The sequence below is a fragment of the Vicinamibacterales bacterium genome (assembly GCA_036496585.1).
Classification (GTDB): Bacteria; Acidobacteriota; Vicinamibacteria; order Vicinamibacterales; family 2-12-FULL-66-21; genus JAICSD01.
Genome location: DASXLB010000068.1, coordinates 1 through 57,671, shown reverse-complemented (window position 1 = coordinate 57,671; position 57,671 = coordinate 1). Strand labels below are relative to the sequence as shown.

Annotated in this window: 46 protein-coding genes and 1 tRNA gene (1 of these 47 running past the window's edge); 11 read left to right on the top strand and 36 right to left on the bottom strand. The window is 68.8% G+C overall.

Features of this window, described 5'->3' with window-relative positions:
• Window positions 1-2,522, bottom strand: partial view of a TonB-dependent receptor gene (locus VGI12_19780; GenBank protein ID HEY2434922.1) — the 5' portion only. It extends 388 nt beyond the left edge of the window; only the first 2,522 of its 2,910 coding nucleotides appear in the window; its start codon is at window positions 2,520-2,522; its stop codon lies off the left edge, out of view.
• Between the two features lie 339 nt (window positions 2,523-2,861).
• On the bottom strand, window positions 2,862-4,145 hold the full coding sequence (locus tag VGI12_19775) for a hydroxyacid-oxoacid transhydrogenase (GenBank protein ID HEY2434921.1): 1,284 nt from the start codon (window positions 4,143-4,145) through the stop codon (window positions 2,862-2,864).
• 210 nt (window positions 4,146-4,355) lie between these two features.
• On the opposite strand from VGI12_19775, the gene VGI12_19770 reads away from it, so the two are divergent.
• Window positions 4,356-5,624 carry an aminotransferase class I/II-fold pyridoxal phosphate-dependent enzyme gene (locus tag VGI12_19770; protein ID HEY2434920.1) on the top strand — a complete coding sequence of 423 codons (1,269 nt, stop codon included), beginning with the start codon at window positions 4,356-4,358 and terminating at the stop codon, window positions 5,622-5,624.
• Window positions 5,625-5,647: 23 nt separating this feature from the next.
• On the opposite strand, the gene VGI12_19765 is transcribed toward VGI12_19770, so the two are convergent.
• From VGI12_19765 to VGI12_19725, 9 genes are all read right to left on the bottom strand, one after another.
• Window positions 5,648-6,307 (bottom strand): DUF1326 domain-containing protein, encoded by a 660-nt coding sequence (locus tag VGI12_19765; protein ID HEY2434919.1) that lies wholly within the window; start codon window positions 6,305-6,307, stop codon window positions 5,648-5,650.
• 287 nt (window positions 6,308-6,594) lie between these two features.
• A complete protein-coding gene (locus VGI12_19760) occupies window positions 6,595-7,581 on the bottom strand; it encodes an FAD binding domain-containing protein (protein ID HEY2434918.1) in 987 nt (328 codons plus the stop codon).
• 7 nt (window positions 7,582-7,588) lie between these two features.
• Window positions 7,589-9,724: a xanthine dehydrogenase family protein molybdopterin-binding subunit gene (locus VGI12_19755; protein ID HEY2434917.1), complete on the bottom strand. Its 2,136-nt coding sequence runs from the start codon at window positions 9,722-9,724 to the stop codon at window positions 7,589-7,591.
• A 40-nt stretch (window positions 9,725-9,764) separates the two neighbouring features.
• Window positions 9,765-10,376, bottom strand: coding sequence for a 2Fe-2S iron-sulfur cluster-binding protein (locus VGI12_19750; protein ID HEY2434916.1), 612 nt, complete (start codon window positions 10,374-10,376; stop codon window positions 9,765-9,767).
• A 114-nt stretch (window positions 10,377-10,490) separates the two neighbouring features.
• Window positions 10,491-11,243, bottom strand: coding sequence for a hypothetical protein (locus VGI12_19745; protein ID HEY2434915.1), 753 nt, complete (start codon window positions 11,241-11,243; stop codon window positions 10,491-10,493).
• A 73-nt stretch (window positions 11,244-11,316) separates the two neighbouring features.
• On the bottom strand, window positions 11,317-11,958 hold the full coding sequence (locus tag VGI12_19740) for a CerR family C-terminal domain-containing protein (protein HEY2434914.1): 642 nt from the start codon (window positions 11,956-11,958) through the stop codon (window positions 11,317-11,319).
• Between the two features lie 11 nt (window positions 11,959-11,969).
• Window positions 11,970-13,082 (bottom strand): ABC transporter permease, encoded by a 1,113-nt coding sequence (locus VGI12_19735; GenBank protein ID HEY2434913.1) that lies wholly within the window; start codon window positions 13,080-13,082, stop codon window positions 11,970-11,972.
• Window positions 13,083-13,085: 3 nt separating this feature from the next.
• Window positions 13,086-13,883 (bottom strand): ATP-binding cassette domain-containing protein, encoded by a 798-nt coding sequence (locus VGI12_19730; GenBank protein ID HEY2434912.1) that lies wholly within the window; start codon window positions 13,881-13,883, stop codon window positions 13,086-13,088.
• A 6-nt stretch (window positions 13,884-13,889) separates the two neighbouring features.
• A complete protein-coding gene (locus tag VGI12_19725) occupies window positions 13,890-14,954 on the bottom strand; it encodes an efflux RND transporter periplasmic adaptor subunit (protein ID HEY2434911.1) in 1,065 nt (354 codons plus the stop codon).
• Window positions 14,955-15,067: 113 nt separating this feature from the next.
• On the opposite strand from VGI12_19725, the gene VGI12_19720 reads away from it, so the two are divergent.
• Both VGI12_19720 and VGI12_19715 read left to right on the top strand, forming a co-directional pair.
• A complete protein-coding gene (locus tag VGI12_19720) occupies window positions 15,068-15,463 on the top strand; it encodes a BlaI/MecI/CopY family transcriptional regulator (protein HEY2434910.1) in 396 nt (131 codons plus the stop codon).
• Window positions 15,460-17,700, top strand: coding sequence for a M56 family metallopeptidase (locus tag VGI12_19715; GenBank protein ID HEY2434909.1), 2,241 nt, complete (start codon window positions 15,460-15,462; stop codon window positions 17,698-17,700). The genes VGI12_19720 and VGI12_19715 overlap by 4 nt, the downstream gene beginning before the upstream one ends.
• A gap of 96 nt (window positions 17,701-17,796) precedes the next feature.
• On the opposite strand, the gene VGI12_19710 is transcribed toward VGI12_19715, so the two are convergent.
• Window positions 17,797-18,678: a sugar phosphate isomerase/epimerase gene (locus tag VGI12_19710; GenBank protein ID HEY2434908.1), complete on the bottom strand. Its 882-nt coding sequence runs from the start codon at window positions 18,676-18,678 to the stop codon at window positions 17,797-17,799.
• 31 nt (window positions 18,679-18,709) lie between these two features.
• Between VGI12_19710 and VGI12_19705 the strand changes: the two genes are divergently transcribed.
• A complete protein-coding gene (locus VGI12_19705; GenBank protein HEY2434907.1) occupies window positions 18,710-20,062 on the top strand; it encodes a hypothetical protein in 1,353 nt (450 codons plus the stop codon).
• Window positions 20,063-20,257: 195 nt separating this feature from the next.
• Here VGI12_19705 and VGI12_19700 read toward each other — a convergent pair whose 3' ends face one another.
• From VGI12_19700 to VGI12_19690, 3 genes are all read right to left on the bottom strand, one after another.
• A complete protein-coding gene (locus VGI12_19700) occupies window positions 20,258-21,454 on the bottom strand; it encodes a hypothetical protein (GenBank protein ID HEY2434906.1) in 1,197 nt (398 codons plus the stop codon).
• A gap of 12 nt (window positions 21,455-21,466) precedes the next feature.
• On the bottom strand, window positions 21,467-21,820 hold the full coding sequence (locus tag VGI12_19695) for a hypothetical protein (protein ID HEY2434905.1): 354 nt from the start codon (window positions 21,818-21,820) through the stop codon (window positions 21,467-21,469).
• A gap of 76 nt (window positions 21,821-21,896) precedes the next feature.
• Complete coding sequence (locus tag VGI12_19690; GenBank protein ID HEY2434904.1) at window positions 21,897-24,470, bottom strand: protein kinase; 2,574 nt, start codon at window positions 24,468-24,470, stop codon at window positions 21,897-21,899.
• A gap of 164 nt (window positions 24,471-24,634) precedes the next feature.
• Here VGI12_19690 and VGI12_19685 point away from each other — a divergent pair, with 164 nt between their 5' ends.
• On the top strand, window positions 24,635-27,193 hold the full coding sequence (locus VGI12_19685) for an ABC transporter permease (GenBank protein HEY2434903.1): 2,559 nt from the start codon (window positions 24,635-24,637) through the stop codon (window positions 27,191-27,193).
• Window positions 27,194-27,395: 202 nt separating this feature from the next.
• On the opposite strand, the gene VGI12_19680 is transcribed toward VGI12_19685, so the two are convergent.
• The gene (locus VGI12_19680; protein ID HEY2434902.1) at window positions 27,396-27,647 is read right to left on the bottom strand and encodes a hypothetical protein; all 252 of its coding nucleotides are present in this window, start codon (window positions 27,645-27,647) and stop codon (window positions 27,396-27,398) included.
• A gap of 236 nt (window positions 27,648-27,883) precedes the next feature.
• Between VGI12_19680 and VGI12_19675 the strand changes: the two genes are divergently transcribed.
• Both VGI12_19675 and VGI12_19670 read left to right on the top strand, forming a co-directional pair.
• Complete coding sequence (locus VGI12_19675; GenBank protein ID HEY2434901.1) at window positions 27,884-31,276, top strand: carboxypeptidase-like regulatory domain-containing protein; 3,393 nt, start codon at window positions 27,884-27,886, stop codon at window positions 31,274-31,276.
• Between the two features lie 146 nt (window positions 31,277-31,422).
• Window positions 31,423-33,555 (top strand): prolyl oligopeptidase family serine peptidase, encoded by a 2,133-nt coding sequence (locus tag VGI12_19670; protein HEY2434900.1) that lies wholly within the window; start codon window positions 31,423-31,425, stop codon window positions 33,553-33,555.
• A gap of 16 nt (window positions 33,556-33,571) precedes the next feature.
• On the opposite strand, the gene VGI12_19665 is transcribed toward VGI12_19670, so the two are convergent.
• The 3 genes from VGI12_19665 to VGI12_19655 all read right to left on the bottom strand — a co-directional run bounded on the left by VGI12_19665 (window position 33,572) and on the right by VGI12_19655 (window position 36,219).
• Entirely contained in the window at window positions 33,572-34,231 is a 660-nt protein-coding gene (locus tag VGI12_19665; GenBank protein HEY2434899.1) for a hypothetical protein, read from the bottom strand.
• A gap of 36 nt (window positions 34,232-34,267) precedes the next feature.
• Window positions 34,268-35,065, bottom strand: coding sequence for a LytTR family DNA-binding domain-containing protein (locus tag VGI12_19660; protein ID HEY2434898.1), 798 nt, complete (start codon window positions 35,063-35,065; stop codon window positions 34,268-34,270).
• An 80-nt stretch (window positions 35,066-35,145) separates the two neighbouring features.
• Window positions 35,146-36,219 carry a histidine kinase gene (locus VGI12_19655; GenBank protein HEY2434897.1) on the bottom strand — a complete coding sequence of 358 codons (1,074 nt, stop codon included), beginning with the start codon at window positions 36,217-36,219 and terminating at the stop codon, window positions 35,146-35,148.
• A gap of 139 nt (window positions 36,220-36,358) precedes the next feature.
• On the opposite strand from VGI12_19655, the gene VGI12_19650 reads away from it, so the two are divergent.
• Complete coding sequence (locus tag VGI12_19650) at window positions 36,359-36,928, top strand: DinB family protein (protein ID HEY2434896.1); 570 nt, start codon at window positions 36,359-36,361, stop codon at window positions 36,926-36,928.
• A gap of 52 nt (window positions 36,929-36,980) precedes the next feature.
• Here the strand turns inward: VGI12_19650 and VGI12_19645 are convergent, their stop codons facing one another.
• Complete coding sequence (locus VGI12_19645; protein HEY2434895.1) at window positions 36,981-38,129, bottom strand: GGDEF domain-containing protein; 1,149 nt, start codon at window positions 38,127-38,129, stop codon at window positions 36,981-36,983.
• A gap of 106 nt (window positions 38,130-38,235) precedes the next feature.
• Window positions 38,236-38,622 (bottom strand): hypothetical protein, encoded by a 387-nt coding sequence (locus tag VGI12_19640; protein HEY2434894.1) that lies wholly within the window; start codon window positions 38,620-38,622, stop codon window positions 38,236-38,238.
• Between the two features lie 185 nt (window positions 38,623-38,807).
• Here VGI12_19640 and VGI12_19635 point away from each other — a divergent pair, with 185 nt between their 5' ends.
• Window positions 38,808-39,572, top strand: a complete 765-nt coding sequence (locus tag VGI12_19635) for a VOC family protein (GenBank protein ID HEY2434893.1) — start codon at window positions 38,808-38,810, stop codon at window positions 39,570-39,572.
• Here VGI12_19635 and VGI12_19630 read toward each other — a convergent pair.
• The 3 genes from VGI12_19630 to VGI12_19620 are packed head-to-tail and all read right to left on the bottom strand — an operon-like array spanning window position 39,569 to window position 42,794.
• Window positions 39,569-41,326, bottom strand: a complete 1,758-nt coding sequence (locus tag VGI12_19630; GenBank protein HEY2434892.1) for an ATP-binding protein — start codon at window positions 41,324-41,326, stop codon at window positions 39,569-39,571. The genes VGI12_19635 and VGI12_19630 overlap by 4 nt on opposite strands.
• Before the next feature lie 14 nt (window positions 41,327-41,340).
• Window positions 41,341-42,219 carry a CehA/McbA family metallohydrolase gene (locus VGI12_19625; protein HEY2434891.1) on the bottom strand — a complete coding sequence of 293 codons (879 nt, stop codon included), beginning with the start codon at window positions 42,217-42,219 and terminating at the stop codon, window positions 41,341-41,343.
• Complete coding sequence (locus VGI12_19620; GenBank protein ID HEY2434890.1) at window positions 42,216-42,794, bottom strand: hypothetical protein; 579 nt, start codon at window positions 42,792-42,794, stop codon at window positions 42,216-42,218. Before VGI12_19620 ends, VGI12_19625 begins: the two co-directional genes overlap by 4 nt.
• Before the next feature lie 68 nt (window positions 42,795-42,862).
• Here VGI12_19620 and VGI12_19615 point away from each other — a divergent pair, with 68 nt between their 5' ends.
• On the top strand, window positions 42,863-43,915 hold the full coding sequence (locus VGI12_19615) for a proline racemase family protein (protein ID HEY2434889.1): 1,053 nt from the start codon (window positions 42,863-42,865) through the stop codon (window positions 43,913-43,915).
• Here the strand turns inward: VGI12_19615 and VGI12_19610 are convergent, their stop codons facing one another.
• Genes VGI12_19610 through VGI12_19560 form a run of 11 tightly spaced genes read right to left on the bottom strand, consistent with a single transcriptional unit; the run spans window position 43,916 to window position 56,312 of the window.
• Window positions 43,916-44,353, bottom strand: a complete 438-nt coding sequence (locus tag VGI12_19610) for a DUF6526 family protein (protein ID HEY2434888.1) — start codon at window positions 44,351-44,353, stop codon at window positions 43,916-43,918.
• A gap of 37 nt (window positions 44,354-44,390) precedes the next feature.
• Window positions 44,391-45,992, bottom strand: a complete 1,602-nt coding sequence (locus VGI12_19605) for an ATP-binding protein (protein HEY2434887.1) — start codon at window positions 45,990-45,992, stop codon at window positions 44,391-44,393.
• Window positions 45,989-46,609: a hypothetical protein gene (locus VGI12_19600; GenBank protein HEY2434886.1), complete on the bottom strand. Its 621-nt coding sequence runs from the start codon at window positions 46,607-46,609 to the stop codon at window positions 45,989-45,991. The genes VGI12_19605 and VGI12_19600 overlap by 4 nt, the downstream gene beginning before the upstream one ends.
• Complete coding sequence (locus VGI12_19595; protein ID HEY2434885.1) at window positions 46,600-46,977, bottom strand: response regulator; 378 nt, start codon at window positions 46,975-46,977, stop codon at window positions 46,600-46,602. Before VGI12_19595 ends, VGI12_19600 begins: the two co-directional genes overlap by 10 nt.
• A complete protein-coding gene (gene cheB, locus VGI12_19590; GenBank protein ID HEY2434884.1) occupies window positions 46,974-47,993 on the bottom strand; it encodes a chemotaxis-specific protein-glutamate methyltransferase CheB in 1,020 nt (339 codons plus the stop codon). The genes VGI12_19595 and cheB overlap by 4 nt, the downstream gene beginning before the upstream one ends.
• Complete coding sequence (locus VGI12_19585) at window positions 47,986-48,846, bottom strand: CheR family methyltransferase (protein HEY2434883.1); 861 nt, start codon at window positions 48,844-48,846, stop codon at window positions 47,986-47,988. The genes cheB and VGI12_19585 overlap by 8 nt, the downstream gene beginning before the upstream one ends.
• Window positions 48,843-51,476, bottom strand: coding sequence for a HEAT repeat domain-containing protein (locus VGI12_19580; protein HEY2434882.1), 2,634 nt, complete (start codon window positions 51,474-51,476; stop codon window positions 48,843-48,845). The genes VGI12_19585 and VGI12_19580 overlap by 4 nt, the downstream gene beginning before the upstream one ends.
• On the bottom strand, window positions 51,473-53,551 hold the full coding sequence (locus VGI12_19575) for a methyl-accepting chemotaxis protein (GenBank protein ID HEY2434881.1): 2,079 nt from the start codon (window positions 53,549-53,551) through the stop codon (window positions 51,473-51,475). The genes VGI12_19580 and VGI12_19575 overlap by 4 nt, the downstream gene beginning before the upstream one ends.
• A 12-nt stretch (window positions 53,552-53,563) precedes the next feature.
• Window positions 53,564-54,022, bottom strand: coding sequence for a chemotaxis protein CheW (locus tag VGI12_19570; protein HEY2434880.1), 459 nt, complete (start codon window positions 54,020-54,022; stop codon window positions 53,564-53,566).
• Window positions 54,019-55,941 (bottom strand): chemotaxis protein CheA, encoded by a 1,923-nt coding sequence (locus VGI12_19565; protein ID HEY2434879.1) that lies wholly within the window; start codon window positions 55,939-55,941, stop codon window positions 54,019-54,021. Before VGI12_19565 ends, VGI12_19570 begins: the two co-directional genes overlap by 4 nt.
• Window positions 55,938-56,312 carry a response regulator gene (locus tag VGI12_19560; GenBank protein ID HEY2434878.1) on the bottom strand — a complete coding sequence of 125 codons (375 nt, stop codon included), beginning with the start codon at window positions 56,310-56,312 and terminating at the stop codon, window positions 55,938-55,940. Before VGI12_19560 ends, VGI12_19565 begins: the two co-directional genes overlap by 4 nt.
• 286 nt (window positions 56,313-56,598) lie before the next feature.
• On the opposite strand from VGI12_19560, the gene VGI12_19555 reads away from it, so the two are divergent.
• On the top strand, window positions 56,599-57,519 hold the full coding sequence (locus VGI12_19555; GenBank protein ID HEY2434877.1) for a GGDEF domain-containing protein: 921 nt from the start codon (window positions 56,599-56,601) through the stop codon (window positions 57,517-57,519).
• A gap of 12 nt (window positions 57,520-57,531) precedes the next feature.
• Here the strand turns inward: VGI12_19555 and VGI12_19550 are convergent.
• Window positions 57,532-57,606, bottom strand: a tRNA-His gene (locus VGI12_19550).
• Window positions 57,607-57,671 lie beyond the last annotated feature (65 nt).

The following is a 57,671-nucleotide window of genomic DNA, read 5'->3' as shown; positions in this document are numbered from 1 at the left end:
GTGAGCGGCACGCTCGACGCGACGAGACTGTAGCTGAGGCCGGAGTCAGCGCGCACCAGGCCCGAGAGCGACAGCCGGCCGGCGTTCTTGAGGTTCATCGTGTAGATCGTCCAGGCGCGCAGCTTCGAGCGCTGGAAGTCGTACAGATGCCCGTCGGGCAGCGACCGCGTCAGGATCGTCGGCAGCCCCGCGACCGGGAAGTTGCCGTATTCCGACGGGATGCCCGGCTGGTTCTGCGCCTCGCCCGTGAACGTGCCGTCGTTCTTGATCTGCAGCGTGTAGTTGCCGGCGATCTGCCAGTTCGACGAGGGTCGGTAGTCGGCCTGAAACACCATCGCCTGGTAGTCGCGCTTCGGCACGCTGGAGTTCTGGTACTGGATGTTGGTGAACGTGCCGAAGTCGACGCCGTTCTGGGCGACGTCGGTCGTGCCGTTCGCGATGTCGATGAAGTCCTCGATGAAGTTGTCCATGTGGCGCATCACATAGGTCACCTGCGTCGAGCCCTTCCGCCCCAGCTGCGTGCCGGCCGACACCGTGAATTCCTTGGTCAGCGGCGACGACAGCCCCGGCGCGATGGACACATTGGCCGTCGGGAAGCTGCCGAAGACAGTCTGATAATTAGCCGGATCGAAGCCGGCCGCGAAGTCGCGTCCCTGGCCTGCAGGCCCGTCGTAGATGCCGACCGTCAACGCCGGATTGCCGACGGCGCTGTTGGCGCCGACCTGCGTGTCGTTGTAGCGGCCCGAGTACCAGCCGTAGGTGGCGTGAAACACCGTGCGTCCATCCCCCTTCGGATCGTAGGCCACGGCGAGCCGCGGCACCACGGTGCTGGTGTCGACGCCGATGATGCCGCCGGTCGAGTCGCTCTTCACTTTCTCGAACCGCACGCCGAGATCGAGCGACAGCGTCGAGGTGGCGACCCAGTGATCCTGCAGGAAGAACGAGTTGTTGTCGGTGTTCAGCTCGGCGCCGCGCGTCGCGATCCAGTGCTGCACCTGTGTCGCGCCGGGCACGAACGTCGGGATGATGCGGTCGTTCGCGTCGAACGCCGGGTTGCCGTTGGCGTCTTCGACGAAGTCGGAGACGAACACGTAGCTGGTCGCCGATTGCGAGTTGCCGCCGGTGCGCGCGCTCCGGTACCACTCCCAGCCGCCCTTGAAGTCGTGACGGCCGGCCTTGGTCAGGCTGTAGGAGAGGTTCGCGGTGAGCTGCCGGTTGTTCCGGTCCTCGGGATCGGTGGCGTCGAAGTACGGCGCGTTGTACTCGTAGTTGCCGCCGTTCTGCGTGAGCGTGAAGATCGGCGAGTCGTTCTGGATCGTGCTGGTGCCGCCGGCGTCGAGGAACGAGAAGTGCCGCTGCGAGTACGCCGCCTCGGCGAGCATCTTCGAGCCGAGCACGCCCCGCCAGCTCGCGCCGAACACGCTGTTGGGCGTGTTCCGGGTGACGAGCGTCGCCGGGTCGATTTCGTAGCCGCCGATGGCCGGGAGCGTTTCAGTGGTTGGATTCGTAGTGAAATTCCCCTGGAACGTATGGTTCGCGAACGGCGTCGCCGTGACCTTCACCTCGCCGCGCTTGTTATCGCTGTCGGTGTCGTATTTGATGCCCGTCGCCGGAAACGAGTTCGACGCCGTGGTTTTCGCGAAGCGGCCGGCCGTGAAGAACCACACCTTGTCGGGCAGGATCGGTCCGCCCATGGTCGCCTCGTAGGTCTTGTTGAGCACGCTGGTGCGGGTGGTGTTGTGGGCCTGCTCGAACGGCGTGATCGCGCTCCAGGTCGGGTCCGAGAGGTTGACGCGGAAGCTGCCGCTGAAGGTGTTGCCGCCGCTCTTGGTGATGGCGTTGATGACGCCGCCCGAGAAGCGCCCGTACTCGGCCGAGATGCCCGAGGTGAGCACCTGCGTCTCCTGGATCGCATCCTCGATGAAGACGTTCTGCGGCGAGCCGAACAGGTTGTCGTTGACGTCGATGCCGTTGATCATGAACAGGTTGTCGTAGGCGAACGAGCCGTTGATGTTCAACTGCTGCGCGTTGGGAGCGGTGCCCTCGGTGACGCCGGGCGAGAGGTTGGCGATCCCCTCGAGATCCCGCCGCGACGCGAGCGTCTCGACCTGGTCGTGTTTGAGATTGACGCCGACGACCGGCGTGGTCAGGATGCTCGGCGTCCCGCCGGAGACGGTGACCGACTCCTGCACCTGTGAGAGCGACAGCGTGACATCGACCTGTGCCACCCCGCCGAGGGGCACGTCGGCCGTCTTCTGCGCCGTCGCCATGCCGCTCATCTCAACTTTCAGGCTGTAAGGACCGGGCGGAATGGCGCGGAAGAGGTAAGTGCCGTCGGTGTCGGTGACGACGGTCCGCTCACCCTGCAGAGCGGGTGAGGTCGCCGTGATCGTGGCACCCGGGAGGGCCAGCCCCTGCTGGTCCTTCACGGTGCCGCGGATCGTGCCGGTCTGCGTACCTTGCGCGAAGCTGGGCGCGCTGCACAGGACGAGCAGCGCGACGATTCCATATAGACGTGTCATGGCAGGAAGTCTCCTCGGTTGCTGAACCCGCGATCCTCCGCGCCGGTAACAGCAGTCGTCATGCCACGCCAACCTCTTCAACAGCCGCGCGAATGGAATAGCCCTCGATCCCATTACCGGTGCGTGTTCGCCTTCGCGCAAATCCAATCAGATGTCGGACCGGCGCACGGACGCGTGGATCTTCCGCTCGACACGCCCGATGGCACGGTCGTCCCTGATGACTCAGCCCTGGCTCGAGTCGCGCTCCGTGTCGAGCAATTGTGCGTACCCCTGCGATCGCATGGTGGTCTGACCCCGGTCTGACCCCGGTCTGACCCCGGTCTGACCCCCGGGGCCGCTCTACCAGCAGGTCATCGAGGCGTCGAACAGGGCGGCCAGATCGTCGGCCGAGGCGGGCCGCGGCGACAGCTTCGTCACCCGGTGCTGCGGCAGCGTTCCCTCGACGAGCGCGGGAATGTCGGCCGCCGCGTAGCCGATCGCCGAGAGACCGTTCGGCATCTTCAGCTTCTGCATGAACCAGACGAGACGATCCGACAGGATGCGGCCGGCGTCCGCCTCGTGCGCGCGTGAGACGTCGCAGCCGAGCGCGGCGGCCGCCGCGAGGTGGCGGCCCGGATTGACCGACGCGGTGAAGCGGAACACCGCCGGCGCGTTGAGGATCACCGACATGCCGTGCGGCACCAACGGGTGATCGACGACGTAGCCGGGCGCGCGAAACGTCTTCACGTGGCCCGAGACCGGGTACGACATGCCGTGCGGCAGATGGACGCCGGCGTTGCCGAAACCGACGCCCGCGTACGACGCCGCCAGCAGCATCTGCGCGCGCGCCTCAGCGTCCGCGGGATCGTCCACGGCTCGCACCAGATAGCGATCGACGATGCGCAGGGCCTCCAGCGCCCAGACGTCGCTGATCGGGTTGGATCCCTGATACGCCGGACGCAGCGCCGGACGCGCCGGGCGCGGCCGGGTGTCGTAGGGCGCCGCGGTGTAGGACTCGATCGCGTGGCTCAGCACGTCGAGACCACTCGCCGCCGCGACCGCCGCGGGCAGCGTCCGCGTGCTGTCGGGATCGAGATAGCCGAGCGTCGGCTTGAGGCGCCGGCTGGCGATGCCGGTCTTCGCCCCGAGGCGCGTCAGATCGAAGATCGCCACGCCGGTGGTTTCGCTGCCCGTCCCGGCCGTCGTCGGAATCGCCATGAGCGGCTTGAGCGGCCCTGGCACCGGGAGGCCGCCGCCAATCGGCGGGTTGACGTAATCGAGGAAGTCATCCGGCGGATAGGTGCTGTAGAGGTTGGCCGCCTTCGCGGTGTCGAGCGCCGAGCCGCCGCCGACGGCGACAAAGGCGTCGAAGGCGTCGGCGCGCGCGAACCCGATGGCGTTGAGGAACGACTCGTCGGTCGGCTCGACGCGGACCCGATCATACAGAGCGGCGTCGATGCCGCTCTCCTCGAGCGACTCGAGCACGACGGCCACCGGCGGCAGCCGCGCGACACCCGGGTCGGTCACGACCATCACGCGACGCGCGCCGAGCTCGGCGAGGTCCATGCCGACCTCGCGGGTCACGCCGGCGCCGAAACGGATCTGCGACGCCGCCATCTCGAACGCGTAGTCGTAGCCTGACATCGGCGCTATCGTATCCGAGGCGGCGAGCCCGGCCGCCGTCGCCAGGCTGCGTGTCAGCGACGCGTCCGGCTGGCGCCGTCCGCTGGAACCATCAGGGCCTCGACCTGCCTACGAAGGCGGCTTCGGCGAGCGCCGGGGGCGACGGCGACGCCGTTGGCAACCCCGTTCAAGGCGACGAAGCCATAGCGCCGCGCGCGATATACTGCCGTGATGCACGCAATCGGACGGTTCGGCACCAGGGTGGTGCCGGGATTGAGCAGGATCTTCCAGGACTGCCGCGACAGAAAGCAGCTCGTGCAGGGGCCGCACATCGAGGCCTTCGAACAGGAGTTCGCGCAGTTCCTCGGCGGCGGACACGTGAAGACGTGCTCGACCGAGTACGGGCGGATGGCGCTCTACTTCATCCTCAAGGCGCTCGACTTCCCCGCCGGCTCCGAAATCGTGGTTCCCGCCTTCACGTTCTGGGTGGTTCCGGAGATCGCGCGCGCCGCCGGGCTGACGCCGGTGTTCGCCGACGTCGATCCGACGACGTTCACGCTCTCGCCACAGGCCGCCGAAAAGGCGATCACGCCGAAGACCGTAGCGATACTCCCGACGCACTTGTACGGGCTCGCCTGCGATATGGATCCGATCCTCGACATCGCCAGGCGCCATAACCTGAAGGTCGTCGAGGACTGCGCGCACTCGCTCGGCGCGACCTACAAAGGCCAGATGGTCGGCACCCAGGGGGACGGCAGCTTCTTCAGCTTCCAGGCGTTCAAGCCGCTCAACACCTACGGCGGAGGCCTGTCCTGGGTGCGCGACGCCGGCGTCGCGAAAAAGGTCGCCGAGTTCGCCGACGCCGAGCAGTGGCCGGACGAGAAGCGCGTCGAGAGCATCCTGTCGTCGGGCAAGTGGCAGCACACGTTCATCCGCCCGAAGGTGTTCACCTATTCGCTCTATCCGATCTGGCTCTTCGCCTCTTACACGGGCGGCAAGCCCGAAGAGCGCCTGTGGGAAGGCGTCCGCCCGCTCACTCCGCTCCCGGACAAATACCGCGGCCGCTTCACCAACGTGCAGGCGGCAATGGGACGCGCCGGGCTGAAGCAACTGCCCGAGTTCATCGAGCGTACCCGCCGGCACGCGCGCATGCTCGACGGGATTCTCGGCGACACGCCGGGCGTCACCATCCCGACGACTCCGGAGGGACGGACGCACGTCTATTACCAGTACTGCCCCTACGTGCCGGAGCCGGCGACGATCGTGAAGCGCTGCATCCGCCGCGGCGTCGACGTCGCGCCGATGCACGTCGACGTGTGCACGAGGATGGAACTGTTCGACTGGAAGGGGGCGGCGATGCCGGGGGCCGACCAGGCGTCGACGGCCGTGCAGGTGCCGGTCTACGAGTCGCTCTCCGACCGAGAAATCGAGCGCGTCGGGCGCCTGGTGCGCGATCAGGTGAGGAAACTCGGCCAGGCGCCGATATCGAGAGCGTCCTGACGGCTTCCGGAGAGCCCGCCCGTCTAGTACGCGAACGTCCCGAAGAACGAGGAGCGCTTGTTGGGGTCGCTCCACTTCGTGCAGAGCGCGGGGCCGCTGAACGCGTTCTCGTCGGTGGTGCCCATCTCGGCATGATCGACGGCCGTCAGCGGATTGAACCACTGCTTGTTGCCGCAGCTTGCCTCGTGGCTGAGGTGCTTCTGCACCGCCAGGCGGACCGAGTCGGTCGACACGCTGATTTCGTGGCCGCTGTCGACGAACGCAATCGGCGCCACGCTCTCCTGGACGACGCTGCCGATCAGGTTCCCTGAGAGGGACCGCACCATCGACACGAGCGCCTTGCGCTGCGCCGGCGTCGCACGGGCGTCGATATAGAGCGCGGCCCGCGCAACAGTCGGCTCGCCGCCGATCTCATGGATGCCGAGGTTGTTGTCGGCCGCCAGCGCCGCGACGACCGCGAGGCCGTCGAGCGAGACGCCGTTCAGCTGCCCCTTGTCGACCTTCCAGGCCAGCAGCGCTTCGCGTCCCGTAGTGGCCGCTTCGCCGTTCATGACGCACGCGCCGGCGAACACCTCCGCCGTCCGTGCTTCGACGTAGGTGCCGGTGACCGACGCCGGTTTGGCGGCGAGCGGCGCGAACATCAGGCTCGAGAGGGCTGCGACAGAAAGGATGGTCTTCTTCATGGGCGCATCTCCACCGGAGCTGACGCTCCGGCTTCCAACGATACGGGCTACAGACAGCAGCAATCCCGCCCGTCGCGGCACCGGTCCGGTCCGACGGGCTGCCGGTCGGGTCCGAGTCCGGTCTGGGTCAACACACACCACCAGGCCGTCTGATCATAACTATCGTAGAACGTCCGCTCCGCGGGGTCCACTACGGCGTTTAGGTACATGCTCTTGGTGCGGAGCCTGAGGCAGTGCACCCCAACGGTCGTCTTCGGCGAGGTCAGCGATTCCATGGACGGGTCACCTCACACGATCGGCAAGCCGGCGGCGTGCAGGATCGCGCGCTCGACGGCTGTCTTGGCGACTTGAATTTTGTAGGCGTTCTGGCTGAGCGGGGTCGCGCCGCGCAGCGCCGCGTCGGCCGCCGCGACGGCGACCTCCGGCGTGATCGTCTTGCCGGCGAGCGCCTGCTCCGCGGCCTGCGACCGCCACGGCACCGGCGCCACCGCGCCCATCACGACCCGTGCGCCCTGCACCGTCGATCCGCTCATCGTCAGCAGCACGGTCGCGAACGCGATCGGCCAGTCGTGCGACGCCTTATAGCGGACTTCATAGTGGCCGCTCTTGACGCTGCCTGGCGCCGGCAGCATCACGTGGGTCAGCAGCTCGTCTGGCTGCAGCACGTTTTCGCGCTGAATGTTCTGCAACGACGGCATCGTGAAGTATTCGGCCGCCGGCACCAGGCGCTCCCCCTTCGGGCCCAGCACGCGGAACGTCGCGCCGTACGCCACGAACGGCACGGCGAGGCTGGATGGGTGCACGATGTAGGTTGGCCCGCCGCCGAAAATGGCGTGGAACTGGTTCTCCCCCGCCGGCGAGAAGCAGGTGTTGCCCCCCTTCTTGAAGCAGACGAACTCCTCGTTCCTGAAGTACCAGCAGCGCGGGCGCTGATTCAGGTTGCCGCCGACGGTGCCCTGGTTGCGGATCTGCGGCGTGCCGACTTCAATCGCCGCCGCCGCGACCGCCGGATACAGCCGGCCGATGTCGGCGTGCTCGGCGACGTCGACCATCCTCATCGCCGCGCCGATCTTGAGCCCGCCGTTGTTGGCGACCACCGTCGAGTCGAGCGCGTTCTTGACGTTGACGATGCGATCCGGCTGCGTGACGTAGTCCTTCAGCCGCGCCAGCAGATCCTGGCCGCCGGCAAGCGGCAGCGCTTTTTCGTGTTCCGGCAGAAGCGCCGCAACCGCTTCTTTCTCGTTCGCCGGGTTGACGTACGTAAATGGTTTCACGCGAGGCCTACGCTTTCTGCTGGAGCGTCTGGAGAATCTTCGCCGGCGTCAGCGGCAGGCTGCGCACCGTCACGCCGATGGCGTTGCGGACGGCCAGCGCGACGGCGGCCGCGGTCGGCACGGTCGGCGGCTCGCCAAGACCGACGACCCCGCGTTCCGGCATGTTCTTGAGACGGACGTCGATCGGCGGGACGTCCGACATCCCGGCGAGCAGATACCACTCCATGTTCGGGTTGACCATCTGCCCGGTGACCTTGTCGAGAATGCGATCCTCGAACAGCGCGAAGTTCAACGAGCCGATCACGCCCCCGTAGACCTGGCTTTCGGCGGTGAGCTGGTTCAGCACGAGCCCGCAATCCTGGATCACCAGCACGCGGGTGGCGTGAACGATGCCCGTCTTGACGTCGACGGTCGCCTCGGCGAACTGCACGCCCGACGTCGTCACCGAGGTCATGCCGGGCTGCCAGTCGGCTTCTGTCGAGATCGGCTGCGGGCCGATCCGTTTGCAGGCGTCGGCCCAGGACATGCCCTTGGACGAATCGCCAGCCACGTGGATGCGTCCGCCCTCGGCGACGAGCGCGTCGGCGCCGGTGCCGAGCTCGGGTGCCAACTTCTCCTTCAGCGCGGCGAGCGCTTTCAGCGCGGCGATGCGGATTCCGGGAGTCGTGCTCGCCGCGGTGGTACTGCCGCCCGACCCGCCGCTCACGCCGTACTGCGTGTCACCGATCTGCGGCGTCACCTGTGAGGGCTGCAGCCCCAGTGCGTCGGCCGTCACCATCGCGACCACCGTTCGCGTGCCCGTACCGATATCCTGCGTGCCGACGCGCATCGTCACGCTGCCGTCCGACGCGATCTCGCAGTGAGCCAGCGACGGCCCGCGTCCGCCGCCGCCCCAGGTGCCGATCGCGACGCCCATGCCGCGTTTGATCGACCCGGGCGCCGGATCGCCAGTCGGGTGCCGCTTGCTCCAGCCAAACGCCTCGGCACCCTCCTTCAGATAGCTGCGCCACATCGCGTTCGGCGCTTCCGGCGGCAGGTTCTTGAGGCGGAACTCGACCGGATCCATCTTCACGAGATCCGCGAGCTCGTCCATCATGATCTCGGTGATGAACGATCCCTGCGGATGGCCGGGGGCGCGCATCGGGCGCTGCTGGCCGGTATTGATGAAGACGTCCTTGTGTGCGCGTCGTCGATTGGCGATTTGATAGATGTACGGGAGAGGGAAGCCCGCTCCCGCTCCGGCGCCGCCGGTCCCCCACGATTCGCCGTCGAACGCGGTGATGGTGCCGTCGGCCGCAACGCCTGCCTTGACGCGGGCCGCCGCCGACGGACGGTTGCCGGTGACGAGGTGCTCTTCCTTCCGGTCGAGCATGAGCTTGACGGGCGTGCCGGCCTGCTTGGCGAGACGCGCGCAGATCAACCCTTCGGCGCCCAGCTGCAGCTTGCTGCCGAAGCCGCCGCCCATGTACTGACAGATGACGCGGACGTTGGTCTGCGGAATCCCGAGACCGGTCGCCAGGTTCTCGCGCGCCGAATTGACGCCCTGGGTCGTCACCCAGGCGGTCAGCTTGTCGCCATCCCACTCGCAGACGGTGCCGTGCGACTCCATGCACACGTGCGTGATGATGTGCGTCGAATACGTCTGGTCGAGCGTGAACGCGGCGGACTTGAAGCCGGCCGCCAGGTCTCCCGACTCCTGCGTCTGCCCCTGGCGGACGTTGCCGCCGGTGAACACCGCCGGCGCGTTGCCGGCCAGCGCCGCGTCGACGCTGATCACCGCCGGCAGCACCTCGTACTCCACCTTGACGGCTCGCGCCGCGTCGATTGCGTGCTCCTCGGTGTCGGCAACCACCGCCGCCACCTCGTCCCCCTGGTACATCACCGTGTTCGCCTTGTCGTCCTTCGGGTCGCGGACGATCAGCGCGGACTTGAACCCCTTCACCTTCTGGGCGCCCGACAGATCGACGCCGGTGACGCGCGCGTGCGGATACGGGGAACGGACGATCCGCCCGTAAAGCATGCCTGGGCGAGCGACGTCGAAGGTGTACTTCGCGCGGCCGCTCACCTTGTCCGGACCGTCGAGGCGTTTGACTCGCGTGCCGACGACGGTCGGCGTCTTCGGCCAGTTGTATTTTGGGTCCACCGGCGGGGCTTGTGGCGCGCCGCCGCGTCCGCCCTGGCGACTAGCCACGCTGCACCCCCTTGACGCTCGAGACCGCTTCGAAGATGCGGGTGAACGTGCCGCAGCGGCAGATATTGCCGTCGAGCCCTTTCTTGATCTGCTCGGGCGTCGGATTCGGGTGCTTCTCGAGCAGACCGACGCTCGCCATCACGAAGCCCGGCGTGCAGAAGCCGCACATCAGCGCGTCCTTGTCGCAGAACGCCTGCTGCACGGGGTGAAGCTGACCGTCGCGCGCCAGGCCGTCGACATTGCGAATCGTCTTGCCCTGGACGTCGATTGCCAGCGTCGAGCAGGCGTAGACCGTACGGCCGTCGACCAGCATCGTGCAGGCGCCGCAGGCGCCGCGGTCGCAGCCGCGCTTGTTGCCCGTGAGATCCGCGCGCATGCGCAGGGCGTCGAGCAAGGTGACCCGCGGCTCGATCATCAGATCGAGCTGGCGGCCGTTGACGTTGAGGCGCACCGGCACCTCGCCGGGGCCGAGCGTCTTGGGACCGCTCTGCGCGGCCAGCCCGGCGGCGGGGGCGATAATCGTCGCGGCCACTCCCGCAACGCCGGTGGATTTGAGGAAGTTCCGGCGGCTGACGCCGCCTGGCCGATCGTCTTTGTCAGACATTTCTAGTTGCTACCTTACCCCAATCCGGCCGCCGCGGAACCCCATCCAGCGCATGTCGTGGCGAGGGCCATTCACGAGTCGGCGCCGCTTCTCCGTGCCGGCGCTCAGGACGGACTATGGGTAAGAAATCGTCGTCGAGAAACCGACCAGTCCAGGCGTCTGCCCGACGGTGTGGACCTCCACGCAGTAGACTCCCGAGTCGACGGCCGCCGAGAGCGTCGTCGCGGCGCCGCCGACCGCCACCTGCGCAGGCACGCAGCCGACGCCGGACGGGCCGGGGATTCCGAGCCCCATGCCCAGTTGTCCGCCACCCGACGACAGCGAATCGAGCGACACCTTGAGGGTGCCCGCGCCGAAGGTCGGAATCAGCCTCGATGCCGAGGCGTTCGTGCCTAGACCGAGGTTCGTGGCCCAGATCGACGTCCCCGCCGCCGTCGCGATCGCCGACGGCGAGCCGATCGTCACCTCGACGCTGAAGTTGACCGACTGGGTGAGGCGCGAATCGGGATCGGACACGATCACGCAGAACGTGCCCGCGGCGACGGTGCCGCTCACTTGCGCGGTCAACGCGGGAACGACGCGCCCGGTCGTCGACGCGGTGCAGTCGCTCGTGCCCACCGCGATGGTCAGCGCCTGCGCGAGCGGCTGATGGGGATCGACGGAGACGTTGGCGAGCGTCAGCCTGACCGGCCCGGCGATCTGCGCGGTGTAGGTCTGCGTCGCGGTCCCGCCGCGATCGAGCGTGCCCTGAAACAGATTCGTCGACGAGGTACTCGTGGGAGTGATGGTCGTCGGCGCCGTCGCCGAGGAGCCGCAGGCGGCGCAGAAAACCAGCGCCGCGAAGATGAACGGAAGTCGTGCCGGCATGTGATGGAGACCGTCGAGCGGCCGGATCAATGCTACCACCGGGGCCGCCAGCGGGATGGCAAAATGGTGAAACTCAGGAGTGCCGCCGGCCCGCCGCCCGCACCCCGGCGATGGAGAACGCGGCGATGTGCTCGGCGGCCTCCTCGATCTGCGCGGGCGTGCCGGTGAACTCGTAGCCGAGCCGCGCCGCGATTGGGTTGGGCATGTAGATGATCGCCTGCGCGTTGATGCTGCCGACGCACTGCAGCACGTGCGCCTCGTCGGGCCGGGCGCCGATCATCGCCGCGACGATGCCGGACAGATACTCGAGACGCGGACGAATGCCCCGCTGCGCCACCTCGTCGAGCAGCGGCGTCGGATCCTGCACTTCCCGCTGCAGCAGCCGATGAACCATGGCGTGCCCCGGCTCGAGAATCCGGGTGAGAAAGACGACCAGGAAGCGCCGCAGCTGCTCCTCCGGCGGACAGCCCGCGCCGGCCGCCCGCGCCGCGTCGTTCGTCGCGGCCATCGCCGCGATCGCCTGCTGGACCACCTCGCGATACAGGCCGAGCTTGTCGCCGAAGTGGTAATTGATCGCCGCCACATTCGCCCGCGCCTCGCGGCAGATGTCGCGGACCGTGACGTTCCCGAACCCATGGTCGGCAAACAGCCGGCGGGCCTCGCGCAGCAGGCGCTCGCGGGTGTCGTCCTGACGCGCGGCGCGGCCCCCCCTCATTGGCGCCTTCGTCACAGCGTCCGCTTGAAGAGCAGCGTCGCCGCGGTCATCGCGACGGCCGAAAAGACGAAGAGGAACCCTAGGTCATAACTGATCGCGGCGAAGCCGGTGTTCTTCAGCAGCAGGCTCTTCAGCGCGTGGACGGCGTAGGTAAAGGGATCGACCACCGCGATCACCTGCATCCAGCCGGGAAAACCCTGCTGGGGATAGACCGCGCCGCTCGGGAAGTACAACAGGGTGTTCAGCACGCCGAACACCGCGCGCGGCAGCAGCGGATCCGTCACCCTCACCATCAGCAGGAACATCAGGCTGATCAGCGCGAACGCCGTCACGACGATCACCGCGAACAGGCGGATCAGCCGCAGCGGCGCCAGCGGGTCAGGAATGCCGGCGATGAGCGACCCGATGATCGTCAGGAACACCCCGGCCAGCACCGCCTTGATCGTGCCCGAGATGTTGAAGCCGGCGATCAGCTCGAACTTGGTGATCGGCGTCACCAGATAGCCTTCGTGCAGCCCGCGCGCCTTGTCGTCGATGAAGATGATGCCGCCGCCGATCATCACCATCATGAAGATCGACATGACGATGGATCCGGGCAGCAGGTACTGGATGTAGGGCACGTAGGGGTAGACCTCGACGACGTCGAGGCGCGGCGCCAGGCCGACCCGCGGCGGGCCGGCCGGCTGGCCATAGGCCGACACCATTCCTCCCAGCGTCGCCGCCAGGGACGCCGACACGAAGTTGTCGGTGTTGTCCTCGATCAGCGCGACGTGCGGATCCGCCTTCGCCAGCACGCGCCGCGAGAAGCCGTTGGGAATGGTCAGCACGCCGTTGATCCGTCCGTCGCGCAGATCGGTGATCGCCGCCTGCTCGTCGGGGTACTCGATCACGTCGATGGTGTGGGCGCCGGACGAGGCGGCACCCGCCAGCTCGCGCACGTGAATCGCCTCGACGCCGTGGTCCTGATCGACGATCGCCACCTTCAGGTGCTTGACGTTGCCGCCGAACGCGTAGCCGAGCACGACGAGCTGCACGATCGGGAACACCATCGACACCACGATCAACATCGGGCTGCGGCGGAACCGCCGCAGCTCGCGCTCGATGATCGCCCAGATGCGTCCCATCGCTCAGCTCCGCCGCGGGATGAAGCCGGTGCGATCCATCGGGCTGACGTCCTGCAGGGCGTCGCGCAGGTCGCGGCCGGTGTAGTAAATGAACACGTCGTCGAGCGTCACCTGATCGCCAGGCGTCGCCGCCTTCAGCCGCTCGGGGGAATCGAGCGCCTTCAACTCGCCGTGATCGACGATGGCGATGCGGTCGCAGAGCTTGTCGGCCTCGTCCATGTAGTGTGTCGTCAGCAGCACGGTGAGGTCGCGCTCCGCCTTGATCTTGCGCAGCATCTCCCACACCGCGACGCGCGAGACCGGATCGAGCCCGGTCGTCGGCTCGTCGAGGAAGAAGATGCGCGGCTCGTGGACGAGGCCGCGCGCGATCTCGACGCGCCGCCGCATCCCGCCCGACAGGTTCTTGACCGGCGCCTCGCGCCACTCGGTGAGCTGCACCGCGTGCAGCAGATCGCTGATCAGCCTCTCGCGGCGGGCGCGCGGCACGCCATACAACTTCGCGAAGATGAGCAGATTCTCTTCGACGCTCAGCTCGAGGTCGCTGGTCATCGCCTGGGGAATGACGCCGATCGACCGCCGCACCCCGTCGGGGTCCTGGCGGACGTCGGCGCCGTTGACGATCGCCGTCCCCTCGGTCGGCGGCAGCAGCGTCGTCATCATGCGGATCAGCGTCGACTTGCCGGCGCCGTTCGGCCCGAGCAGGCCGAAGATCTCGCCGTCCTCGACGGTGAACGAAATCCCGTTCACCGCGGTGAACGCGCCGAACCGCTTGACGATGCCGCGAACGTCGATGGCGGACATCCGGACCTACTGCACGCGCAGCGACACGTAGGCGGTCATGCCGACGGCCAGGCGCCGATCGCGGTTGTCGACGCGCAGCCGGACCTCGAAGGTGCGAATGTCGCGTTTCATCCGGCTGACGTCGCGCTGCGTCGCGAACCCGGCGTCGGCGCCCCGGTAGAAGACCGTCCCCTGGCGCTCGTCGCCGGACGGCAGCCGGACCGGCACCGTGTCGCCGAGCCGCACGCGATCGATGTAGGTCTCCTCGACGTCGACGCGGACCCACAGGTTGTCGGGATCGATCAGCGTCACCACCGGCTGGCCCGGAATGACGTACTCCCCCTGGCGCACGGCGCGCACGCTGACGAATCCCGCAATCGGCGCCCGCAGCTCGGTGTAGCGCAGGCGGACGTCGGCCTTGGTCTGCTGTGCAGCGGCGGCAGCCGCCATGTGCCGGCTGGTCTGCACCTGGTCGCGACGCGCCGACACCTGTTCGGCGTTCGACCGCGCGAGCGCGACGGCCGCGCGCTGCGCCTCCACCTGCCTGTCGATCGCGTCGACCCGGGCCTGCGCGGCGTTGAAGGCGGTGCGCGACTGGTCGGCTTCCTGCGCTGACGCGATCCTCTTGTCGGCCAGGCTCTGCGTGCGGGTGAACACGAGCCGCGCGTTCTCGAGATCGGCGCCGGCGCCCTTGGCCTGCGCCTCCGTGGCGGCGAGCGTCGACTGGGCCTGGGCAATCTGGTCGGCGGTCTGCCGCTGCTCGAAGCGCAGCGTCGCCTCGGACTCGTGCACCTGCGACGAGAGCCCCTGGCTGTTTTCTGCGTAATAGGCGGTGTCGGCGCGCAGCTCGTCGGGCGCCACGACCGCCAGCAGCTGCTGCTTCTCCACGGTGTCCCCTTCCTTCACCTTGAGATCCGCGATCTGTCCCGCCACCTGCGGGCTGACGATGACGTCGTCGGTGGTGACGATGCCGGTGAGCGTCAGCACCGACGGCGGGCGGTGCAGGTAGGCGTAGGCCGCGCAGGCGGCCGCCAGGACGATCAAGATGATGAGGATTCGGCGCAGGCGCTGCATGAGCTGTGTCTCAAACACATGTATCAAACATCTGTTTTAGAGTCAAACCGCCGGCTTGACATCACCCGAAAGGGCGAATATATTCGCTGCCGGCGAATTTCTTCGCCTTGCTCGCGATCGAGGAGACACGCGTGACGAAACCAGTCCAGCCCAGCCTGACGCGCCGCGAGGCACAGATCATGGAAATCCTGCACCGCCATCGGCGCGCGACGGTGCAAGCGATTCGCGCCGAGCTGCCAGACGCGCCGAGCCCGTCGAGCGTGCGAAAGCTGCTCGACATCATGATCGACCGCCGTCTGCTCGGCCGCGAGTACGACGGGCCCCGCTTCGTCTATTTCCCGGCGGCCGCGCCCGAAGACGCGAGCCGCTCGGCGCTGACACAACTGGTGCGCACGTTCTTCGGCAATTCACCAGGATCGGCAGCGGCAGCGCTGCTCGACATGAACAACGGGCCGCTCTCCGACGAGGACTACACGCGGCTCAGGGCGCTGCTGCAGCGCGGCCGCGCGCCGGGAGGACTTCGATGACCGCACTCATCCTCGACACCTTCGTCAAGTCCACCGCGCTCCTCCTGGCGGCGGCGGCGATCGATCTGGCCCTCGCGCGGCGCGCCTCGGCCGCCGCACGGCATCTGCTGTGGGCGCTGACCGTCGCGGCGCTGCTGCTGCTGCCGCTCGCCGCAGCGCTCCCGGGCTGGCACGTACGCATTCCGGTCGCGCGCGCCGGTGCCGCGATCACGGCCGCGCCGCAGGGCGTAATTGTTGACGCCCGCTCCAGCCTCCGCGCGAGTCCCACCGCCCGTCCGGACGCGTTGAAGACGGCGCGTCCGCGCGGCGAGGTCGCGGCCGTGTCGCGGCCGGCCGGACTCGGCGGCGCCTTCGCGCTCGTCGCGCTGGCGGGCATCTATCTGGCGGGTGTGCTCGTGCTGGCGGCGCGGGTCGCGTGCGAGCCGCTCGCGCTGCGCCGTCTGGCGGCCGCGTCACGGCCGATCGACGGCCCGGCGTGGCGCGGCGCCCTCGACGACGCCGTGCGGCAGCTTGGTGTCGCGCGGTCCGTTCGGCTTTTGGAGAGCGCGCAGGACATCATGCCGCTCACCTTCGGCACGTCCGCTCCCGTCATCGTCGTGCCGGCGGCGGCCGAGGGCTGGAGTGAGGATCGCCGGCGCGCGGTGCTCCTGCACGAGCTGGCGCATGTCGCCCGCTTCGACTGCATGGTGCAGCGGCTCACCGCGGCGGCGTGCGCGCTGTACTGGCCGCATCCAGGCGTCTGGTGGGCGGCACGGCGGCTGCGCGTCGAGCGCGAGCTCGCCTGCGACGATCGCGTGCTCGGCGCCGGCGCCGGTCCGCGCGAGTACGCCGAGCACCTGCTCGAGATCGCGCGGGCGTTCGGTCCGTCGCCGGCGCCCGCCACCGCGCTCGGCATGATTCGCGCGCGCCAGCTCGAAGGGCGGATGCTGGCCATCCTCGACGCGGCGCGCAACCGCGCGGCGCTCGGCCGCCGCGGGGTGACCGCCGCGATCGCGGCAACGGCGGCGCTGTGCCTGCCGCTGGCGATCGTCCACGCCGCGCTCGTGCCTTTCGATCCCCTCGTGGCGAACGGATCGGCCGTCGAGCGCGCGGGCGTGGCGCAGTCGTCCCCGGCCCCGGCACAGGCCGAGGCGACGGGCACGTGGGAGCTGCGGCGGACGGCCGCTCGCGATACCGTGCAGATCAACATCCGCACGGACCAGGGATCGCACGGCCGCACGGTCGGCCTCGACCGGTTGGCGGGACTGCCCGTCGATCAGATCGACGGACTCAACGCGCCGCTGCACTTCCCGATCCGACGCGAGGCGGGTACCTTCACCGTCGACGGCGTTTGCCGCCGCGGCGTCTGCGCCGGAACGTTCGCCTTCGCGCCGGACGCGGCGTTCGCCGAGGCGCTGGCCACGCGCGGCATCGGCCGTCCGTCGCCGCAGGAGTCGCTCTCGCTGGCGATCGCCGACGTCGGAGTCGCCTACCTCGACGCGCTCGCGGCGGCTGGCTACGCAAAGCCGGACGTGCCGATGCTGGTTCGCGCGGCACAGCATGGTGTCGACGCCGACTACCTGCACGGCATGACGGCGCTCGGCTACCGCGCCGGCAGCCTCGACGCGCTCATCACGCTGCGCGATCACGGCGTCGATTCGGTCTTCATCCGCGGCATGGAAGCCGCCGGGTACGCGCATCTCTCGGCCGAGGAGTTGCGCGTGGCGCGCGATCATGGCGCCGATCCGGAATATGCGCGCGGCATGACGGCGCTCGGCTTCCCCGCCATGTCGCTGTCGTCGCTGATCGAGGCGCGCGACCATGGCGTCGAGCCCGAGTACGTGCGCGGCATGCAGGCGCTCGGATACCGCCTCACGCTCGACGAATACCGCCGCGCGCGCGATCACGGCGTGGGCGCGGAGTATGCGCGGGGCCTGGCGTCGCTCGGTTACCCGACGCTCACCATCGACGCGCTGCTCACCGCGCGCGACCATGGCGTCGACCCGGAGTACGTGCGCGGGATGGCGGAGCTTGGCTATAAGGGCGTTCCCCTCCAGGACCTGGTGCGTCTGCGCGACCACGGCGTCGATCCCGAGTACGTCCGCCGCCTGCAGCGTACCGGCTCACCGCACCTGAGCGTCGACGAGGTCATTCAACGGCGCGACCGCGGCGAAGAGGATCCCGACGCCGCCGTGCAGGCGATCGCGTCCAGGCTGCGAGCCGTGTGGCGCAACGTCAACGCCTGGCTCCGCGGCTGAGCACGATCGTGCCAGCTGCCAGGAGCCTCGAAGAAGATCAGGAGGCTGCCCTCCTATCCGGCGGCGATGTTTTCGGCTCTTGTCAGCGGCCCCGACTCAGAACTGCAGCTTCGCGAGGTACTGGTAGCTCTCCTCGAGGCTGGCGAGCGGCACCTTCGGCACGTCGTGCTCGACGAAGTAGTGCGCGATGCCGGCTTCCTTCGACTGCGCGAAAATCCGCTTCCAGTCGATGACGTCGTCGTGGCCGACTTCGGTCACGTCGGGTAGCACCTTGTCGATCGCGACCGGCGTCGGCGAGGCCGCCGGCACGGCCTTCAGCCCCTTGACGTGCACGAGCGGGAAGCGCCCCGGATACTTCTGGAAGTAGGCGAGCGGATCCTTGCTTGCCGCCGAAATCCAGCACAGATCGAGCTCCATCTTCACCAGCGTCGGATCGCAGGTCGCGAGCAGGTACTCGAATGGCAGCGCGCCGCTCAGATCCTGACGCGGATAGAACTCGAAGTTGTGGTTGTGGTAGCAGAACTGGATGCCGTGCTTCTGCGCCGCGGCGCCGGCGGTGTTGTAGACGTCGGCGGCGCGCTTCCAGGCGTCGGGCTGATTGCGAACCGCCTCGTCGATCCACGGGTTGACGAGGAATGTCTGACCCAGCGTCGCCGCGTCGTCGAGGGCCATGGCCCACTTGGCCGGATCGCTGACCGTCGGATAGTCGATATGCGCCGCCGGAGAGACCAGTCCGTTCGTCTTCAGCGTCTCACGCACCTGTTGCGGCGTGCGACCGAAGTAGCCGGCGAACTCCACTTCCTTGTAGCCGATCGCGGCGATCGTCGCCAGCGTGCCGTCGAAGTCCTTTTCGAGGTCCGTACGGACCGTATAGAGCTGCACGCCGACCGCCTTGAGCGAGGCGGCGAACGACGCACGCGCAGCCACCATGCCGGCGACGACCGTGCCGAGGAAAGTACGACGGTCCTGGGTAGTCATGGGGTGGGAGTGTAGCCTAGAATGCCGCGCCATGATGATCGTTCGCGGGCGGCGGATGGCCGCCGTTGTCGTGTGTCTTGTCGCCTGCCTCGCCGCCCGTTCGGCGGCGGCCGCCGATCAGTGGATCGAGGTCAAGAGTCCGCACTTCACCGTCACGTCCGACGCCGGCAAAGGACCGACGTCGACACTCGCCTGGCAGCTCGAGCAGATGCGCAGCGAAATCGCCGTCCTGTGGCCGTGGGCGAAGCTCGATCTCAACCGCCCGCTGGTCGTGTTCGCGCTGAAGGACGAACAGGCGCTGAAGGCGCTCGCGCCCGCGTACTGGGAGAAGAAGAACGGCGGCACCGGCATCGCCACGGTCTGGGTCAGCGGCTACGACCGCACGTTTCTCGCGCTGCGCACCGACATCGAGCAGGGTGCCAAGCGCCACGTCAACCCGTACGCCTCCTCGTACTTCGCCTACTTCTCGTTGATCCTGGAGCAGAGCGTGCCCCGACGCCTGCCGCCGTGGCTGCTGCGCGGCCTCGCCGGCGTCATGAGCAACACCGTCATCGACGACAAGAGCGTGATGTTCGGTCCGCCAGCCCCCTGGTATCTCCAGGAACTGCACGAAGGCCGTCGCATTCCGCTCGCCGATCTCGTCGCCGCGCCAAACGGCTCGCCGCTCCTGAAGGGCGACAACCTGATGCTCTTCGACGCCGAGGCGTGGGCCGTCGTCCATTACCTGATGTTCGCCGATGGCGGAGCGCATGCCGGCGGTCTCGAGAAGTACCTGACCGGTGTCCTCAAGGGCATGTCGCCCGATGCGGCGGCGTTCGCGGAAACGATCGGCCGGCCCTCCGACCTGCAGACGCCGCTACGCGCCTACGTCGACCGGAACCTGTTCTCCTACAAGGCGCTGCAGGCCGACGCCACGGTCAGGCGCGAATCCTTCGGCGTGACGCCGATTCCGGCCGCCGAGTGCGCCGCGCGGCGGGCGGTCTTTCACGTCGCCATGGGGCGGCCGGTCGAAGCGCGCGCGCTCGTGGACGAAGCGCGGAAGGCTGGGGGCGCGTCCGACGCCGAGGTCGCCGATGCGTTGCTCCTCGAGCGTGAGGACAAGATCGACGCCGCCCGCGACGCCTATGCGCGCGCCGTCGGCGCCGGCACGACCGACGCCTACGCACACTACCGCCTGGCGACACTGACCTGGCGGGGGACGCCGATCGCGACACGCTCACCAAGGTCCGCGATCTGGTCGCCAAAGCGGCGTCGCTCAATCCCCGCTACGCCGCCGCCTATGACTTCCTGGCTTCGGTCGACGGGCAGCTTGGCAATGGCGATCCGCCGGCGCTGGCGCTGCGCGCCGTCTCGCTCGAGCCGGGTGACGCGCATCATCGCCTGACGGCGGCACGGCTGCTCGGTAACGCGCATCGCTACGACGAGGCGCTGAAGCAGGTGGACGCGGCCGTCGAGCTTGCCGACAGCGCGGCGGTCGCCCGCGACGCGGCCGACATCCGGAACTGGATTCAGCGCCAGCGCCAGTGATCGCGGGCCGGCGCCACGGATAAACCAGGCATCGAGGCGCCGAGCCGGACCGTTACATGCCCGGGCGCAGGTCGGTCAGTCCAGTAAAAACCGCACCGTCGAGACGGACGAAGATCTGGGTCTTGCCCTGGATAATCAGATGAAAGGGCAGGAACGGCGTAAGCGATTCGATGCAGGGACGCCATACCAGCGGCTCGTACAGTGTCGCGGCCTCGGGCCGCACGAGGATCCGGCCTCGCTGCTCCGGCATGTCGACGTGCGTACCAACCACAAGTTTCATCGCCTCGTCCTTGGTCAGGACGACAGGCCCGTGAAGGGTGTCGCCCGCAGCGTATGCCGCGCTGGTCTCGAGATACGTGCCCGTCGTGGCGTCGACCGCAACCGTGACCGGGCTCGTGCCGTCGCGCTTCAGGAACGGCACGAGATAGTAGAACGCATTCGGATGATCGAGGCGATGCACCAGAAGCGGTGTGCCGGGAGTCGTCGATGCCAGGCAGGATCTCCATGGATCGCGTGACGCCAGGTCGTACTGGCTCACCCCCTGGATCGCCGCTACCTGGGCGTCCGCGGCCACGATGATGTGCAATCCGGCCGGCACGCTCATCACCGGCATGGCGACGGCATCCGGGGCGGCCGGATCCTGATCGCAGATCACGAGAAACTTACCCATCCACATGCCGGACGTGTCGCCCGTCAAGTACATCGACAGCCAGTTCGCGTACGCGATGTGTCGGGTGGCGTCACCGCGGGTGCCGCCGCTGCCGCAGCCGTCGCCCGCATGATGAGCGGTGGAGACACCGCCTGGCTTCGGCGGCCACGGATCCTGGATCTCGACGGCGTTGATGCCGTAGGTGGCGTCCTGGGAGCTGACCGGTTGGGCGGTCACGTCGTATCCGTGGACCAGCACCCAGTGACCTGACCCCTCGACCAGGGCGATGCCCGGGCGCCCGTGCTGGTGAATCGTCCACACCAGTTTGCGCGTGGCCACGTCAGGGTGATTCAGGGCGAACAGGGAGAACGGCTCGCCACCGGGCAGTCGGTGGTTGATCACGTAGGTGAGGCCGTCGGGGCTGCTCAACCAGGCCGGCCCCGGATCGGCTGTCGGGTACGCCTGCGTCTGGTTGTAGAGCGTCGATTGATGGGGAAAATCGACGCCCGCGTCCCCGATGACCATCTGCCCGACAGCCGCGCCACAGGTGAAGTCGTTGTCCTGCTGGTGGTAGACGCCGTTCAAGACAGTGACCGGCATGGTGTCGGCCCGCTACTGGCAGAAGCGGCCGCCGCCCGCGGGACACGCGGGATCGTTCAACACCGCCTGCGTGGCATCTTTCGCATTCTGCAGGGTGATGGTGACGCCGTCGGACTTCTGCGCGGCGACCTGGCCGAGATGATTCGCGACTGTCAGGACGTTCGTGCGCGCGACCTTCCACGGCAGCGCCTTTCTGGCCACGCGGACGAACGGCGCGTAGCGCTTCTGCCAGAACTCGGCCGCCGCAGGGTGGACGTTTATCGCCCCGGCGGCGGCGATCCCCTGGCCCACTGCCAGCGCGCATTCATGGAGGATGACGTCCGTCGTGGGGTTCTTCACGCGGCGCGTGGTCGACTTTTTAGCCATGCAAGCCTCCCGACGGCCTGGCGCTGGCCGTCTGGACGAAGATCGGGTTTCCCTGGGACGGATTGGGGCTGGCAGGCTACACCGGTCGGCAGGACATCCGCAAGTCCTGAAGTACCGCCGTGAGAGCGCGGGCGTTTGCCGGGCGGCGCCCGCGATCGGCTGACAGGGCACCCTGCAGGAAAACGGCGAGCGCGGCAGGGCAATCGGAACGCAGCGCCCGCACGTCCGGTACCGGTCCGCGTGCGATCGCCTCGTAAATCTGGGGGACTGTCTGGCCCCGGTACGGCGTCTGCCCGGTCAGCATCTCGAAGAGGACGACGGCGACGCCCCACAGATCGAAGATGTCGGACGGCCGCTCCCCGCGGATCGCTTCGGGAGCCATGTAGAGCGGCGTGCCGATCAGATGGTGTGTTCCGCTGCCGCCCGACAGCCCGGTCGGCGACATGGCGATGGCCTGGCTCGCAGACTGCGTGGTCGCCACGGGATCGAAGACCGCGAGCGGTACGTCCTGAGCGATCCGCGCCAGGCCGAAATCGAGCAGCTTCGGGCTGCGCTCGTCGGTGAAGCCGATGTTGCTCGGCTTGATGTCGCAGTGCAGGATGCCGACCCCGTGGATGTATTCCACCGCCGCCGCAATCGAGACGGCCACCGTCAGCGCTTCGTCGATCCCGAGCCACCCTGTCCGCAGGCGGCCGGCGAGCGTGCCGCCGCGCAGGAACTCACACACCAGCATCGGGGTACCGCGCCAGGTTTCGGCGCCGAAGATTGGCGCCAGGTTCGGATGCGAGACCGCGGCCATCGCGCGCGCTTCGCGACGCAAACGGGTCGCGTATTCCGGCGACAACTGCGGCAGCGTCTTGATGGCCACCGTCCGGCCGAGGGCCAGATCGACGGCTTGATAGACCACGCCCATTCCGCCGGCGCCGATCCGGCGCTCGAAGCGGAACTTGCCGAGCAGCACGAGGGGCACCGGCGCGGGTCTCAGCGTCCCGCCACACGGGCAGGCCGGCGCCGTCGATGGGTACACGGTCTGACATTCGCCGCATTCCGCGGCATCGTCGACCGGGGCTGCTCCCGGCATCGGCAGGGGAATGCGCGCCGGCGAGGCGCGCAATCGGCGGTTTTCGACGGTGAGCGAGAGCGAGGCGGCGAGGCTCTCGAGCATCAGGCGATCGTCGCGTGAGAAGCGCAGGTCGCTCAGCTTGTCGCCGAGCGCCAGCAGCCCGATCAGCGACTGGTCGCTGGCAATCAGCGGAATGAGCAGCCGGAGCCCGCCATCGGCGAGCCACTGCCGATCCGCCTCGGGCAGACGCTGGAGCGGCGACGTCGGAGTATCGAGGTCGATGTCGAGCGGCGCATCGCTGGCGGCCAGCAGGCTTCCGAGGTCCGAGTGGACGGGCAAGCCGCGCACCCGTCCGTCCGGACAATACAACTCGGTCCCCTCTTCGTTGGCGACGACCAGCGCGACGTTATGCAGGTGGAGCGCGCGATCGATGTCGGACGCGACGAGCGACGCGAGCCCTCGCAGATCGCCCTGCTTCCGGGTCTCATCTATCAAGCGGCCGAGGATCTGCTGCGCGTCGTAGTGTTCGCGGAAGAACCGGCGATCGAGCGCGTCGATGGCGCGCTCGCGCAGGCGCAGCGCGACCACCGCCGCAGCCGCGATGGCGACGAGTGACAGCGGCCCAGGACCGGCGAACAGCGCGCCGATCGTTTCGCCGCGATGGTGGTAGAGATCAACGGCGAGCAGGACGAACGGCACGACGACCGCGACGAGGATCGTATAGCGCCCGAATGTGTAGCGAACCGCGGCGCGCACCGCGAACCGCAGCTCGAGGACATGATCGACGAGCACCGAATACGCGATAATGATCGGTGACACCGAGATCAGCGTGTAGACGATGAGGCGCGCCGTCCAGTCCCAGGGTGCGCGCATCATGACCGCACGGAAAGGCGGCACCAGCGCCTCCGCGATCACGTCGATGGCAATCGGCAGGAGCGCAATCAGCAGGCCCAAGACGAACGTCATGATGCGGCGCCGCGCCGAGGCGTGTGTGATTCTGGCGCGCCAGACGAGGAAGACCCAGCCAGGCAGGCTGGACGCGAACAGTATTCCCCAGTAGAAGCTGTCCGGCCGCTGGCGATCGGCGAGCGCGCGCCACGTCCAGGCCGGTACCTCAGGAGGGATCAGGAGAAGCGACAGGTTGATCGCGAAGAGCGCCGCTCCGACCAACGTCGTCAACCACGCCGCAACACGTACGATCGTCTGCGGACGCGGCGCGGTCAGGGGCTCCGGAAACAGGCCCACGAATAGCCAGATGAGCGCCGGCTGGAACGCGTCGATCTGGACCGCGGCGAGAACGTGGGCCACCGTGCTGTCTGCGGACTCGCGCAGCAGCAGCGCGTCGGTGAAGGACGTCGCGGCGAGCGCGCACACCGCGCCGAGCAGTTGCCCACGCCGGTCGTCGCCGGTGCTGACGACCAGAGCGACCGCAACGAGGCCGAACTCGAGCGCGAAAGCCACGTCGTGCCACGGCAGCGCCACAACGGGGCCGCCGCTGGCAGCCTGAACCAGGGGAATCGCGAGCGCGGCAGAGATCTTTGCCAGCGCGAGGGCAACAAGCAGCGCGGGCCAGGAAGGCTTCGGCATCGAGGCTCGCGCCGGCTGAAGTATAGCCGAGGCAAGGCCTGAGCCGGCATTCCGGCCGCCGTTCGCCCGAACTCCCGGCCCAGGGCTTGATCGGCCCGCTGGCTATCGTGAATCTGCGGCCGATTGCCAACTCATCCCCGCCTTCCTTCCGTCTAAGGGTCATCGTGGACACTCTTTTCGACAGCATCCGCTATTCGCTGCGCCAGTTCCGGCTGGCGCCGGTCTTCACCATCACCGCGGTGCTCACGCTGGCGCTCGGAATCGGCGGCACCACAGCGATCTTCACGCTGATCCACGCCGTCATGCTGCAGTCGCTGCCGGTCGCCGACCCGGCCGCGCTCTATCGCATCGGCGAAGGCGACGACTGCTGCGTCTCCGGCGGCCCGCAGGATCGCTGGGGGTTCTTCTCCTATCCGCTCTTCGTGCAGCTGGCGGCGCAAACACCCGAGTTCGTCCAGGTGACGGCGTTCCAGGCCGGCGGCGCGCGGCTCAGCGTCCGTCGCGAGCGCGTCGCGGAGGCGGCGCGGCCGCTCCGTACCGAATACGTGACCGGCAACTATTTCTCGACGCTCGGCGTCGGCGCGCTCGGCGGACGTGTCTTCGGTGACGACGACGACAAGGCGTCGGCGGCGCCTGTCGCGGTCATGAGCCATCACACGTGGACCGTCACCTACGGCGGCGACCCTTCCATCGTCGGCTCGACGTTCGTGCTGCAGGGACATCCGTTCACGATCGTCGGCATCACGCCGCCCGGTTTCTATGGCGAGACCCTGCGCGGCGACCCGCCCGACCTGTGGCTGCCGCTGCAGCAGGAACCGCTGATCGCCGGCGCTGGATCGCTCCTGCGCCAGCCGGTGTCGGCGTGGCTGCGCGCGCTCGGACGCCTGCGTCCGGGCGCGAGCGTCGACGGCATGGGTCCGCGGCTGACGGCGGTGCTGCGCAACTGGCTGATGCACGACGCGGGCTACCCGGCCAACTGGATGCCGAACGTCGAGCGCACGCTCCCCAATCAGGTCCTCAACGTGATTCCCGCCGGCGGCGGCGTCACGGTGATGAAGGAGGAATACGGTGAGCGGCTGCGGATCCTGCTCGCGGTCTGCGCCCTGGTGCTGCTGATCGCCTGCGCCAACGTCGCCAACCTGCTGCTGGCGCGCGCGGTGTCACGGCGCACGCAAACGGCGGTGCGTCTCGCGATCGGCGCGTCGCGACGGCAAATCGTGATGCACGCGCTCGTCGAGGCGGTGCTGCTCGCCGCCGGCGGCGCCATCGCCGGGCTCGCGGTCGCGATCGGCGCGGCGCAGCTCCTCCTCTCGCTCGCCTTCAGCCAGACGCGCTTCCTGCCGATCAGCACGCGGCCGTCGTTCGTGGTGCTCGCCTTCGCGTTCGGGCTCGCGCTGGTCACCGGCGTCGTCTTCGGCGCGGCGCCGGCCTGGTTCGCGACCCGCACCAACCCGGTCGACGCGCTGCGCGGCGCCGGCCGCACCACTCGCGACCATTCGTCGATCGCACGACAGGCGCTGCTCGTGCTGCAGGCGACGCTCGCCGTCGTCCTGGTCGCCGGCGCGACGATGCTGGCCCGGAGCCTCGGACATCTCGAGTCGATGGACTTCGGCTATCGCGTCGACGGCCGCGTCGTGGTCGGCATCAACCCGCTGCCGGCCACTTACACGATGCCGCAACTGCAGGCGCTCTACCGCGCGGTCGAGCAACGACTGACGTCGCTGCCGGGAGTCGACGGCGCCGGCCTGGCCCTCTACAACCCGCTCACCGACAACTGGGGCGAAGGCGTGTTCGTGCAGGGGCAGCCGCTGCCACGCCCTGGCCAGAGTGCGGGCGCGTCGTGGGATCGCGTCAGCGCCAACTACCTGCGGCACTTCGGCGCGACGCTCGTCAAGGGCCGCTTCTTCAACGAGCATGACAACGAGACATCGGATCTCGTCGCCGTCGTCAACGAAGGGTTCGTCAGGAAGTTCTTCAAGGTCGGCGAGGACCCGCTCGGCCAGCACTTCGGGCTCGATTACCCGGAGAACGCCGGGACGTTCCGCATTGTCGGCGTCGTGCGCGACATGCGATTCGCCGGGTTCCAGCTCCGGCAGCCGCCGCGATCGATGTTCTACGTGCCGCTCGCACAGACGGTTCCCTATACCCAGGCCGTGATGCAGCGCATCGAGCTGCAGTCGCACTTCGTCGGCGGGCTGATGCTCGCGACGGCGGTGCCGCCCGGCACGCTCGAGCCGGTGTTGACGCGCGCGCTCGCCGAGCTGGACCCCAACCTCACGGTCACCAGCGTACGGACGATGCGGCAGCGCGTGGCGATGACGTTCGACGAAGATCGCGCGGTCGCGACGCTGGCGGGCCTTTTCGGAGGCGTCGCGCTGCTGCTGGCGGCGATTGGCCTCTACGGCGTCACCGCCTACAGCGTCGCGCAGCGGACCAACGAGATCGGGCTCCGGATGGCGCTCGGCGCTACCCGCGCGCGCATCGTCGATCTGATCCTGCGGAGCGCCTTCGTGCGCGTCGCGGCCGGACTCCTGCTCGGCCTGCCGCTGGCGGTCGTCGCCGGACGGCTGATCTCGGCCCAGCTGTACGGCGTGAGCTACTGGGATCCCGTGGCGCTGTCGGTGGCGGCGGTGTCGCTCGGCGCCTGCGCGCTCGCCGCCGCGATGGTACCGGCCAGCCGGGCCGCCGGCCTTTCGCCGATGCGCGCGCTCAGAACGGAATAGCGGAGCGCGCCGCGTCAGTCCGCGAGTGAGCGACGCTGTGGGGGAGTCCGAGGGGCGACGCCCCTCGGAGAACTACGTGCCGTAGGCCGCGCCTCAGTCCGCGAGTGAGCACCGCGAACGAGCCAGCGGAGCGGAGCGAGCCGGCGCAGCGGCGAGCGAGCGACGCTGTCGGGGAGTCCGAGGGGCGACGCCCCTCGGATAATTACGTGCCGTAGGCGCCGCCGGTGCGGCGCCGGAGCAGCCCCTCACTGGCGAGCGTGGCGAGGATCCGTTCGCAGGCGGCCTCGTCGAGGCCGAGCAGGCGACTGGCCTGCCGCACCGACAAGACGAGCCCGGGCATTTCACGGAATTCGGCAGCGATGCGGCGCCGAACCGCGGCGCGCCGGGCCAGATCGCGGCGCTCGAATGGCACCACGATCAACGGAATCACCATACCCGATGGACTGGGCTGCATCATGATCCTCCTTCGGACCGGAGGCGAACTTCCGCGATCATACGCCTGATGCAAGCGCAGAACACATCGTTGCTCCGATGTTGCACATGCGTCAGGAGGATGACAATCGGGGAAAGGCGCCGAGGCTGAGTTAAGAGATTCCCTAACTGATCCGCTGGAAAATCTTGACTCGGATGACGACGCGAGCGTAGCCTCCCGCGCGTGGCGCTGATGCCACACTTCCCGGGAGGGGACTCATGCAACAAGCCCGGCTGTTGCGCCGCGTCGTCCGGTGCGGTGTCCTGTTCGCGCTCTCCACGTTCCTGTTCGTCGTCTCCGCAGTCGCGCAGTTCGATCGCGGCCAGATCTCCGGCCGCGTGAAGGACGCGCAAGGCGCCATGGTGCCCGGCGCCACCGTGACCGCCGTCAACCAGCAAACGCGCCTGAACTGGACCGCCGTCACCGACGGCACCGGCTTCTACACGTTCCCGAACCTGCCGGCCGGCAGGTACAACGTCGAGACCGAGCTGCAGGGCTTCCGGAAGTCGCTTCGTCAGGACGTGCAGCTCGACGCGGCCGGTTCGCTCACGCTCGATTTCGCGCTCGAGACAGGCACGCTCAGCGAAGCGGTGACGGTCACGGCGGAATCGCCGCAGCTCCAGAGCGACGTCGCGCTGCGCAAGACGATCGAATCGAAGGACATCGAGCAGCTGTCTTTTTCGGGACGCAACCCGATCGGCGTCGTCGGCCTGAAGCCGGGGGTCGTCGGCGGCAGCTTCAACAACTACAACTTCTCCGATCTGGGCAATGGCGGCTTTAGCATCAACGGCAGCCGCACCGACGAGAACAACATCACCGTCGACGGCGCGACCGCGATCCGCACGCGATCCAACGGCGCCATCGTCGGCATCCAGAACGTCGACGCGATCCAGGAAGTGCAAGTGCTGACCGGCGACTACATGCCGGAGTACGGCCGCGTCAGCGGCGGCCAGATCCGCATGGTCACCAAGGGCGGCAGCAACCGCTTCAGCGGCAGCGGCGGCTACTACCTGCGGGACGCCAGCCTGCAGGCCAACACCTGGCTGCGCAATCACAGCACCAACCTCCCCGATCGCGAGGCCGCGCCGTTCGACTACAAGCAGTACGCCTATTCGCTCGGCGGGCCGCTGATCAAGAATCACCTCTTCTTCTTCGTCGCGCAGGAGTGGGTCAACTTCAATCAGGTCTCGACCAACCCGGCGACGGTGCCGACCGCGAAGATGCGGGCAGGCGACTTCAGCGAGCTGCTCGGCGCCAACAGCTTCTACAGCACACCGCAGATCATCCGCGATCCGGCGACCGGACTGCCCTTTCCGAACAACGTCATTCCGGCGAACCAGCTGAGCAAGAATGGCCTGGCGCTGCTCGGGGCGTTTCCGCTGCCGACGGCCGGTTTTCAGTCCGGCACCAACAACGCGCTGCTGACCAGCGCCAACCCCCAGGATCAGCGCAAGGACAACATCCGGGTCGACTACCGCATGAACGCCAACAACACGTTGACGTTCCGCTACGGCAAATACAACTGGAAGGCGGTCGACGCGTTCCGCGGCACCTTCCCCTACGCGCGCACCGACTGGGACCGGCCCAACCAGAACCAGACCCTGAGCTGGACGAGTACGCTCCGTAACAACCTGGTGAACGAGGCCAGCTACACGCACTCGCTCGATCAGGTATTCATCAACGTGTTCCAGAGCGATCTCTACAAGCGCAGCAGCTACGGGATCACCTATCCCTACATCTTTCCGGACTTCAAGGAAATCCCCGACAAGATCCCGACGATTACGATCGCCAACCTCAGCGAGATCGACGGCGGGCCCTATCCATCGTCCTCGCAGGGACCGATCCATACGTTCTCCGACGCGGTGACGTGGGTGAAGAACCGGCATACCGTCAAGGCGGGCGTCGTCGTCGAGTACTCGGGCGAGGACGACTTCGACCAGATCAACGTGCAGCCGATTCCGGGGAGCACCAACAACCAGAACGGCCGTTTCCAGTTCACCAACACGACCGCCACGGGACACTCCGGGGTGGCGATGGCCGACGCGGCGCTCGGCGTCTTCACCAACTACGCCGAAATCGGGCAGCGCGCGCTCACCCACTGGCGGGCGGCCGCGACCGACATGTTCGTGCAGGACTCGTGGCGGCCGGCGAGCAACCTCACGGTGGAAGGGGGCGTGCGCTACGTGATCTGGCCACCGTTCCAGGCGCAGGACAACAACATCGCAACCTTCAATCCGGCTTACTACAGCGTCGCCAACCAGGCGGTGCTCGATCCGGCGACCGGACGCATCATCAGCGGACCGCGCTACAACGGCATCGTTCTGCCAGGCGACGGCTTCCCGAGTTCGGCGAGCGATCTCGCCGTTTACAACGACCCGGCGGTGAAGGCGCTCTTCGTCGGCGCGCCGCTCGGCCTGACCGAGACGCACTACAACGTCTTCGAGCCGCGGATCGGCATGTCGTACGGCATGAACGAGAAGACGATCGTCAAGGTCAGCTCCGGCGTCTTTCACAACCGAGTGACGCTGAACGACTCACTGCTGCTCGGCGGCAACCCGCCGTTCCAACCGCAGGTCGGCGTCAGCAACGGCTCGGTCGACAACCCGGGCGGAATCGGCGGCGCCAGCACGCTACCCCTCGGGATGACGGCCATCGACCCGGTGTTCAAGCACCCCGCGTCGTACATGTACTCGGCAGGCGTGCAGCGCGAAATGCCGGGGGGCTTCGTCGTCGACGCGACCTACGTCGGGCGGCTGGGACGCAACCTGCAGCGCGAGCTGAACATCAACCAGCTGGCACCCGGCACACTGCAGGCCAATCCCGGCATCAACACCGACTACCTGCGGCCGTACAAGGGCTACGGTGTCATCCGCCTCTCGCAGAACTCGGGCCGCTCGACCTACAACGGCCTGCAGCTGAGCGCGGATCGCCGCTACAAGAACGGCTTCAAGTTCGGCGCCGCCTACACGCTGAGCCATTCGATGGACAACGCCAGCACCAAGCGCGACGTGCTGTTCAACAGCTACGACGACTCCGGTATGTGGGGGAACTCGAGCTTCGATCGCCGTCACGTGTTTAATTTCTATTACATCTATGACGTGCCGTTCTTCAACGACGACCGGTCGTCGCTGAAGGGACGCGCGCTCGGCGGCTGGCAGATCTCCGGCTCGACGTTCATGCGCACCGGCACGCCGCTCTGGGTCACCCGCGGCGACGACGTGGCCGGAGTCGGCGACACGTTCGCGCAGCCGTACGACCTCGTCGGCGATCCGAACGCCAACAGCAATGGCAGGCTGTCGGAGAACAACAGCGACCAGAACTACTGGTTCAACCCGGCGGCCTACGCGCGTCCGGCGGCGGGGACGTTCGGCAACGCGCCGCGCGACAACATGTACGGGCCCGGCCAGTACCAGTGGGACATCGCGCTCTTCAAGAACGTGACGTTGAGCGGCACACATCAGCTGCAGTTCCGGGCGGAGATGTTCAACTTCCTCAACCACGCGAACCTGAACAATCCATCGACCGACCCATTGAGCTCCACGTTCGGCCGGATCACGAGCAAGGACAATTCGCGGCGCGACACGCAGTTGAGCCTGCGCTATTCGTTCTAACGGCAGCCGGCGCCTCCAGCCCTTGGCTCTCAGCTCCCAGCTTCAATCGGGAGCTGGGGGCCGAGTGCTTCCCTTGCCGCGCGGCCGACGCCGTCACCGCGCTCGTCACTGGGATGCGGCGGCCCGACGGTGACATACTTCCGGGCATGACGCCCTTCCGCCGTTTCGCCACCATTGCGACGATCGCGCTTGCAACGACGGCCGCGATCGCCCAGACGCTCACCTATCCCGCGACGAAGAAGGTCGCGCAGATCGACGACTATCACGGCGTCAAGGTCGCCGATCCGTACCGCTGGCTCGAAGACGACAATGCCCCGGAGACGGCGCGCTGGGTCGAGGCCGAGAACCGGGTGACGATGCCCTATCTCGAGGCCATCCCGTACCGCCAGTCGATGCAGGCGCGCGTCAAGCAGCTGAACGACTACCCGAAATACACGTCGCCGTCGCGCAAGGGCGCTTACTACTTCTATTTCAAGAACGACGGCCTGCAGAACCAGAGCGTGCTCTACGTGCAAAAGGGTCTCGACGGCACACCCGGCGTGCTGATCGATCCCAACGCCTGGGGGGAGACGACGCGGCTCGGCGCGTTCGTGCCGTCGGCCGACGCGAAGTACGCCGTCTACGGCATGCAGGAGAACGGCGCCGACTGGTCGACCTACAAGGTGATGGAGCTCGCGACCAGGAAGACGCTGCCCGACACGCTGAAGTGGATTAAGGTGTCGGGGGTCGCCTGGCAGAAGAACGGCTTCTATTACAGCCGCTACCCGGAACCGGCGAAGGGCCAGGACCGCGCCGGTATCAACCAGGATCATCGCGTCTACTTCCACGAGGTCGGAACGCCGCAAACGGCCGACCGGCAGATCTATCAGGACGCCGGCAATCCGCAGCGCTTCAACACCCTCGAGACGACCGAGGACGAGCGCTTCGCACTGCTCTCGGTGTCGGACCGCGGCAAGGGCAAGGACGGCAACGCGCTCTTCGCCCGCGATCTGTCCCGCGGCGAACGCGAGTTCAACCCGGTCGTCAAGGACATCACCAACGACTCGTTCGGCGTCGTCGACAACCTGGCCGACAAGCTGCTGGTCGAGACCAATCACGGCGCGCCGAACGGCCGCGTCGTGCTCGTCGATCCGAAACATCCGGATGAAGCGAGCTGGAAGACGATCCTGCCCGAGCGTCCGGAGCCGCTCGAGAGTGTCTCGACGGCGGGCGGCAAGATCTTCGCCACCTACCTCAAGGATGTGACGACGCGCGCCTATGTCTACGGGCTCGACGGCACGCTCGAAAGCGAAATCGCGCTGCCGGGTCCCGGCAGCGCCAGCGGCTTCGGGGGCAATCGCGACGACACGTTCGTGTTCTACACGTTCAACTCGCTCAACGTACCGCCAACGATCTACCGCTACGACATCGCCACCGGGAAGAGCACGATCTTCCGCCAGCCGGAGATTCCCGGCTACAACCCGAACGACTACGAAGTCGAGTCGGCGTTCTATCCGAGCAAGGACGGCACCAGGATCCCGATCTTCCTCGTCCACCGCAAGGGCATCCGGCTCGACGGCACGAATCCAACGCTGCTCTACGGCTATGGCGGCTTCAACATCGTGCAGTCGCCGACCTTCAGCGCGGCGCGGCTGGCGCTGCTCGAGCAGGGATTCGTCTACGCCAACGCCAACATGCGCGGCGGCGGCGAATATGGCGAGGCGTGGCACCAGGCCGGTATCAAGCTGAAGAAGCAGAAGGTCTTCGACGACTTCATCGGCGCCGCCGAGTGGCTGATCGCGCAGAAGTACACGTCGAGCGATCGGCTGGCCGTCCAGGGCGGATCGAACGGCGGCCTATTGATCGGCGCCGTCATCAACCAGCGGCCGGAACTGTTCAGGGTGGCGATCCCCCAGGTTGGCGTCATGGACATGCTGCGCTTCCACAAGTTCACGATCGGCTGGAACTGGATCGCCGACTACGGGTCGAGCGACGACCCGGATGAATTCAAGGCGCTCTACGCCTACTCCCCGCTGCACAACATCAAGGCCGGCCAGAAGTATCCGGCGACGCTCATCACCACGTCGGACCACGATGACCGCGTCGTGCCGGCGCACTCGTTCAAGTACGCGGCGACGCTGCAGGAGAAGGCGAGCCACGACACACCAATCCTGATCCGGATCGATACGCACTCGGCGCATGGCGCGAGCAGCCTGACCAAGGCGCTCGAGACCAGCGCCGACATCTACTCGTTCATCATGTTCAACATGGGACTGTCGCCGAAGACCGACACGCGGTAAGCGCTCGCCCCGGCGGTCAGCCCTTCTGCTCGTGCAGCCGCGCCTCGAGCCATCGCGCCGCGGCGGCAGACACGTCGCCGGTCCAGTCGTGGCCGGCGTCGTGCACGAACGCCTCGACGTCCGCGCCGCGGGCCCGCAAGGCGCTGAGGTCCGCCGCATGGTTCGAGTCCGAATACCACTGATCGCCACGGCCCCGCACCAGCAGGACCGGCGGGAAGCGCACTGCCGCATCGGCCAGGAGTTCCGGCGGCACGTCGGCGCCGACCGAGATGATTCCGAGCGGTGCTCCGCCGCGGCGCACCGCGGCGCGGAACGCCATCTGCCCGCCCTGCGAGAAGCCGGCGAAGACGATCGGCATGGCCGGCGCGACGCGTAGCGCGGCCGCCACATACGCGATGTTATCGGCGATGGCCGTCTCCCGATCCTGCGCCGTCATCCAGCTCGCGACGACCTCCTGGCTGCGGCCGCGGTAGACGCGATTGAGCGCCTGGACCGAGAGGAGCGTCCAGCGGCCGGCGCCGGGGATCGACTCGAGCCGCGCCATCTGGATCGCGGCGTCCTCGAGATAGCCATGGAAGCCGGCGATGATGCCGGACGGCTCGTCGGCACGCCGCACGAGCACGCGCCCGTGCGTCGTCGCAGCGACAGCGTGGATCTCGGGTTCAGGGAGCGACATTGTCCTCCTCCAACCTGTCGGTCACTCGCGCCGCGGTCACAGGCGCCGCATCAGCGCGGCGCGATGCGTGCGGCTCACCCGCAGCACCGTGCCGTCCACGAGCAGCAGCCGCTGGTCGCCGGAGGCGACCGGCTCGATCGCCTTGATGAAGCGGGTGTTGACGATCGCCGAGCGGTGGACGCGCGCGAACATCGCCGGATCGAGCCGCGCCTCGATGGTCTTGAGCGATTCGCGCGCCAGTATGCGCCGCCCGTTGGCGTGGATCGCGATGTAGTAGTCCTCTGCCTCGACCCAGGCGATGTCCGCTTCGGCGACGACGTGGGTCCGCGAACCGTCCTTGATTACGAACGGCCGGCGCTCGCTTCGCGCCGCCGAGTCCGCCAGCAGCGCCGGCAGCCGCTCGCCGAGTGTCGCCAGCGCCCGCTCGCGCAGCCGCCGCCGGACGTGTTCGACGACGCCGGCGAAGCGTTCGTCGGTGAACGGCTTCAGCAGGTAGTCGACCGCGTGCTCCTCGAACGCCTGCGCGGCGTAGCGATCGTAGGCGGTCACGAAGACCACCGCCGGCACCGCCCCGGGCCCCAGCTCGCGCAGCACGGCGAAACCGTCCGGCCCAGGCATCCGCACGTCGAGAAACAGCACGTCGGGCCGGCAGGCGGAGACCACGTCGATCGTCTCTCGGCCATGACCGCACTCGGCGACCAGCGTGAAATCCTTCTCGCGGCCGAGCAGCAGGCGCAGCGTCTGCCGCGCCGGCGGCTCGTCGTCGACGATCACCGCGCGCCAGACGCGGGTTGACGCGTGGATCGACACGGAAGCCGGCACCGGTGTCGTCATGTCTCGACCTCCCGCCGCCGCGCGGCTCGATCCAGGGTCCCTGCCTCCGACATCTGTGCCCCCGCCGTCATACTGATCCGTTACATCGCCGCATACGGGATCCGGACGGTGGCCACGACGCCGCCGCCCTCACGGGGCACCACGTCGAGCGAGCACGAGGCGCCGAACTCTCCGGTAAGACGCGCCGCGAGGTTGCGCAGTCCGGTGCCGCGCGTGCTGGCCAGCGTCCAGCCGGACGGCAGACCCAGACCGGTGTCCTCGACGTCGATGCGCGTCCACCCGTCTTCGCGCGAGGCGCGCACCGCCAGCGTGCCCGGCGCGACGCGCGGACCCAGGCCGTGGCGCAGGGCGTTCTCGACGAGCGGCTGCACGACGAGCAACGGCACGCGCGCGCGCGTCACGGCCGGGTCCGCGTCGATCGACGTCTGAAGGCGATCGGCGAAGCGGACGCGCTGAATCTCGAGATAGCGCTCGACGAGTTGCAGCTCGTCGGCGAGCGGCAGATAGCGCTCTTCCTGCTCGAGCAGCGATCGCAACAACTCGCTGAACCCGGCGATCAGGCGCACGACGCCCGCCGTATCGCCGGCCCTGGCGAGCGACGCGATCGAGTGCAGGCTGTTGAAGAGAAAGTGCGGCTGCAGCTGGGTGCGCAGCGCGTCGAGCCGTGCCGCCGCGAGCTCCCCTTCCAGTTTCAGCGCCGCAAGCTGCCGATCGCGATAGCGGTCGTGGAGACCCAGCACGGCGCCGGTGGCGGCCGCCGCCGTGTAGATCAGCAGCTCCAGGTGCAGCCGGCCGCGCATCTGGGCGACCATCGACGGCCACAGCCCCGGCACCATCGCCACGTGGAGAAGCCGCGACAGCAACGCGACGCAGGCAAAATGCACCAGCGAGATCGCCACGACGAGAGGCAGATGCCGGAGGACGATGCGCGCCCAGTCGCGCGGCGCATCGGGAATCCAGTCGGCAGTCAGGCGCCACACCAGCAGCGTCAAGGGAATCCAGAGCAGGTAGTAGGTCGTCTGCCAGGCGAGCGCGGCGCGCAGGTCGATCTGCTCTCCCGGCATGCGCGACAGCCAGACGATCTGGCCGACGTAGAGCAGCGTGACGAATACCCAGAACGCCGACACGACAGCCCACGCCTTCGCGCCTTTCATGCGAGTTGCTCAGTACCTTACCGCACCGCGGCGATCGCCCGTCACCGGCGGCACGCGGCTGGCTGCACGGCCGGCGCCCCTGGCTGCAGTTCGCGCGCCGGCGCCGGCGAACTCTGCCACGCTCTGCGGCGGAGGTTCAATGCGACGTTCCCAGATCCTGATTGCCGCCGCGCTCCTCGCAGCGCCGGCCGCCGCCTTCGCGCAGGCGCAGACGCCGGCCGGCCAGACGTTCACGTTGTCGGGCAACATGCAGCGCGGTTACACGAACATCGAACGCAACCTGCTCGAAGCGGCCGAGAAAATGCCGGACGCCGACTACACGTTCAAGCCGACCCCCGACATCCGTCCCTTCGGCCAGCTCGTCGCGCACGTGGCGCTCTCGCAGTTTTCGACCTGTGCGGCGCTGAAGGGCGACGCGGCGCCGCCGCACAAGGACGACAAGGAAGAAACCACGCGCACGAAGGCGGAGCTGGTCGCGCTCCTGAAGGACTCGACCGCCTATTGCGATCCGGTGCTGACGCCCCTGAAAGACGAGGACATGCCGGTGCTGACCAAGAGTGGGCCGAATCAGGTGGCCAAGGGGCTGTTCCTCCTCGGGACCGTGAGCCATGGCAACGAGATGTACGGGACCATGTCGGTCTACTTGCGGCTGAAGGGTCTGGTGCCTCCTTCGACGGAACGACAGAACGCCGCCAAGAAGAGCCACTGAGCCATCGACGGGACGCGAGCGCGGCGGCTCCGGATCACCGGACAGATCCCCCTCAGCGCGATGGCTTCTGCCGGTACATCTGTTCGTCGGCGCTGCGCATCGCCGCCTCGACGTCGCCGTGGACCGGCAGGTAGGCGTGGCCCACCGCGAACTGGATCGCGTCTCCGCGAACCGGTTCGGCGGTCAGGCGCGCCGTCACCTGCTCGACGCGTTCGAGGATCTGCGGCGGCTCGACCCCCGCGGCGACGACGACGAACTCGTCGCCGGCATAGCGGATGACGTGATCCGCCGGACGGAAACTGGAGCGCAGCGCCGTCGCGAACCGTTTCAGGCACTCGTCTCCGGCCTCGTGCCCGTGGGTGTCGTTGACGCGCTTGAAGTCGTTCAGATCGAAGAACAGGATCGTCGCGCCGGTGTCGAACGCCTGCCGCAGCACGGCCGGCATGACACGCCGGTTGGCGAGGCCGGTCAGCGAATCGTGGTCGGCGAGCTCCTGCAGCGCCTCCTTCGCCTCGACCAGGCGCGAGTTCGCCGACGTCAGCTCCGTCTGGATGCCGCGATAGACGACGAGCACGCAGCCAAGCGCGATCATCCACTCGGCACCGGTGTCGAAGGCCGAATGCGTCGCCAGCACGACGGCGACGCGGTCAGCGGGGAGCCAGGGCACCGCGACGAGCTGCGAGCCGTAGGCCACCGCCTCGACCGCCCCCAGCGCGGCGCGCACCAGGTAGCCGACCGTCAGCCATCCCGCCAGGACGCCGCTCTTCCACAGCTCCAGCGCCGCCGCGGCGAGGACGAGCGTAATGGCCGTCGACTCGACGACGCCGATGCCGCCGAGGCCGCTGACCGCGGCGGCCGGCGCCAGCGCGGCGATCGCGACCATGAGTGCGGCGCGCGCCCCCAGCGCTGGCGCGTTCGGCCGCACGAAGCGCCGCGCGCCGAGGGCGAGCAGCACGACGAACATGGTCTTGAAGAAGAAGTAACCCCAGACGAGCGCCGCCAGCGGCCCACGTGACGCCGGACGCGCGAACCAGAACACGATCGTCACGACGAGCGCGACCAGATTGGCCTGCCACGCCTGCACGAAGTGCCGCAGTTCGCCGCGGCGCATCGACCGGCCGAGCACCGAGAAAAAGACGGCGATGAGGAGCGCCGAAGCGACCTGTGCGGAGGTGCTCCAGCGCCAGAGCAGCAATTCCATGGGGTGTGTGATTCTAGCCCGTTGTCGGTCCGGCCAGTCACCACCGCAGTCTCGCCTGGCGCGGGCACGCGGATCGCCGTCAAGCGTCCGCGCGCCCGCACCCCTGCTAGAACTGCACGCGCAGGCCGAAGCGCGCGATGCGCGGGTTCATGATCTCGGCCGGCTGGTTGAACAGCGACGACCGCACGTCGTAGATCCGCCCCAGCACGGTGCCGAAATTGAGCAGGTTGAATACGTCGAGGTCCAGCAGGAGGTGCATCCGTTGGATCGTGAACGCCTTCTCGACGCGCGCGTGGAGCGACTGCACCGCCGGCAGACGGTAGTCGCCGACCTTGTTGGGAATGACGAGCACGTCTTTCGCGGAATAGACCGGATCGTCGGTCGCCACGTTGTGGGCGTAGAACATCTCGCTGTAGCCCTGGCGCAAGATGTAGTTGCCGCCGAAGTTGAATCCCCACGGCCCCTGGTTCTCGTAGAAGGCGCGCGGGTCCATGCGGGCGCGATGACCTTTGTGACGAGCGGCGCCAAACGAGGTACGAGGCTCACCGGCGACGGGGCCGCGGCGTCCATTCGTCACGCGGCTCGCGTCACGATTCGCCGCACGCGGCCGCTGGCGTGCAAAATGACGTCGGAAGAGTGTCGGAATCGGATCGATAATCGGCGTTTGGAGGACGACGAATGACGGCAGCCAAGCGTGGACGATTCGTGTGGCACGACCTGATGACGCCGGACCCGGCGGCGGCGAAGACCTTCTACAGCGCGGTGACTGGGTGGAGCACCCAGCCCTTCGGCGACGCATACCTGATGTGGGTCGCGAACGGCACGCCGCTTGGCGGCGTGATGGCACTCCCGGATCCCTCTGCACCCATCGGCTGGGTGGCGTACATCACAGTTCCGGACGTCGATGCGGCCGCCGCGGTGGCGCAGTCGCTCGGCGGCCGCATCGTCAAGCCGCCGGCGTCGATACCGACGGTCGGCCGCTTTGCGATTCTTGCCGATCCTCAAGGCGCGATGTTCTGCCTGTTCTCGTGGGAAACCGACCGGCCGACGGAGGACACCGCCGCGAAACCGGGCGAGTTCTCGTGGCACGAGCTGGCCACCACCGACTGGCGCGGGGCCTGGACCTTCTACGAGCAGCTGTTCGGCTGGGAAAAGCGCAACGAGCACGACATGGGACCGATGGGCGTCTACATGCTGTTTGGCGTTGGCGGCGTCGAATCCGGGGGCATGTTCGACAAGCCGGCCGCAATGCCGGGCGCGCCGGCGTGGCTGCCCTACGTGCGGGTCGAGAGCGCGGACGCCGCCGCCGAGCGGGTGAAGGCCAACGGCGGCACGGTCGTCAACGGGCCGATGGACGTGCCGGGCGGCGATCGCATCGCGCAGTGCGTCGATCCGCAGGGCGCGGCGTTCGCGGTGCACTCGAAGAAGGCGGGCGCCGACTAAGAGGAGGGAGCAGGATCCGGCAGCCGGACGCGGAACGTCGCGCCGCGTCCGTCGCCCTCGCTTTCCGCGTGGATCGTGCCGCCGTGCATCTCGACGATGTTGCGCGCGATCGACAGTCCGAGTCCGAGCCCGCCATGCTCGCGCGAGTACGGCCCGTCGGCCTGCCGGAACCGCTCGAAGAGGAACGGCATGAAATCGGTCGAGATGCCGCGCCCGGTATCGATCACCGTCAGCTCGACGCCGTCCGGCGCCACCCGCGCGGCGTTCACCTCGACGCGCCCGCCCGCCGGTGTGAACTTGACGGCGTTGGTCAGCAGGTTCCACAGCACCTGCCGCAGCCGATCCGGGTCGGCGTGGACCGTCACGAGATCTGGGGCGACGCGCGACGTGAGCCGGATGCCGCGGCGCTCAGCGGCCGGCAGGACGGTGCCGAGTGCGTCGGCGAACAGCGGTCCAAGCTCGACGGCCTGCACCGAGAGCTTCATCTTGCCAGAGACGATCCGCGACACGTCGAGGATGTCGCCGACGAGCTGCGTCAGCACCTGCGCGTTGCGCTCGATCACTTCGAGCGCTGCCTCATGCCGTTCGGCGGCGATCGCTCCCCCGCGCAGCATCTGGGCATAGCCGAGGATGGCGTTGAGCGGCGTCCGCAGCTCGTGCGAGAGGGTCGCCAGGAATTCGTCCTTGACGCGATTGGCGCGCTGCGCCTCGTCGTAGGCGCGGGCATTGTCGATCGCCACGGCCGCCCGATCGGCGACGGTCTCGGCGAAGCGCAAGTCGGCGGGCGTGAAGGAGCGGCGCGACTCCGCGGCTACGAAGGTCATCGCGCCGACGATGCCGCGTCGGGTCCGAAGCGGCACGATCATGAACGAGGCGATGCCCAGCGCGCGCACGTCGGCGCGGTGCTCGTCGCTGCGGCCGCCCCGCTCGATCATCTCGTCGGTCAGGAGCGGCAGGAGCTCGGGCTTTCCCGTGCGGATGACCGCGAGTGTGCCGGTCGGCGACTGCGGATCCGGTGGATACTTCGTCGCGAAGGCGCGCGCCATCGCGACCCGCGCCGGATCGACATGGCTCAGCGCCAGCAGCTCGACCGCGCCGGCGGCGTCGACGATGTCGATGGCGCACCAGTCGGCGATGTGCGGAACCGCCAGCTGCGCCATCGTCTGGAGCGTCTGGCCGTAGTCGAGCGAGCTCGCGAGCGCGCCGGCCGCCTCGGCGAGGAAGCGCGTCTGGCGCTCGGCCCGCAGCTGCTCGGCGTGCAGATCGGCGGTCCTGAGCGCCGCGCCGGCCAGGTGCGCCAGCGCCGCCCCGAGCTCGACGTCGTCGGACGCGAGGGTCCGTCGCGCGCGCCAGTAGAACACCAGCGTGCCGTCCCCGTCCACGTCGACGGCGAGCGGCACGGCGAGGATTGAAACGATGCCCTCCTGCTCGTAGGCGGCGGCCCGTTGCGCGAGCGTCGGCGTGGCGCGGACGTCCTCGGCCACGATCGGCTGCATCTTCATCGGCATCGCCGACTGGCCCAGGTACGTCGAAATGCCGCCGGACGCGAACGTTTCAGAGACGCCGGCGTGCGAGGCGATCACCCAACGGCCACGGGCCCGATCCAGCCGCCAGACCGCGTAGCCGTCGGCGAGCAGGCTTTCGGACGCGACTGCCAGGATGCCTGGGAGGACGTCTTCCATGCGCGGCGATCCGAGCAGGTGACCGGCGCGGGACACCAGGGCGAGAAGACGCTGTTGCAACTCGCTCGACATCGAACGCCGTTATTCTAGGCTGCGCCGAGCAGGACGAGGGCGACAAGGGCGCCCCAGCTGAGCGGCATCCCCAGCCGCGCCCACGGCGAGTCGCCGACCGGAGCCGCGAGCGCGTCCGCCCGGCAGCGCGCCGCGACGATGGCCGCGAGATCGGAGGGGCCGTCGGTCACCCCACGCAAGTCGCAGGCGACCGTGCGCGCCGAGCGGATCGCCTCGAGCACACCCGCCGGCGACACATCGCGCACGAAGACATACGTTCGCGACAGCCCGATCGGCGCCGAGTAGTGGTAGTCGGACGAGCCGATGATCGCCACGCGCCGCCCCGCTGACGCCCGGGCGTACAACCCGACGAACTTCTGGCGCGCCCAGTCCCGCGTCGACGGCGGCGGCGCCGGCACGAGTTCCATCCCGTCGAGCGCGCGCAGGTCTTCGTCGGTGGTCGCGTAGGGACGCGCGGTCATCGGGTGCGCCAGAATGGCGACCGCCCCCTGTGCGTGCGCGGCGGCGGCGGCGGCGGCCGGGCTCTGGTGCCAGGCGACCGTCGTCGAGAGACCGACAAGCGCCATGTGATAGCCCACGCCCGTCAGCTCTTCTCCCGGCAGCACCATCACGCCGGGTTCCCGCCACGGCGCGTGCCGCCAGAGCCACCAGCCGGCCATCGAATTGTGGCTCGTCAAGGCGATGACGTCGAGGCGTCGCCGCCGCGCCTCGCTCGCCGCATCCCACGGCGTCATGGCGTCAGGGGAGCTGTGGACGTGAAAGTCGCCGGCGAGAACCGTGTACTCACCGCTCACGAGAGGTCCGGGCGCAGAGTCGTCCCCCTTCACGCCGCCGAGGACGATGCCGGCGGCGAGCACGAGGAGACTGAGGGTCCTGGCCCGACGGGCGTTCACAGCTGCCGACCCAGCTCGATCAGCCGCGGCGTGAATGCGCTGGCCGCCCAGTTGATGGCGACCACGATCGCCCAGGTGAGGGCCTGCTGCGTCACCGTCCGCCGCAACGCCGCCGCGGCGTCGAGCGCGAGCACCTCCCGGAAGAACGCGTGGACGATCCGGGCGGTCAGCGCACACGGCAGGAGCGCCGCCGCGACGATCGGCCAGATCGACTCCGTCGACGTGGCCAGTCCCCAGGCGGCGACGAGCAGCGCAAAGAGCGACCAGGGCGCGTGCCCGGCGAAGAAGAGATCGAGGGCGCGTGGCAGCCCGACCGTGCGCCGCGACGGGCCCGCCACAAGCGGCAGCGCGATGGCCATCTGCAGCGCCACCACATAACTCCACGCAATCGTCGTGCTCGCGACGAGCAACGGATTCACGGCATGCGTCGCCGAGATCGCCACCGACACGCCCAGGACGATCGCGACGAGCAGCGGCCGCCGAAGCGCCAGGAGAAATGACGCGTGCGCCGGCAGCCGCACGAGCGCCGCGTAGGTCGTCCGCGGCGCAATGATCAGGCCGAGTTCTGGAGACACCAATCGATTGTAGTCGGAGCGCAGATCCGCCGGAGCCCGCGCGTGCGGGTGATAGGATCGCCGCGTTCATGCGCCTCTCGTCGCTTGTTCACGCCATCGACCTGCATGCGGGCGGCGAGCCTGGCCGGGTCATCGTCGGCGGCGTCCGCGACGTGCCGGGCCGGACGATGTTCGAGAAGATGCAGCACCTGGCGCGGCACCAGGACGGGCTGCGGCTTCGCATGCTGCGCGAGCCGCGCGGCTATCCTGCCGCCAACTGCAATCTGGTACTGCCATCCGCGCACCCCGACGCGGATGCCGGCTTCGTCATCATGGAGCAGGTCGAATACCCGCCGATGTCTGGCACGAACACGATTTGCGTGACGACGGCGCTGCTCGAGACCGGCATGATCCCGATGCGGGAGCCGGTGACCGAGCTGACACTCGAAGCGCCCGCCGGGCTGATCCGCGTCCGGGCCGACTGCCGCGACGGCAAGGTGACGCAGGTAACGTTTCGCAACGTGCCGGCGTTCGCCGTGCATCTCGACGTTGAGGTCGACGTGCCGACGCTCGGCCGGATCCGCGTGGACGTCGCCTGGGGCGGCATGTTCTATGTGATCGCAGACGCCGCGGCCTTCGGCCTCGCGCTCACCCCCGACGAAGGGCGCGAGATCACCCGCATCGGCGAAATGATCAAGACCGCGGCGCGGGAACAGCTGCCCGTGTCGCATCCGGACAATCCCGCCGTCAAGGATGTGACCATCGCGCAGCTTTCGGGGCCGGCGCTGTCGAACGCGAATCACCGCCGCAATGCGGTGATCGTCTCCACCGGCGCGCTCGACTGGAACCGTCCGTCCACCTGGACCGGCGCGCTCGATAGGTCGCCATGCGGAACCGGCACGTGCGCCAGGATGGCGACGCTTCACGCGCGAGGGCTGCTCCCGATCGGCGAGCCGTTCCGCCACGAGGGAATCCTGGGGACCGTGTTCACCGGCATGCTGCTCGAGGAGACGACGGTCGGCCCCTATCGCGCGGTCGTGCCGGAGCTCTCGGGGACCGCCTGGATCACCGGCATCGCCCAGTACACGGTCGACCCGACAGACCCGTTTCCCGACGGCTTCACGGTCGGCGACATCTGGTGATCACGCTCGAAGACTGTCCACTTCCCAGTCGCGAATGAGCTGTTTGATGGCCTTGCGGTCGGTCAGCCTCTCGTCGAGCACCCGGCGCGCGAGCGCCGGCAGCTCCGCGTCGCCGGCAAATCGCAGGGCGACGAGCTGATCGCGGGTCAGTTCGGCGATGCGTGGATGCTGGTCGGACGGCAGCAGTTCGCGCAGCCGCAGCCGCATCTCGAGCCGGATGACGCGATCCTGCACGGTCAGCGCGAAGATCCGCGCCAGCAGGAACATCAATACCAGCGCGATGCCCATCAGCGCCGCAATGGCGGTGTCCCACGAGAAATGGAAGATGGCGCGGACGACCAGCGTGACCGCGTTCGCGGCCGCGACCGGAAGCGCGAAAAAGTGGTAGATGGGGACGATCTTCGTGTGGTTCTTGTAGTTCTGCGGAGCGGCGCTCATGGAGGGCATTCTAGATCAGTCTCGGCCGCGGCTCGCGTCAGCCGCGGCTGCGGATGATGCCGGCGAGCGCGGACGCGAGTTCCCCCGGATCGACCGGTTTCGTCAGGTGCAGGCTGAAGCCGGCCGCGAGCGCCCGCCGCTTGTCCTGCGGGTGCCCGTAGGCGGTCACGGCGATCACCGGAATGCCGCCCCCGCGCGACGGCGGCCGTGCCCGCAGCAGCTCCATCAGGTGGAAGCCGTCTTCACCCGGCAGGCCGATGTCGGAGATGATCGCCGCGGGTGGACGATGGGCCGCCAGGGCGGCGTCGAGCGACTCAAGCGCTTCACGCGAGGTGCCCGCCTCCGTGACGTCGACGCCGTAGTGCTGGAGCGCGGCGACAATCATGTCGCGCGAATCCTGCTGATCCTCGACCAGCAGCACGCGGACGCCGGGCAGCACGCGGTCGGCATCGGCGGCGACGGCAGCCATCGACTCTGCGTCGGTCAGTTCCGTTCGCCCTGGGAACGTCACGGTGAAGGCGCTGCCGCGGCCCGGCTCGCTCGACGCGCTGACGGAACCGCCGTGCAGTTCGGTCAGCGTCCGGACCAGCGGCAGCCCGAGGCCCAGCCCGCCGTGGCGCCGGCTCGCCGACGCGTCGGCCTGACGGAACCGCTCGAAGATCTGCGGCAGGAAGTCGGCCTCGATGCCGCGGCCGGTGTCGCTGACCCGCAGCGTCAGCCAGGCGTTGTCACGCGCCAGCGACAGCGTGATGGTGCCCCCGCGTTCGGTGAACTTGATGGCGTTCGACAGCAGGTTCCAGACGATCTGCTGCAGGCGATCGGCGTCCCCCATCATCCACGGCCGGGCGGTCCCGATGTCGGCGACGAGCGTCAGCCCCTTGACGGCCGCAGTGGGCGCGACGACATCGATGGCGGCGCCCGCGATGGCAGCCAGATCGACCGGCTGCGTCTCGAGGCGCAGCTTGCCGCTCATGATGCGCGCCATGTCGAGCATGTCGTCGATGAGGCGGGTCTGTGCGCTCGCGTTGCGGTCGATGATCTGCAGCGCGCGCGTAGTCAACGCCTGATCGAGCGGCCGCGCCAGCAGGATCTTGGTCCAGCCGAGGACGGCGTTGAGCGGCGTCCGAATCTCGTGCGACAGCGTGGCGAGGAACTCGTCCTTGACGCGGACGGCGTCTTCGGCGATGGCGCGCGCCGTCTCGGCAAACTCGATCCGCGAGCGCAGCTCGCGCTCGCTCGCAATCCGTTCGCTGACGTCGCTGATGACGGTGAGCGTGCCGATGATGGCGCCGTCGTGTTCGAGCGGCGTGATCCGCGCGCTCTGTGCCGGCTCGCCGGCACCGCCGCGGTCGGCGACGAGATAGCGGTGGAACCGGTGCGCCAGCACGCGCGCTTCGCCGGCCAGCGCGGCTCGGTAGTGCGCGTCCGTCCGCCGCTCCGCCAGCTCGGGCAGCAGGTCGAGGAGCGGTTGGCCGATGGCCGCCTCGGGCTGCACGCCGGTGAGCTCGCTCATGAACCGGTTCCAGCTCCTCACCACGAGCTGGGTATCGGTGGTGAAGATCCCCTCCTCGGACAGCTCGTCGAGCCAGCGCAGCGTCGCGGCCTGGACCGGATCGACGGCGGCGGCGCGGTCGCTCACAGCGTACCCTGTTCCCGCTCCCACTCTTCGACCGCGCGAATGAGGCGGTCGAGCGAGGCGACGCTCAACACGATGACCAGGTAGCCGCGCACCTCCGCGTCGCGCAGCTTGAAACCGGCGTGCACGACGAGCGCGTAGCGGAGACCCTCGCGGTTGATCAGCAGGCTGCGCATCACCTCGTGCAGCGTGTCGAGATTCAGGTGCGGCACCGAGAACGACACCTGGACCTTGAGAATGTTGCCGAAGGTGCCGAGACAGGCGTTGAGCAGGATATTGCCGACTTCGGTCAGGACCTCGCGGGCGGACGGATCGATCGGCAAGGGCAGCGGCGGCTCGTTGGTGAGCAGCTCCTTCAGCATGCCGGCGGCGCGGTGATCGAGGATCAGCAGCGCGTCGCCGCCCACCGGGCCGGAGAAGATCTGATGGACGCTGGCGACCTCGTCCTCGACCACCTGCCGCAGCGCGGCGCTGAGCTCTTCGATCGGGTGCACCGATACATTGGGGACGTCGAGCAGAACGCGGTGCCCGGTCAGCTCTGACAGCGACGCCGCAGCGCGCCCGAAGCCGATGTTGAGCAGCTCGATCAGCGCGTCGTGCTGTGCCGGCGTCAGTTCCAACTTTCTTCTCCTCTCAGCACGCGGCCAACGACGTCGATGACGGTGGTGGCGGCGGCCGGCTTGTTCAGGAACGCCGACGCACCGGCCGACTGCACCATCTCGCGCGACGACGTCTGGATGTCCGCCGTCATCACGATCACCCGCGCGTCCGGGTCGAGTTCGCGCAGTTTCGACAGCACGTCGAGGCCGTACATCCCCTTCATCACCAGATCGAGCAGCACGAGATCCGGCTTGTCGAGGGCGAAGCGCTCGAGCGCCGACAGCCCGTCTTCCGCTTCGACGACCGTGTAGCCCACCTGTTCGAGTATGCGGCGCATGCTTCGTCTGGCCAACCCGGAGTCGTCGACGAGCAGTACCTTCCCGTTCATACGCGCTCCATGATCGCCTGCGCCATCTTATCGAGCGAAGGCTCCATATCGCTGAGTCCGGCCTCGACCACCGAGCGCGGCATGCCGTAGACGACGCAGCTCTCCTCGTTCTGAGTAAGGATACTGCCGCCGCGCGCTTTGATCCACGCTGCGCCTTCGCGGCCGTCGCTGCCCATGCCGGTCATCACCACCCCGAGCACGCGCGAGCCGTAGACGTCGGCCGCCGACTGGAACAGGGCGTCGACCGACGGACGGTGCGGCGTGTCCAGCGGCAGCACGTCGAGGTGGACCCGCACCTCGGCAGCGGTGCGCCGGAACGTCAGGTGTCGGCCCGCCGGCGCGATGAACACGGTGCCCAGCTCGACCGGCATGTCTTCCGCCGCCTCGACCACCCGCAGCGCCGACAACTCGTTGAGGCGGCGGGCGTACATGTCGATGTAGCCGGGGGGCATGTGCATCACGATGGCGATCGGCACCGGGCAGTCGGACGGCAGCGCCGGCACCAGCTCTTTGAGCGCGTGCGGCCCGCCGGTCGAGATCCCGACGACGACGATGTCGAATGCGCCGCGCACCGCCCGGGTCGTGGCGGGCGCCACCGCCACCGCCGACCGCCGGCGCGCGCCGGCCGCGGCGCGCACCTTCTCTACCAGCTCCTCGCCCATCTCCATCAGCCGCTCGGTGGCGAGCGCCGTCGGCTTCTGCACGAAATCGACGGCGCCGGCGTCGAGCGCGGCCAGTACCTGCTCGCCGGCGCCCGCCGCGATGCTGATCACGACGATCGGCACGGGATCGCGCGCCATCTGCGCCGCGATGAACCCGAGCCCGTCGAGCACCGGCATGTTCAGGTCGCAGGTGACCACATCGGGACGGAGCGCCGCCACGCGCTCCAGCGCCTCGGCGCCATCCCGCGCCACACCCACCACCTCGATCGACGGGCTGCGGCGCAGCACCTCCGATACGACCTTCCGGACATAAGCGGAGTCATCGACGACCAGAACCCGAATTACCTCAGACACGTTGTCCATTCTTTACGTAGACGAAAGCGCCGCCCATCTCCTCGAGATCGAACGTCGTACGCAGCTTGAGCAGCGATTCCGACGCGCCGAGGCACAGGTACGCTTCGGGCGGCATCGCCCGCGCGAACAATCCCACCACCCGCGCGACGGCGGCCGGCGAAAAATAGATGAAGACGTTGCGGCACAGGATGACCGGCACGCGGGCGCGCGGCAGGACGTCTCCCTCGCACATCAAGTTGACCACGCTCCACGACGTGACGCGCGCGTGCAGCGCCGGATCGACGACCCAGGCGTCACCCTGAGCTCGGAAGTACCTGGCCCGCAGCTCGGGCGGCAGGCTGCGGAACGCGCGCTCGCGAAACCGCCCGCTCCGCGCCCGGTCGACCGCCGCCGGGCTCGCGTCGCTCGCGTGGATCTCGATCGGCGCGCGAGCGAACCAGCCGCGCTCCTCGAGCATCATCGCCAGCGTCAGCGGCTCCTCGCCGGTCGCGCACGGGACCGTCCACAGCCGCACGACGCCGCCGCGCGACGCCAGCCGCGGCACGATCTCGTCGACGACCGCGCGCAACTGGTCGACCTCACGCCAGAAGTAGGTCTCGGGCACCGACAAGGCATCGGTGACCCGGCGCCACTCGTCGGCGGCGTGCTCGTCGTACTTGAGCAGGTAGTAGTAGTCGAGGAACGAGTCGAACCCGCGGTCGAGGACCAGCGACGCGAGCCGGTCGGCGAGCATGTCGAACCGCGCCGGCTCGTAGGACACGCCGAGCCGCTCGCGCAGGAGATCGGCGAGCAGCGGCAGCGCGCTCTTCGAGAGTCCGAGTCCCTCGGCCTGAGATGCCTGTCGCCCGATCATCGAGACCCTTCGGCCGCCGCCGCGGCGCGGCGCACCGCGCGCGAGGGATCCTCGCGGGCCATCATCGCCAGCTTGAGGCCGACGCCGCGAACACCGAGCCGTGCGAGCGCGAACACCGCGGCCTCGCGGACGGCGGCGTCGCCGTCGTCGAGCGCGGCACGGATGGCGGCCGACGCCTCCGGCCTCCGCATGCGGCCGAGCGCCGCGACCGCCGCCGTGCGGAGCGAGGGCTGCGTCGCGTCGAGCCCGCGCACCACGTCGGCGACGCGCGTCTCGGGAAGCCGCGCGAGCGCGGCGATCGCCGCTTCGCGCACCCGCGGCTCGACGGTCGAGGCCAACAGGCCCGCAACCGCCGCGGCGCCGACGTCGCCGCTCCGCACCGCCATCGCCCTCATCGCCTCGACGGCGCCGGCCGCCACGCCGTCGTCGCCATCGGCCGCCGCCGTCCACTGCAGCGCGGCGACGGCGTCGGCGGTAGTCGCGCGGCGGTAGGCGGTGACCGCGGCCAGCCGGACTGCCGGGTCGGGGCGCCGCAGCGCCGCCCGCAATTCCGCCGCCGCGCGCGGATCGGCCGAGCGGCCGAGCGAACGGACGGCCGCGACGGCCAGATCCGGGTTGGCGCTCGATGCGTGCACGCGCAGGGTCGCGGCGCTCTCGTCGTCGTCGATCGCGCCCAGCGATTCGAGTGCCGCGATGCGCACGTGCATGGCGGGATCGCTCTCGGCGACCGCGGCCAGGCGTGCCGCTCCGGCACCGAGCTCGCCGAGCGCGCGCACCGCATGGTAGCGGACCCAGGTGTCGGGATCGGCCGACGCGGCGAGCAGTGGCGCTTCGGCCGACTCGCGCGACGTGTGCGCCAGCCCCTGCGCTGCCGCGGCGCGGACCGCGGCCGACCCGTCGTGCAGCGCCGACGCGAGCGCCGCCAGTGCCTGCGGCGAGTCGAGGAACGCCAGATGCTCGACGGCCGCGCGCCGCACCCGCTCCACCGGATCCGAGGCGCAGCGGAGCAGCGGCTCGACCGCCTCGGCATACCCGAAGTAGCCGGCGATCCGGACGCCCGATTCCCGCAGCGTCGCATTGTCGGAGACGAGCAGCTCGAGGACGCGGGCGGCGAGATCGGGATGGCCGATCGAGTTGAGCGCGCCGACCGCGCCCTGGCGGACGGCCGCATCGGCGTGCGCGAGCAGCGGCAGCAGGGCGTCGTGCGACGACGGATCGCCGATGCGCGACAGCGCCGCGGCGGCCGCGACGGCGACCGCCGGCGAGCGGCCGAGCGCCGCGGCGATCCGTGGCGCCGCCCGCCGGTTGCCGAGCCGGCCGAGCGCCACGATCGCCGCCAGCGCCGTATCCGGATCGCTCGAATCGACTTCGTCGATCAGGATGTCGACGACGCCGGCGTCCTGGCGTACGATCGCGTCGATCGCGTCGCCGCGCACTTCGGCGTGGCCGAGCAGCCGCGCCAGCGCCCGGTGCACCGCCTCCCCTTTCAGCCAGCCGAGCACCGTGACGATCGGCCTCAGGTCGGCGCCGTCGCAGGACGCGATCGCGTCGAGCATCCGCGCCGTGCCGGCGGCATCGACCAGCGCCTGGAACTCGGCGACGATCAACGCCCCGCCGCCGTAGTCCCGCTCGTAACGCTCGTGCAACCGGGCGAGGGCGCGCGCCACCGCCGCCGCGGGGCCGCCGCGATTCAGCAGCCCGACCAGCGGCCGCACGACCTCGGCCCCCCCGGTCTCGCCGAGGGCTTCCGCCACCGGCTCGGCGATCATCGGCCGGTCGAGCAGCGGCACCAGCGCCGGCACCGCGCGGACGTCGCCGATGCGCGCCAGCGCGTCGACGGCGGGGAAGACCAGGAAGAAGTCGTCGCCGGCGGCGAGGCGGGCCAGGGTCTCGACGGCATCGGCCGCCCGCAGCCGCCCGAGCGACTCCACGGCGTGGAACCGCACGTTGGGATCGGGATCGTCGACGGCGCGGCTGAGCGCGTCGATTGCCTCCGGCGTCTGCTGCTCGCCGAGCGCCAACGCGGCCTGGATTCGCAGGTCGATGTCGGGCTCGCCGAGCAGCGCGACGAGCGGCGCGGTGACGTCGTTGTTCGAAGCGGCGAGCAGCTTCAGCACGCTGCTCAGGACGTTGAAGTCGCGATGCTCGAGCCGCAGCGTTTCCAGCAGCGTACCCGCCAGATCGGGATCGCTGTGCTGCGAGAGGTCGGCGATGGCGGCCGTGCGCGCCTGCCAGTCGTCGGAGCGCAGCAGCCCGGCCAGTGTCCGCTCGCGGTCCATCCGTGCGGTGACGTCCTCGATCGCCGCCATCACCCCGGTGATCCGATCGCCGTCCTGGAGCGGGGCCAGCGTCACGCGCTGCTGCATCCGATCGAAGTGCGGCGACGGCTGCGCCGGCGCGCACGGCACCAGGTAACGATGGAAGGCCGGCGCCAGTACCAGCACCTCGCCGGTGTCGAGCACCTCGCCGAAGCGAGCAAGCAGGCCGCGCGACTCGAGGTCGGGCACCACCTCGGCGAGCAGCCGGCCGAGCGCCGCCGCGGCCGGAATGCCGGAGCTTTCGGCCAGCCACGCGTCCCAGCCGCGGACGACCAGCGCCCGATCGACGGTCAGGATGCCGACTCGGCTCAATGGGGCTTGTTCGCCAGCGAGCCGATCATGGTCGTCAGGGATTGTGCGTTGCGCAGCAGATCGGCTGTCCCGCTGCGGGTCTCGTTGACGCCGCCGGCGTTGCGCTCGGCTATCCGCCGCACCGCCGCGACGTCCTCCACGACGTCGGCGACCTTCTGCGAGTGCGTGCGGTTGGCCTGCGTGATCGCCTTGATCTGCCGGGCGGTGTTGGCGGCGGCGCCCCCCATGTCGCGCATCGCGCGGCCCTGTTCCTTCAGGGCCTTGGCGGTCTGATCCGCCTCGCTGCGCATCGAGCCGACGGCCTTGGCGATCTCGGCGGCGGCGTTGCGCTGCTCGCCGACCGAGGCCGACACCTGGGCGCTCATCCGCGACAGCGTCTCGGCCGCCTTCGTGGTCTCGTCGGCGGACAGCGCCTGCTGCACAGCCGTCCGGGTGGTGGCGGCGGCGCTCCGCCGCATCGCGTCGTTCGACTGGACGATTTGCGCGGCGCCCTTCGCCTGTTCGGCGGTCGCCTTGCGGACCTGCGCGGCGAGCTTCGCCGTGCTGCTCGAGGCCTTGATGATGTCGCGGGCGGCGCGTCCCTGCTCGCTGATCGCCTTGGCGACCTCCTGCGATATCGTGCGCATCTGCGCGGTCCCCTTGACGATGCTGGCGGCCACGGTCGCGTGCTCGCCCGTCGACGCGGCAATCAGCCGCACCTGCTCGGTCGTCGCGCTGATGGCGTGCACGACGTTCTGTCCGGCCGTGCGCTGCTCGGCGGTGGCGCCGGCGATCTGTCCCACCAGGCCGGCGGTCTCGCCAACCCCTGCGAGGATCTTCCGCAGCGCCGCGGCCCCCGATTCGGCCAGGCCGCTGCTCTCGTCGGCGATGCGGAGCCCGTCGTTCGACGAGCTGACCGCCTCCTGCGCGATCTGCTGCAGGCCGCGGATGATGCCGGCGATGTCGGCGGTGGCCCGCGCCGAGCGATCGGCCAGGTTGCGGATCTCTTCGGCGACCACGGCGAAGCCGCGTCCGGCGTCGCCGGCCCGCGCCGCTTCGATCGACGCGTTCAGCGACAGCAGGTTGGTTCGCTCGGCGATCAGGTTGATGGTATCGACGATCGAGGTGATGTCGCCGGTCCGCTTGCCCATCTCGCGCATCACCGCCGCCGACTGCGCCATCGACTCGCGCATACGCGACATGCCCTGGATCGAGCGCTGCAGCGTGGCGCCGCCGTCCTCGGCCTCGCGGCTGACGCGGCGCGCCACGTCGTCGGCGGATCGCGCAATCGTCGACACCGAGACGATCGACCGCTCCATCTGATTGGCGCTGACGGCCGCGTCGCGCGCCGCGTCGCTGATGTGCACGCCGTTCTGCGCCACGCTCTGCACCGATCGCGACATCTCCTCGATCGACGCCGCCGTGTCGTCGACGCTGGTCGCCAGCCGCTCGGTCATCGCGCCGACTTCCTCGATCGACGCCGCCATCTCGTTGATCGACGACGAGGTCTCCTCGGCCGCGGTCGCGAGGTCGTCGGCGTTCGCCGAGACGCCGCGGATCGACCCGGCCATCTGCTCGATCGCGGCGCCGGTCTCGTTCACCGAGCTGGTCAGCGTCTCGGAGTCGCGGGTGATGCTCTTGACGCCCGCTGCCATCGCACCGATCGAGGCGGTGAGCTGCTGCGACTGGGCCGCCATCTCCTGCGCAGTCTCGCTGACATGCTGGATCGAGGTGGCGGTCTGCTGCGACGAGGCGGCGACCTGCGCGACGGCGGTCGACAGACTGCCGCCGCTGGCGGCGACCTGCTCGATCGACGCCGCCATCTCGTTGACCGACGAGACGAGCTGCTCGGCCGAGACGGCGATGCTCTCGGCCTGTCCGGCGGTGTCCTTCAGCGAGACGGCGGCCTCGTTCATCGAGCCCAGCGATCGCTCGAGGGCGCGAATCTGTTCGCCGGCTCCCTCGGAGACCTGCTCGCTGATGCGGGCCAGCGTCCCGGCGGTGGCCGTCACCTGCTCGACCTGCGCCAGCACCAGATGCGTGTCGAACTGCGGCGCCAGGTGGGTCGCGCGCCCGTTCACTTTTCGAATCGCCATGGCTTCACCCTCTTAGACGTGCGCCGCAAGGACCGGATCGTCGAAGGTCAGGACCTGCGTGATGTCGAGAACCAGAATCAGTCGGTCGCCGACGTTGGCGATCCCCTCGAGGTAACGGGCATTGAGCCCGGTGAGCGCCGACCCGGGCGGCTGGATCAGCGTGTGGTCGAACGAGACGAATTCACGCGCCGCGTCGACCACCAGGCCGACGTTGCGGTCCGCGTTCTGCGCCACGACCAGCCGCGTCGAGACGTCGTAGGCGGCCCGCTCGAAGCCGAACCGCGCCCGCAGGTTGACCGCCGGCACCACCTGGCCGCGCGAGAAGACGACGCCGTCGACGAACGCGGCAGCGTTGGGCACCGCGGTGACCCGCTCGAGCATCTCGACGTGCGCGACGTCGCGGCTGCGCAGCGCGTAGGTGGTACCCGCCACGGTGAACAGGATGAAGTGTTCGAGCCCGCTGCCGCTCATGACGCCGCCTCCAGCCCGCGCGCGATCCGCGCACCACGCTGCCGGAGCAGTCCGGCGAGGTCGAGGATCAGCACGGCGCGGCCGTCCCCGAGATCGGTCGCCCCGGTCACGCCAGCCACCCGGATCAGCGAATCGTCCATGCCGCGGACCACGATCTCGCGCTGGCCGCTGATCCGGTCGACCGCGACACCGACCGCCTCGGCGCCGGCGCCGATCACGAAGGCATGCAGCCCGACGGCCCGCGATTCGACGCCGAACAGATCGCTCAGCCGCACGATCGGCAGCGAGCCGCCGCGGAAAGGCGCGACCTCGTAGCGGTCGACGCGCCGCAGCGACGCCGGGTCGATCGCGATCACCTCGCGTACGCCCGTCTGCGGCACCGCAAACATCCGGTCGCCGACGTGCGCGATTAACGCGTCGGTGATCGCCAGCGTCAACGGCAGCTCGATGACGAACCGCGTGCCTTCGCGGCTCGTCTCGAGCGAGATGTGCCCGTTCAGATCCTCGACGGTGGTCTTGACCACCGCCATGCCGACGCCGCGGCCGCTCGCGCGATCGGTCTCGTCGCGGGTCGAGAACCCGGGCGCGCAAATCAGCTCGAGCAGCCGCGCCCGGTCGAGCGGCGGATCCGGGACGTCGAGCCCGATCGCCCGTGCCCGCGCCACCACCGCCGGTTCGTCAATCCCCCGCCCGTCGTCCGCCACTTCGAGGATCACGAGATCGCCGAGGCTCGACGCCGCCAGCGTCAATGTCCCCTCGGGGCTCTTGCCGGCGGCGATCCGCTCGTCGGCCGTCTCGAACGCGTGGCTGACCGCGTTGCGGACCAGGTGCAGCACCGGATCCAGCATCCGTTCGATCAGGAACTTGTCGATCTCGGTGCCCTGCCCGCGCAGATCCAGCCGGACCCGCTTGCCGCTCTCGCGCGTCAGATCGCGGACGACGAACGGCACGCGGCGGAGCAGCTCGCCGACCGGTACGAGGCGGACGCGCATCACCCCTTCGCGCAGATCCCGCAGCTGGCGCTCGATCGTCTGCGCGTTCTCCTGCACCGCCCGCCACTCGACGGGCGGCACGTGCCGCTCGACGGCCGCGAGCGCCGACTCGAGACGGGCGCGGCTGATCACCAGCTCGCCGATCATCCGCATTAGCTCGTCGAGGCGCGTCAGGTCGACGCGGACCACGTGCGACGGACCGGCCTGCGCCGCGGCTTCGATCGCCTCCACCGGGACGGCCTCGCGCGCCTCCAGCGGCTCGATGCCGAGGCCGTCCTCGCGCCAGGCCGCAGCAGTCGCCGCGTCGAGTGCGCCCGTGAACAGGAATTCGAAGGCAATCGCCCCGCCGGCCACGCGCGGCGTCGCGCTCGTGATTGCGCCGTGCTCGCGCAGCCGTTCGCGCACACGATCGACGTTGATGCCGCGCTCGAGCAGCGCGGGCGAGGGGGTGAAGGTGATGCGCCACGCTGGCTCGTCGGGCAATGCCGACGGCGAACCTGCCGGCTTCCCTGCGTCCCGGGGCTCCTGTAAGACGCGCTCGAGCCGCTGCACCGCCGCGTCGATCGCGGGCAGCGGCCGCGCTTCGCGCCGCGCCGCGATCACCCGTTCCAGTAGATCGACGCCGGCCGCGATCGCATCGACTCCCTCGGCCGTCAGGCTCGTCTCGCCGCGGCGCAGCGCGCGCAGCAGATCCTCCATGTGATGGGCCAGCGCCTCGGCCTCCCGCAGGCTCACCATCCCCGACACGCCCTTGATCGAGTGGAAGCTGCGAAAGAGTTCGTCGATGACGTGCGGCGGCGCGGGCTGGGCCGTCTCGACGGCGTCGAACTGCAGCAGCAGCCGCCTGACGTTCGCCAGGTGCTCCGAGCACTCGGCGTAATAGTCGTCCATGAACTCGGCGGCGAACGTGTCACGGTCGTCGTTCATGGCTTGGCCTCGAGCAGCCCGCGCGCCTGTTCGGCGAGGTGCTGCGGCGTGAACGGCTTGGTGAGATAGAGCGACGCGCCCGCCGCGGCCGCGGCGCCGCGGCTCTCCTGATCGGCGCGCGTCGTCAGCACGATCACCGGCAGCGACTTCAGCGCGGGATGACGGCGGACGAACGCCAGCAGCTCCAGGCCGTGCATGTCCGGCATGTTCAGGTCGAGCACGATCAGCGAGACCGGGCTGAGCGCGAGCTTCTCGCACGCTTCCAGACCGCTGGCCGCTTCGAGGAAGCCGCCCAGGCATACCTCACGCAGGGACGCCATGACCATGCGGCGGATGGTCGGGGAGTCGTCGACAACGAGGGTGCGTTCCATGCGAAGGGTCTTTTATTCTGCACGATCGCGGGCCACGGCGGGAGGGCCTGGTGCGCGAATCTGCACCGGAAGATTCAAGCCGGGACGCGGCGTTACTGCTGAGTTTGGTGGATGTTGCAGTCCAAGGGCCGCTGTCGCACGACCCGGCGATCCGGCGCCCCACTGTTGTCGAAAAAACCCGCAGGGCCGCCTGAGGTGGAGCACTTTTTTCTCTCTTTCAGGTAGCCCGCTTCTCAATTTCAAGGGTTTACGGCGGCACGGCGATTGATGTCTCCGAGGCGACGTCATGCTCCCGGTCCATGGATCCAACGGCGAACGTCCCCCCACAGCTGAGCTGCGCGACTGGATCGGCCGGTCGCTGCGCCTCTCGTCTACCGACTCGGCAGAGCTGCTGCAGCGGGTCGAAGACGTCGTCGCCCGCCAGCGCGCCCTCGTCGAGGAATCGAAACACGACGCGATTCGCGCCCTGTCGGAGGGGTTCGCGGCGAAGATGGAGCGGCTGCAGCGCGAGATCAGCGACAAGGACGTCACCGTCAGCAACATCGCCCGCTATTTCGAGGATGTGGTCGCCGACCTCACCGAAAAGTCACACCGCGATCCGAAGACGAAGCTGCTGAATTTCGACTGGTTCATGGAGCGCGTCGAGGGCTACCTGGCGGTGGAGCAGCGCGTCCGCTGGTGCGGCGTCGGTGTCGTCGACATCAACAGCTTCAAGTCCTACAACGACACGCTCGGGCATGCCGTCGGCGACCGGATCATCGAGGGAGTCGCGCGCATCCTCGCGGATCAGATTCGCTCGGAGGACTTCCTCGCCGTGGAGCGCGACATGAAGGCTCGCGACCTGCATGCCCGCTTCGGCGGCGACGAGTTCTGCTTCCTGATTCCGGACCTGCCGGGCTGCATCCAGGCGATCGACATCGCCAGCCGCTTCAAGACGGCGGTGGAGAAACACGACTGGTCGAATGAGGATCACGGCCTCGTCGCGCGGCCGGTTCAGGTCGACGTCGGGGTCGTCTGCCTGCGGCTGGGCGCCGTGCACGAGCGGCGCGGCGTCGCCCGCAGGCTCGCCGCCGAGCTGATCCAGCGTGCCGACGCGCTCATGTACGACGCCAAGGGACGCAAGTCCGCCCACGTACACTGCACCGCGGTCGCGCTGTCGAATGGCCAGCTGGTCGATGTTCCCGAGAGCGAAGCGCTGGCGTCCTGATACCTGGAAGATTGGGGTGGATGACGGGACTCGAACCCGCAGCGTCCGGAGCCACAGTCCGGTGCTCTACCTTTGAGCTACACCCACCATCGGCCGAAATAGCAGCGGTAGAACCCACCAAGTGTAACAGAGAACCCTGAGTCGCGGCGAAT

Excerpts from the sequence above, each read along its gene's own strand:
- VGI12_19775 (HEY2434921.1), bottom strand. The coding sequence starts at position 4,145 with ATGTCAGGCTACGACTACGCGTTCGAGATGGCGGCGTCGCAGATCCGT.
- VGI12_19770 (HEY2434920.1), top strand. The coding sequence starts at position 4,356 with ATGCACGCAATCGGACGGTTCGGCACCAGGGTGGTGCCGGGATTGAGC.
- VGI12_19765 (HEY2434919.1), bottom strand. The coding sequence starts at position 6,307 with ATGAAGAAGACCATCCTTTCTGTCGCAGCCCTCTCGAGCCTGATGTTC.
- VGI12_19750 (HEY2434916.1), bottom strand. The coding sequence starts at position 10,376 with ATGTCTGACAAAGACGATCGGCCAGGCGGCGTCAGCCGCCGGAACTTC.
- VGI12_19745 (HEY2434915.1), bottom strand. The coding sequence starts at position 11,243 with ATGCCGGCACGACTTCCGTTCATCTTCGCGGCGCTGGTTTTCTGCGCC.
- VGI12_19740 (HEY2434914.1), bottom strand. The coding sequence starts at position 11,958 with ATGAGGGGGGGCCGCGCCGCGCGTCAGGACGACACCCGCGAGCGCCTG.
- VGI12_19735 (HEY2434913.1), bottom strand. The coding sequence starts at position 13,082 with ATGGGACGCATCTGGGCGATCATCGAGCGCGAGCTGCGGCGGTTCCGC.
- VGI12_19730 (HEY2434912.1), bottom strand. The coding sequence starts at position 13,883 with ATGTCCGCCATCGACGTTCGCGGCATCGTCAAGCGGTTCGGCGCGTTC.
- VGI12_19715 (HEY2434909.1), top strand. The coding sequence starts at position 15,460 with ATGACCGCACTCATCCTCGACACCTTCGTCAAGTCCACCGCGCTCCTC.
- VGI12_19710 (HEY2434908.1), bottom strand. The coding sequence starts at position 18,678 with ATGACTACCCAGGACCGTCGTACTTTCCTCGGCACGGTCGTCGCCGGC.
- VGI12_19705 (HEY2434907.1), top strand. The coding sequence starts at position 18,710 with ATGATGATCGTTCGCGGGCGGCGGATGGCCGCCGTTGTCGTGTGTCTT.
- VGI12_19700 (HEY2434906.1), bottom strand. The coding sequence starts at position 21,454 with ATGCCGGTCACTGTCTTGAACGGCGTCTACCACCAGCAGGACAACGAC.
- VGI12_19695 (HEY2434905.1), bottom strand. The coding sequence starts at position 21,820 with ATGGCTAAAAAGTCGACCACGCGCCGCGTGAAGAACCCCACGACGGAC.
- VGI12_19690 (HEY2434904.1), bottom strand. The coding sequence starts at position 24,470 with ATGCCGAAGCCTTCCTGGCCCGCGCTGCTTGTTGCCCTCGCGCTGGCA.
- VGI12_19680 (HEY2434902.1), bottom strand. The coding sequence starts at position 27,647 with ATGCAGCCCAGTCCATCGGGTATGGTGATTCCGTTGATCGTGGTGCCA.
- VGI12_19675 (HEY2434901.1), top strand. The coding sequence starts at position 27,884 with ATGCAACAAGCCCGGCTGTTGCGCCGCGTCGTCCGGTGCGGTGTCCTG.
- VGI12_19670 (HEY2434900.1), top strand. The coding sequence starts at position 31,423 with ATGACGCCCTTCCGCCGTTTCGCCACCATTGCGACGATCGCGCTTGCA.
- VGI12_19665 (HEY2434899.1), bottom strand. The coding sequence starts at position 34,231 with ATGTCGCTCCCTGAACCCGAGATCCACGCTGTCGCTGCGACGACGCAC.
- VGI12_19660 (HEY2434898.1), bottom strand. The coding sequence starts at position 35,065 with ATGACGACACCGGTGCCGGCTTCCGTGTCGATCCACGCGTCAACCCGC.
- VGI12_19655 (HEY2434897.1), bottom strand. The coding sequence starts at position 36,219 with ATGAAAGGCGCGAAGGCGTGGGCTGTCGTGTCGGCGTTCTGGGTATTC.
- VGI12_19650 (HEY2434896.1), top strand. The coding sequence starts at position 36,359 with ATGCGACGTTCCCAGATCCTGATTGCCGCCGCGCTCCTCGCAGCGCCG.
- VGI12_19645 (HEY2434895.1), bottom strand. The coding sequence starts at position 38,129 with ATGGAATTGCTGCTCTGGCGCTGGAGCACCTCCGCACAGGTCGCTTCG.
- VGI12_19640 (HEY2434894.1), bottom strand. The coding sequence starts at position 38,622 with ATGGACCCGCGCGCCTTCTACGAGAACCAGGGGCCGTGGGGATTCAAC.
- VGI12_19635 (HEY2434893.1), top strand. The coding sequence starts at position 38,808 with ATGACGGCAGCCAAGCGTGGACGATTCGTGTGGCACGACCTGATGACG.
- VGI12_19630 (HEY2434892.1), bottom strand. The coding sequence starts at position 41,326 with ATGTCGAGCGAGTTGCAACAGCGTCTTCTCGCCCTGGTGTCCCGCGCC.
- VGI12_19615 (HEY2434889.1), top strand. The coding sequence starts at position 42,863 with ATGCGCCTCTCGTCGCTTGTTCACGCCATCGACCTGCATGCGGGCGGC.
- VGI12_19610 (HEY2434888.1), bottom strand. The coding sequence starts at position 44,353 with ATGAGCGCCGCTCCGCAGAACTACAAGAACCACACGAAGATCGTCCCC.
- VGI12_19595 (HEY2434885.1), bottom strand. The coding sequence starts at position 46,977 with ATGAACGGGAAGGTACTGCTCGTCGACGACTCCGGGTTGGCCAGACGA.
- VGI12_19585 (HEY2434883.1), bottom strand. The coding sequence starts at position 48,846 with ATGATCGGGCGACAGGCATCTCAGGCCGAGGGACTCGGACTCTCGAAG.
- VGI12_19575 (HEY2434881.1), bottom strand. The coding sequence starts at position 53,551 with ATGGCGATTCGAAAAGTGAACGGGCGCGCGACCCACCTGGCGCCGCAG.
- VGI12_19570 (HEY2434880.1), bottom strand. The coding sequence starts at position 54,022 with ATGAGCGGCAGCGGGCTCGAACACTTCATCCTGTTCACCGTGGCGGGT.
- VGI12_19565 (HEY2434879.1), bottom strand. The coding sequence starts at position 55,941 with ATGAACGACGACCGTGACACGTTCGCCGCCGAGTTCATGGACGACTAT.
- VGI12_19560 (HEY2434878.1), bottom strand. The coding sequence starts at position 56,312 with ATGGAACGCACCCTCGTTGTCGACGACTCCCCGACCATCCGCCGCATG.
- VGI12_19555 (HEY2434877.1), top strand. The coding sequence starts at position 56,599 with ATGCTCCCGGTCCATGGATCCAACGGCGAACGTCCCCCCACAGCTGAG.